General features: G+C 68.6%; 58 protein-coding genes and 1 tRNA gene (1 of these 59 cut by a window edge). 44 read left to right on the top strand and 15 right to left on the bottom strand.

Features of this window, described 5'->3' with window-relative positions; all coding sequences use genetic code 11:
• The 3 genes from NJE57_RS18410 to NJE57_RS18400 all read left to right on the top strand — a co-directional run.
• Positions 1-907, top strand: the end of a protein-coding gene (locus NJE57_RS18410) for a helix-turn-helix transcriptional regulator (protein WP_319029965.1). 1331 nt of this gene lie to the left of the window's left edge; the window shows 907 of its 2238 coding nt (coding positions 1332-2238); the start codon falls outside the window, past its left edge; its stop codon occupies positions 905-907.
• Positions 907-2160, top strand: a complete 1254-nt coding sequence (locus NJE57_RS18405) for a class I SAM-dependent methyltransferase (RefSeq protein ID WP_319029964.1) — start codon at positions 907-909, stop codon at positions 2158-2160. The genes NJE57_RS18410 and NJE57_RS18405 overlap by 1 nt, the downstream gene beginning before the upstream one ends.
• Positions 2161-2232: 72 nt before the next feature.
• A complete protein-coding gene (locus NJE57_RS18400) occupies positions 2233-3210 on the top strand; it encodes an NAD(P)-dependent oxidoreductase (protein WP_319029963.1) in 978 nt (325 codons plus the stop codon).
• 4 nt (positions 3211-3214) lie between these two features.
• On the opposite strand, the gene NJE57_RS18395 is transcribed toward NJE57_RS18400, so the two are convergent.
• From NJE57_RS18395 to NJE57_RS18385, 3 genes are read right to left on the bottom strand one after another with little or no spacing between them, the layout of a single operon-like run.
• The gene (locus NJE57_RS18395; RefSeq protein WP_319029962.1) at positions 3215-4324 is read right to left on the bottom strand and encodes a DegT/DnrJ/EryC1/StrS family aminotransferase; all 1110 of its coding nucleotides are present in this window, start codon (positions 4322-4324) and stop codon (positions 3215-3217) included.
• 26 nt (positions 4325-4350) lie between these two features.
• Positions 4351-5685 carry an NDP-hexose 2,3-dehydratase family protein gene (locus NJE57_RS18390; RefSeq protein ID WP_319029961.1) on the bottom strand — a complete coding sequence of 445 codons (1335 nt, stop codon included), beginning with the start codon at positions 5683-5685 and terminating at the stop codon, positions 4351-4353.
• A complete protein-coding gene (locus NJE57_RS18385) occupies positions 5682-6320 on the bottom strand; it encodes a dTDP-4-dehydrorhamnose 3,5-epimerase (RefSeq protein WP_319029960.1) in 639 nt (212 codons plus the stop codon). Before NJE57_RS18385 ends, NJE57_RS18390 begins: the two co-directional genes overlap by 4 nt.
• A gap of 291 nt (positions 6321-6611) precedes the next feature.
• Between NJE57_RS18385 and NJE57_RS18380 the strand changes: the two genes are divergently transcribed.
• Positions 6612-7829, top strand: coding sequence for a macrolide family glycosyltransferase (locus NJE57_RS18380; protein WP_319029959.1), 1218 nt, complete (start codon positions 6612-6614; stop codon positions 7827-7829).
• On the top strand, positions 7826-9379 hold the full coding sequence (locus tag NJE57_RS18375) for a BTAD domain-containing putative transcriptional regulator (protein WP_319029958.1): 1554 nt from the start codon (positions 7826-7828) through the stop codon (positions 9377-9379). Before NJE57_RS18380 ends, NJE57_RS18375 begins: the two co-directional genes overlap by 4 nt.
• Positions 9380-9462: 83 nt before the next feature.
• On the opposite strand, the gene NJE57_RS18370 is transcribed toward NJE57_RS18375, so the two are convergent.
• Positions 9463-11217, bottom strand: coding sequence for an FAD-dependent monooxygenase (locus NJE57_RS18370; protein ID WP_319029957.1), 1755 nt, complete (start codon positions 11215-11217; stop codon positions 9463-9465).
• Between the two features lie 149 nt (positions 11218-11366).
• Here NJE57_RS18370 and fabG point away from each other — a divergent pair, with 149 nt between their 5' ends.
• From fabG to NJE57_RS18270, 20 genes are all read left to right on the top strand, one after another.
• A complete protein-coding gene (fabG, locus tag NJE57_RS18365) occupies positions 11367-12113 on the top strand; it encodes a 3-oxoacyl-ACP reductase FabG (protein ID WP_319029956.1) in 747 nt (248 codons plus the stop codon).
• 101 nt (positions 12114-12214) lie between these two features.
• Positions 12215-12514, top strand: coding sequence for an acyl carrier protein (locus tag NJE57_RS18360; RefSeq protein ID WP_319029955.1), 300 nt, complete (start codon positions 12215-12217; stop codon positions 12512-12514).
• Entirely contained in the window at positions 12514-12990 is a 477-nt protein-coding gene (fabZ, locus tag NJE57_RS18355; RefSeq protein ID WP_319029954.1) for a 3-hydroxyacyl-ACP dehydratase FabZ, read from the top strand. Before NJE57_RS18360 ends, fabZ begins: the two co-directional genes overlap by 1 nt.
• On the top strand, positions 12987-14060 hold the full coding sequence (locus tag NJE57_RS18350; protein WP_319029953.1) for a glycine cleavage T C-terminal barrel domain-containing protein: 1074 nt from the start codon (positions 12987-12989) through the stop codon (positions 14058-14060). Before fabZ ends, NJE57_RS18350 begins: the two co-directional genes overlap by 4 nt.
• A gap of 50 nt (positions 14061-14110) precedes the next feature.
• Positions 14111-16237, top strand: coding sequence for a beta-ketoacyl-[acyl-carrier-protein] synthase family protein (locus NJE57_RS18345; protein ID WP_319029952.1), 2127 nt, complete (start codon positions 14111-14113; stop codon positions 16235-16237).
• Positions 16238-16299: 62 nt separating this feature from the next.
• Entirely contained in the window at positions 16300-17013 is a 714-nt protein-coding gene (locus NJE57_RS18340; RefSeq protein WP_413464439.1) for a nitroreductase family protein, read from the top strand.
• Positions 17010-18365 carry an FAD-dependent oxidoreductase gene (locus NJE57_RS18335; protein ID WP_319029950.1) on the top strand — a complete coding sequence of 452 codons (1356 nt, stop codon included), beginning with the start codon at positions 17010-17012 and terminating at the stop codon, positions 18363-18365. The genes NJE57_RS18340 and NJE57_RS18335 overlap by 4 nt, the downstream gene beginning before the upstream one ends.
• Positions 18362-19291 carry an alpha/beta hydrolase gene (locus NJE57_RS18330; RefSeq protein WP_319029949.1) on the top strand — a complete coding sequence of 310 codons (930 nt, stop codon included), beginning with the start codon at positions 18362-18364 and terminating at the stop codon, positions 19289-19291. The genes NJE57_RS18335 and NJE57_RS18330 overlap by 4 nt, the downstream gene beginning before the upstream one ends.
• A 3-nt stretch (positions 19292-19294) precedes the next feature.
• Complete coding sequence (locus tag NJE57_RS18325; protein ID WP_319029948.1) at positions 19295-20248, top strand: ACP S-malonyltransferase; 954 nt, start codon at positions 19295-19297, stop codon at positions 20246-20248.
• Positions 20248-20685 carry a hypothetical protein gene (locus NJE57_RS18320; protein ID WP_319029947.1) on the top strand — a complete coding sequence of 146 codons (438 nt, stop codon included), beginning with the start codon at positions 20248-20250 and terminating at the stop codon, positions 20683-20685. The genes NJE57_RS18325 and NJE57_RS18320 overlap by 1 nt, the downstream gene beginning before the upstream one ends.
• Positions 20682-21560, top strand: coding sequence for an ester cyclase (locus tag NJE57_RS18315; protein WP_319029946.1), 879 nt, complete (start codon positions 20682-20684; stop codon positions 21558-21560). Before NJE57_RS18320 ends, NJE57_RS18315 begins: the two co-directional genes overlap by 4 nt.
• 73 nt (positions 21561-21633) lie before the next feature.
• Positions 21634-22416 carry an alpha/beta hydrolase gene (locus tag NJE57_RS18310; protein ID WP_319029945.1) on the top strand — a complete coding sequence of 261 codons (783 nt, stop codon included), beginning with the start codon at positions 21634-21636 and terminating at the stop codon, positions 22414-22416.
• On the top strand, positions 22413-22904 hold the full coding sequence (locus NJE57_RS18305; protein WP_319029944.1) for a 4'-phosphopantetheinyl transferase superfamily protein: 492 nt from the start codon (positions 22413-22415) through the stop codon (positions 22902-22904). The genes NJE57_RS18310 and NJE57_RS18305 overlap by 4 nt, the downstream gene beginning before the upstream one ends.
• Positions 22901-23977 carry a right-handed parallel beta-helix repeat-containing protein gene (locus NJE57_RS18300; protein ID WP_319029943.1) on the top strand — a complete coding sequence of 359 codons (1077 nt, stop codon included), beginning with the start codon at positions 22901-22903 and terminating at the stop codon, positions 23975-23977. Before NJE57_RS18305 ends, NJE57_RS18300 begins: the two co-directional genes overlap by 4 nt.
• Before the next feature lie 67 nt (positions 23978-24044).
• On the top strand, positions 24045-24983 hold the full coding sequence (locus tag NJE57_RS18295; RefSeq protein WP_319029942.1) for an ABC transporter ATP-binding protein: 939 nt from the start codon (positions 24045-24047) through the stop codon (positions 24981-24983).
• Between the two features lie 7 nt (positions 24984-24990).
• Complete coding sequence (locus NJE57_RS18290) at positions 24991-26169, top strand: ABC transporter permease (RefSeq protein WP_319029941.1); 1179 nt, start codon at positions 24991-24993, stop codon at positions 26167-26169.
• Entirely contained in the window at positions 26166-27386 is a 1221-nt protein-coding gene (locus NJE57_RS18285) for an ABC transporter permease (RefSeq protein ID WP_319029940.1), read from the top strand. The genes NJE57_RS18290 and NJE57_RS18285 overlap by 4 nt, the downstream gene beginning before the upstream one ends.
• A 7-nt stretch (positions 27387-27393) precedes the next feature.
• A complete protein-coding gene (gene rfbA, locus NJE57_RS18280; protein ID WP_319029939.1) occupies positions 27394-28290 on the top strand; it encodes a glucose-1-phosphate thymidylyltransferase RfbA in 897 nt (298 codons plus the stop codon).
• Positions 28291-28391: 101 nt separating this feature from the next.
• The gene (locus NJE57_RS18275) at positions 28392-30137 is read left to right on the top strand and encodes an ABC transporter ATP-binding protein (RefSeq protein WP_319029938.1); all 1746 of its coding nucleotides are present in this window, start codon (positions 28392-28394) and stop codon (positions 30135-30137) included.
• A 119-nt stretch (positions 30138-30256) separates the two neighbouring features.
• Positions 30257-31945 (top strand): ABC transporter ATP-binding protein, encoded by a 1689-nt coding sequence (locus tag NJE57_RS18270; protein WP_413464438.1) that lies wholly within the window; start codon positions 30257-30259, stop codon positions 31943-31945.
• 98 nt (positions 31946-32043) lie between these two features.
• Here NJE57_RS18270 and NJE57_RS18265 read toward each other — a convergent pair whose 3' ends face one another.
• Positions 32044-32631, bottom strand: a complete 588-nt coding sequence (locus NJE57_RS18265; protein ID WP_319029936.1) for a DUF4386 family protein — start codon at positions 32629-32631, stop codon at positions 32044-32046.
• Between the two features lie 460 nt (positions 32632-33091).
• Positions 33092-33574 carry a hypothetical protein gene (locus tag NJE57_RS18260; protein ID WP_319029935.1) on the bottom strand — a complete coding sequence of 161 codons (483 nt, stop codon included), beginning with the start codon at positions 33572-33574 and terminating at the stop codon, positions 33092-33094.
• 176 nt (positions 33575-33750) lie between these two features.
• On the opposite strand from NJE57_RS18260, the gene NJE57_RS18255 reads away from it, so the two are divergent.
• Positions 33751-35007: an alpha/beta hydrolase gene (locus NJE57_RS18255; RefSeq protein WP_319029934.1), complete on the top strand. Its 1257-nt coding sequence runs from the start codon at positions 33751-33753 to the stop codon at positions 35005-35007.
• A 99-nt stretch (positions 35008-35106) separates the two neighbouring features.
• On the top strand, positions 35107-35298 hold the full coding sequence (locus NJE57_RS18250) for a hypothetical protein (protein WP_319029933.1): 192 nt from the start codon (positions 35107-35109) through the stop codon (positions 35296-35298).
• Here NJE57_RS18250 and NJE57_RS18245 read toward each other — a convergent pair.
• Together NJE57_RS18245 and NJE57_RS18240 are read right to left on the bottom strand one after the other, a co-directional pair.
• Positions 35295-36134 (bottom strand): hypothetical protein, encoded by an 840-nt coding sequence (locus tag NJE57_RS18245; protein ID WP_319029932.1) that lies wholly within the window; start codon positions 36132-36134, stop codon positions 35295-35297. The two genes, NJE57_RS18250 and NJE57_RS18245, sit on opposite strands and share 4 nt — an antisense overlap.
• Positions 36135-36241: 107 nt before the next feature.
• Positions 36242-36763: a flavodoxin domain-containing protein gene (locus NJE57_RS18240; RefSeq protein WP_319029931.1), complete on the bottom strand. Its 522-nt coding sequence runs from the start codon at positions 36761-36763 to the stop codon at positions 36242-36244.
• Positions 36764-37066: 303 nt separating this feature from the next.
• On the opposite strand from NJE57_RS18240, the gene NJE57_RS18235 reads away from it, so the two are divergent.
• Positions 37067-37438, top strand: coding sequence for a hypothetical protein (locus NJE57_RS18235; RefSeq protein WP_319029930.1), 372 nt, complete (start codon positions 37067-37069; stop codon positions 37436-37438).
• Positions 37439-37441: 3 nt separating this feature from the next.
• On the opposite strand, the gene NJE57_RS18230 is transcribed toward NJE57_RS18235, so the two are convergent.
• Positions 37442-38329, bottom strand: coding sequence for an alpha/beta fold hydrolase (locus tag NJE57_RS18230; protein ID WP_319029929.1), 888 nt, complete (start codon positions 38327-38329; stop codon positions 37442-37444).
• Positions 38330-38526: 197 nt separating this feature from the next.
• On the opposite strand from NJE57_RS18230, the gene NJE57_RS18225 reads away from it, so the two are divergent.
• The 6 genes from NJE57_RS18225 to NJE57_RS18200 all read left to right on the top strand — a co-directional run bounded on the left by NJE57_RS18225 (position 38527) and on the right by NJE57_RS18200 (position 43461).
• Positions 38527-39594 (top strand): NADP-dependent oxidoreductase, encoded by a 1068-nt coding sequence (locus NJE57_RS18225; protein WP_319029928.1) that lies wholly within the window; start codon positions 38527-38529, stop codon positions 39592-39594.
• Positions 39595-40042: 448 nt separating this feature from the next.
• Positions 40043-40116, top strand: a tRNA-Met gene (locus tag NJE57_RS18220).
• A 364-nt stretch (positions 40117-40480) separates the two neighbouring features.
• Positions 40481-40885 carry a hypothetical protein gene (locus tag NJE57_RS18215; RefSeq protein WP_319029927.1) on the top strand — a complete coding sequence of 135 codons (405 nt, stop codon included), beginning with the start codon at positions 40481-40483 and terminating at the stop codon, positions 40883-40885.
• Positions 40882-40989, top strand: a complete 108-nt coding sequence (locus NJE57_RS18210) for a hypothetical protein (RefSeq protein WP_319029926.1) — start codon at positions 40882-40884, stop codon at positions 40987-40989. The genes NJE57_RS18215 and NJE57_RS18210 overlap by 4 nt, the downstream gene beginning before the upstream one ends.
• A gap of 1 nt (position 40990) precedes the next feature.
• Positions 40991-41353: a M48 family metallopeptidase gene (locus NJE57_RS18205; RefSeq protein WP_319029925.1), complete on the top strand. Its 363-nt coding sequence runs from the start codon at positions 40991-40993 to the stop codon at positions 41351-41353.
• 137 nt (positions 41354-41490) lie between these two features.
• Positions 41491-43461: an AAA family ATPase gene (locus NJE57_RS18200; protein ID WP_319029924.1), complete on the top strand. Its 1971-nt coding sequence runs from the start codon at positions 41491-41493 to the stop codon at positions 43459-43461.
• Between the two features lie 442 nt (positions 43462-43903).
• Here NJE57_RS18200 and NJE57_RS18195 read toward each other — a convergent pair whose 3' ends face one another.
• Entirely contained in the window at positions 43904-44032 is a 129-nt protein-coding gene (locus tag NJE57_RS18195) for a hypothetical protein (protein WP_319029923.1), read from the bottom strand.
• Between the two features lie 130 nt (positions 44033-44162).
• On the opposite strand from NJE57_RS18195, the gene NJE57_RS18190 reads away from it, so the two are divergent.
• Both NJE57_RS18190 and NJE57_RS18185 read left to right on the top strand, forming a co-directional pair.
• Positions 44163-44351 (top strand): hypothetical protein, encoded by a 189-nt coding sequence (locus tag NJE57_RS18190; protein WP_017838548.1) that lies wholly within the window; start codon positions 44163-44165, stop codon positions 44349-44351.
• On the top strand, positions 44348-44749 hold the full coding sequence (locus tag NJE57_RS18185; protein WP_007633541.1) for a helix-turn-helix domain-containing protein: 402 nt from the start codon (positions 44348-44350) through the stop codon (positions 44747-44749). The genes NJE57_RS18190 and NJE57_RS18185 overlap by 4 nt, the downstream gene beginning before the upstream one ends.
• Before the next feature lie 214 nt (positions 44750-44963).
• On the opposite strand, the gene NJE57_RS18180 is transcribed toward NJE57_RS18185, so the two are convergent.
• The 3 genes from NJE57_RS18180 to NJE57_RS18170 form a co-directional block, all read right to left on the bottom strand.
• The gene (locus NJE57_RS18180) at positions 44964-46865 is read right to left on the bottom strand and encodes a cation-translocating P-type ATPase (protein ID WP_319029922.1); all 1902 of its coding nucleotides are present in this window, start codon (positions 46863-46865) and stop codon (positions 44964-44966) included.
• Positions 46862-47221: a Cd(II)/Pb(II)-sensing metalloregulatory transcriptional regulator CmtR gene (cmtR, locus tag NJE57_RS18175; protein ID WP_007633539.1), complete on the bottom strand. Its 360-nt coding sequence runs from the start codon at positions 47219-47221 to the stop codon at positions 46862-46864. Before cmtR ends, NJE57_RS18180 begins: the two co-directional genes overlap by 4 nt.
• Before the next feature lie 89 nt (positions 47222-47310).
• On the bottom strand, positions 47311-47664 hold the full coding sequence (locus NJE57_RS18170) for a hypothetical protein (protein WP_017838553.1): 354 nt from the start codon (positions 47662-47664) through the stop codon (positions 47311-47313).
• A 268-nt stretch (positions 47665-47932) separates the two neighbouring features.
• Between NJE57_RS18170 and NJE57_RS18165 the strand changes: the two genes are divergently transcribed.
• From NJE57_RS18165 to NJE57_RS18130, 8 genes are all read left to right on the top strand, one after another.
• Positions 47933-48709, top strand: a complete 777-nt coding sequence (locus NJE57_RS18165; protein ID WP_319029921.1) for a recombinase family protein — start codon at positions 47933-47935, stop codon at positions 48707-48709.
• Positions 48710-48794: 85 nt separating this feature from the next.
• The gene (locus tag NJE57_RS18160; protein ID WP_082923921.1) at positions 48795-49073 is read left to right on the top strand and encodes a putative quinol monooxygenase; all 279 of its coding nucleotides are present in this window, start codon (positions 48795-48797) and stop codon (positions 49071-49073) included.
• Positions 49074-49079: 6 nt separating this feature from the next.
• Positions 49080-49325, top strand: a complete 246-nt coding sequence (locus tag NJE57_RS18155) for a hypothetical protein (RefSeq protein ID WP_156523582.1) — start codon at positions 49080-49082, stop codon at positions 49323-49325.
• A 79-nt stretch (positions 49326-49404) separates the two neighbouring features.
• Positions 49405-50064 carry a hypothetical protein gene (locus NJE57_RS18150; protein ID WP_156523581.1) on the top strand — a complete coding sequence of 220 codons (660 nt, stop codon included), beginning with the start codon at positions 49405-49407 and terminating at the stop codon, positions 50062-50064.
• A 191-nt stretch (positions 50065-50255) separates the two neighbouring features.
• A complete protein-coding gene (locus tag NJE57_RS18145; RefSeq protein WP_156523580.1) occupies positions 50256-50756 on the top strand; it encodes a hypothetical protein in 501 nt (166 codons plus the stop codon).
• 485 nt (positions 50757-51241) lie between these two features.
• Positions 51242-51622, top strand: coding sequence for a hypothetical protein (locus NJE57_RS18140; RefSeq protein WP_017838560.1), 381 nt, complete (start codon positions 51242-51244; stop codon positions 51620-51622).
• A gap of 133 nt (positions 51623-51755) precedes the next feature.
• Positions 51756-52508: a DUF4185 domain-containing protein gene (locus NJE57_RS18135; protein ID WP_319029920.1), complete on the top strand. Its 753-nt coding sequence runs from the start codon at positions 51756-51758 to the stop codon at positions 52506-52508.
• Positions 52420-53067, top strand: coding sequence for a DUF4185 domain-containing protein (locus NJE57_RS18130; RefSeq protein WP_319029919.1), 648 nt, complete (start codon positions 52420-52422; stop codon positions 53065-53067). The genes NJE57_RS18135 and NJE57_RS18130 overlap by 89 nt, the downstream gene beginning before the upstream one ends.
• A 431-nt stretch (positions 53068-53498) precedes the next feature.
• Here the strand turns inward: NJE57_RS18130 and NJE57_RS18125 are convergent, their stop codons facing one another.
• Together NJE57_RS18125 and NJE57_RS20060 are read right to left on the bottom strand one after the other, a co-directional pair.
• Positions 53499-53939 (bottom strand): hypothetical protein, encoded by a 441-nt coding sequence (locus NJE57_RS18125; protein ID WP_143337767.1) that lies wholly within the window; start codon positions 53937-53939, stop codon positions 53499-53501.
• An 854-nt stretch (positions 53940-54793) separates the two neighbouring features.
• Positions 54794-55765, bottom strand: a complete 972-nt coding sequence (locus NJE57_RS20060; RefSeq protein WP_413464437.1) for an LGFP repeat-containing protein — start codon at positions 55763-55765, stop codon at positions 54794-54796.
• Positions 55766-56350: the final 585 nt, after the last annotated feature.

Genomic DNA, 56350 nt, shown 5'->3' with positions numbered 1-56350 from the left:
GCTCTCGGGCCCGGCCGTCCCCGAGGCGATCGCCATGGTGGTGGAGGCCGTCGCGAGTCGCCGTCCCGACGCCGACCTCTCGTCGTGGGCGGCCCGCATCGAGACGGTGGCCGAGCGTTCCGAGGACCCCGCCGGGTCCGCGCTCCTGCACACGGTTCGTGCGACGACGTTGCTCCGCACCGGCGACCGACCCGCCGCCCGCCTGCTGGTCGACCGGGCGTTCCGGATCCTGCCCGGTGGGCGATGGGGCGCGGCTCTGGGGTTCCCGCTCGCCACGGGGCTCGCCGCGGTCGAGGAGTACCACGCCGGGATGATCGGCCCGTCCGGTCCGCCGGACCTCATGGCCACGACCCTGCACGACCTGCGGGTCCTCCTGGCCCGGGCCCGACGGTTGACCGAGAACGGCGCGGTACTGGCGGCGATGGGTGAGCTCCAGGCCGTCGACCGACTGGCCGTGCAGTGCGGGCTCGACGGCCCCGTGGTGGGCCGTGCGCGGGCCGAGCTCGCGGGCCTCCGGGCGGGCTTTCCCGGGTCGGTACTCGCGGGCTCCGGGTCGTGGACGCTCCCCGCGATCCCGGGTCCGACTGATCGGCGTGCGCCGCGAGGTGGCGGCCCGGACGACGACGGGGACGACCGCAGATTGAGCGAGGCGGAGCTCCGGGTGGCCGAACTCGCCGCGGAGGGATTGACGAACCGCGCGATCGGGCGACGCCTGCACGTGACCGTCAGCACGGTCGAACAACACCTGACCAAGGTCTACCGGAAGCTCGGGGTGAGCGGCCGGGTCGATCTGTCCACCGGGATCGCCAGGAACCGGGCGGAGCTCGACGGACCCGGAGACCACCTGCACCCCGTCCTCACGCGACCACCCACCGACCCCCACCGACTCGAGGCGAAGGAACTGTGATGACCAGCAAGCCCTGCACGATCTGCCGAGGACCCGTCCGGGAGTTCCACGACTTCGGTATGCAGCCGCTCTCCGACGCGTTCCGCCGCCCCGGCGACGACTCGGAGGAGTACCTGTTCCGACTGGCCGTGGGCATGTGTGGGGACTGCACGATGGTCCAGCTCATGGAGGAGGTGGATCGCGACAAGATGTTCCACGAGTCGTATCCCTTCGTCTCCGGGGGCTCCGCCGGGATGCGCGCCCACTTCGCGGGGGTCGCGGGGAGATTCCTGGAGAACACGACCGGCCGCGGCGACGACTTCGTGGTGGAGCTGGGCAGCAATGACGGAACGATGCTGTCCCACCTGGCCGAGGCCGGGATGCATCACCTGGGGGTGGAGCCCTCGGCTGGCGTCGCCCGGCTCGCCGTCGACAAGGGGGTGCGGGTCCTCGGGGACTTCTTCGAGGCCGAGTCGGCCGCCCGCATCCGCGCGGAGCACGGGCCGGCGACGGTCATCTACGCCGCCAACACGCTGTGCCACATCCCGTACCTGGATTCGGTGTTCGCCGGGGTGGACGAGCTGCTGGCGCCCGAGGGGATCATGGTCTTCGAGGACCCGTACCTCGGCGACATCGTCGAGAAGACCTCCTTCGACCAGATCTACGACGAGCACTTCTACCTGTTCTCCGCGCGGTCGGTGGGGGCGCTCGCGCAACGTCACGGGCTGGAGCTCGTGGACGTGGAGTCGCTGCCCGTGCACGGCGGCGAGGTGCGCTACACGCTCGCCCGCCGCGGCGCCCGGGAGGTCTCCGACGCCGTCACCGCCATGATCGCCGCGGAGGAACGGTCCGGGCTGACCGAGCCGGCGACCCTGGAGGCGTTCTCGCAGCGGGTCTCGGGGATTCGCCGGGACCTCGTGGCGGCGCTCACCGACCTCCGCGCTCAGGGACTCACCGTGGTGGGATACGGAGCGACCGCCAAGAGTGCGACGGTGCTCAACATGTGCGGAATCGGCCCCGACCTCGTCCCGCGGATCCTCGACAACACCACGGCCAAGCAGGGGCTGCTCACGCCCGGGTCCCGCATCCCGGTGGTCGACTCGGCGACCTTCTCCGACCCGTACCCGGACGTGGCGGTGCTGTTCGCCTGGAACCACGCCCGGGAGATCACCACCCGGGAGACCGGGTTCCTCAAGGCGGGGGGACGCTGGCTCCTGTACGTCCCCGGCGTCCACGAGATGTCGGAACCCGCTGGCGCGCCGGTTCGAGTCTGACCCGGACTGTGACTGATTCGGACTGTGACTGACCCGGACTGTGAATGATTCGGCCTGTGTCTGATGCGTGCCATGCCTGATCCGTGCACTGTCGTGGTCCTCGGGGCCGGTGGCTACGTGGGCGGTGCGCTTGCCCGGGCTCTGCACCTTCCCGGGGTCCGGTTGCGACTGGCGGGGCGCCGCCCGCCCCCGTGGGAGTGCGACGGCCCGGTGGGCGCGGTGGACCGCCGCGCCGCGGATCTCACCGACCCCGGTGCGGTACGCGACCTGGTCGCCGGTGCCGACGTCGTCGTCGTCTCGGTCCTGTACGCGCCCGACGGGAGTTGGCGCGACGCGGACGCCGACCCCGTGGCGGCGCGCTGCGTCAACGTGGGCGTCGTGGAGTCGGTCCTGGAGTCGGTCGGTGGTGACAGGGACCCGTCGCTGCCGCCACCGGTCGTCGTGGTGCCCGGGACGGCCTCGCTCGACCACGCGGGAGACGGCGCGATGTCGGAGCACGTGATGTCGGTGTACGAGCGGCACAAGGCGGAGGCGGAGGAGCTCCTGATGGAGGCGACCCGGCGCGGGACGGCGCGGGGGATCTCGATGCGCCTGCCGACGGTCTACGGGGCCGCGGGGCCGGGCCGGACGGTGGGTCGGGGGGTCGTGGCGCAGATCCTGCGCACCGCGCTGGACGGCCGACCGCTCACGATCTGGGGGGACGGGAGCGCCGACCGGGACCTGGTGCACATCCGGGACGTCGCCGACGCGGTCGCGACGGCGGTCGCGTCCCCGGACCTGCTGGCGGGGCGGCGGTGGTCGATCGGCACCGGTGAAGCCGTGACCCTGACCCGGTTGTTCACCCTCGCCGCCTCGGTCGCCGCCGAGCGGGTGGGCGGCTCACCGGTGCCGGTCGAGTACGTGGAGCCACCGTCCGGTGCCACCGTCACCGACGCCAGATCATCGGCGGTCGACCCGGGGCCGTTCTCGGAGCGGACCGGGTGGACCGCGGGCACCCGCCTGGAGGACGGGCTCCGGCAGACGGTCGACGAGTTGGTGCGCTGCCCCTGAGGCCCTACCCGGCGCCGAGCACCCTGCGCAGCTCGGTGATCACCCGGTCCTGGTCCCGCGGCGGGAGGGAGGGGTACATGGGCAGCGAGAAGATGCGCCCCGCCAGCTCCTCGGTCACCGGGAGCGAACCCCGCTCGTAACCGAGGTGGCCGAACCCTGTCATGGTGTGCACCGGCCACGGGTAGCTGATGTTCAGCGAGATCCCGCACCGGGTCAGCTCCTCGATGATCCGGTCCCGGTCGGGGTGCCGTACCACGTGGACGTAGTAGACGTGGGTGTTGCCCGCGGCGAGTTCGGGCAGAACCAGCGCGGTGTCGTCGAGGCCCTCGCGGTACCGGCGGGCGACGTCGCGCCGACCGTCGATGTAGGCGTCGAGGCGGCCGAGTTTGCGGCGCAGGATCTCCGCCTGGACCTCGTCCAGGCGGCTGTTGTGCCCCGGGGTCTGGACGACGTAGTAGGTCCGCTCCATCCCGTAGTAGCGCAGCCTGCGCAGGTCCGCCGCCACATCGGGGTGATCGGTGATCACCGCCCCGCCGTCGCCGTAGGCGCCCAGGACCTTCGTCGGATAGAACGAGTACGCCGCCGCCCGTCCGAATGTCCCCGCCAGCCGGCCGTGGTGCCGCGCGCCGTGGGCCTGGGCGCAGTCCTCGAGGACCGGGATCCCCCTGGAGTCGGCCAGGGCCATCAGGGCGGTCATGTCGACGCACTGCCCGTAGAGGTGCACGGGGACGATGCACGCCGTGCGGTCGGTGATCGCGGCCTCGACCGCCCCGACGTCCATCAGGTGGTCCTGCTCGCGGACGTCGACGAACACCGGGCGGGCCCCGACCGCGTCGATCGCGACGACGGTCGGCGCCGCGGTGTTGGACACGGTGATGACCTCGTCGCCCCGTTCGACGCCCAACGCCCGCAGGCCCAGCACCAGGGCGTTGGTCCCGTTGTCCACGCCCACACAGTGGTCGACACCGTGGTAGGCGGCGAACTCCTGCTCGAAGGTCTCGACACTCGGTCCCATGACCAGCCGACCGGAGGCGAAGACGGTCTCCACGGCGTCGAGGAGGTCGTCCTTCTCCCGGTGGTACTCCTCCAGGTATCCCCATACCCCGATGGTCATGCTCTGGGTCCTTTCGTCGATGGTCGTCACGCGTGTGCGGAGACGAGGCTCGTCAGGCAGAGCGCGATGCTGCGGGCCTGGACGTTGAGGTAGAAGGAATGCCTCATGAGGTCGGAGATCTCGTCGAGTCCGAACCACCGGAATCCGGCCGGGGCGGGTACCCGGGTGTCGATCTCGACGACCATGTACCTGTTGCGGGCGAAGTAGAAGCGGCCGCCCTCTTCGGACTGGACGACGTCGAACCGGACGGACCCCGGGTCGGGGGACAGGAAGCGCTCGAGGAACGGAGGGGCGGCGCGCCCGGGGTCGCGATCGAGGGTGTCCGGCTGACACTGGACCGTGGGGCCCAGCTCCACGCCGTCAGTGCACCCCGGTTCGGTGCGCGAGCGCATGAGGACGCTGACCGCACCGCCCTCGCGGGTCACCAGAGCCCCCACGATCCCCGTCCCCGTCGGGGCCAGCATCGGCTGGTGCCAGGACGAGACCTCCCGGCCCGTGGCGGTCACCTCCACGCCGAGGATGGTGAAGTGCCCGCCGCTGTCGTGGCGGATCATCCCGTCCTCGAGGCGCCACCGCGTGGCCGCGTGGAGCGGGATCAGCTCGGCGGAGAGCTCGGTCGCCGTCCGTTGGTCGGTGATCCACGAGAGCGACCCCGGCCGCGCGCCCCCGCCGACCGTCTCCACCCCGGCGAGCGCCTCGGGCGGCGCGCACGCGAGAACCGTGCGGGCGTCCATGTTGAGCAGATCGGGCACGTGGAGCAGCTGCAGCAGCAGCGGGAGACCCACCCAGCAGAAGCCCTCGCGCGGTTCGACCCCACCGTGGGACTCGACGATCATGTTCCGGTTCCGTTTACGGAAGAACCAGGCGCCCTGTTCGGACTGTCGGACGTCCGCGAGCACCAGCTCGGGATCGACGTCGCGGAAGTGCTCGAGATAGGGGACGGGGCGACCACCGTGTACGCGCAGGTAGTTGCTCCGGGTGGCCTGCACCGTCGGCGAGAGCTGGACCCCGCCGGGGTTGCCCGGTTCGAACTTGGCCTGCATGAGGAACCGGGTCGGGCCGATACGACTCCGGTCGGCGAGGATGCCGAGGATCCCCACCTCCGGTTGGCAGATGATCGGCTGGTCCCACGCGGACACCGGGCCCGCCGGATCGGAGACGCGGACGCCCTCCACGGAGAAGAACCTCCCGGACTCGTGACCGAGATTGCCGCTGACCGGATCGACGCTCCAGTTCCTCAGGTCCTCCAGCGGGATCGGCCGCGCCGTCATGGTCATCCGCTCGCGCTGGCGGTCGAGCCACTCCATGACCTCGCCGACGGTCTCGAACCCGGGCATCCGCCGGGTCTCCCGCGAGCTCACGAGATCCCTCCGCCCGGGATCGTCCGTTCGAGGGATCCGCGGGCCTCGGCGTCGGCGCGGAGGCTGTCCTCGTACGTGGGCAGCGTGCCGGCCGCCTCCAGCTCCGCCACCGACGGTGCGGCCCTGTCCCGTTCCGAGAGCAGGACGTCGGCGGGATCGGGCAGGTCGAGTCCGATCGCCGGGTCGTAGAGGTCCACCGCGAGCTCGTCCTCCGGAACGTACTCTCCCGACATCAGGTAGACCATCCGGGAACCGTCGACCAGGCTGTGGAACGCGTGCCCCACGCCCGTCGGGATGAGCAGGCAGGTGAGCTCGTCGCCATCCAGCAGGACGGTCTCCACGACGCCCCGAGTCGGCGACCCCACCCGGAGGTCGACCAGGTGATCCCTGACCCGCCCCGCGGTGCACAGCACGTACTTGGTCGTCCCGGGGGGCGTGCGGGTGAAGTGGACGCCCCGGACCACTCCCGCGCGGGACACGCTCGTCGCGCCCTGGCGTAGTGCGAACATCCCGCCGGCACCGCTGTCGTGCAGCAGCGAGTCGAGGAGGAATGGGGAGAAGTGCCCGCGCTCGTCGTCGAAACGTGGCGGCGTCACCACGTGGGCTCCCTCGATGCCCAACGGTCGTGTCCTCACGGCATTCCACCTCGATCTCCCGGCGTGTCGCGACAAGCGTGCGTCGACGGGCGCCGGGGGACAACGGTGCGGGGCGACAAGTGGGGTCGGACTGGGGTGAGGCTGTAGGTCAGACGGTGGGGTGGGGTGGCGCGGCGACCGGGGTGGCGGGATCGTCGAACCCCGGTTGCCTAGGGGTCGTTAGGGGTCGGCGGGCTCCGGAGCTCGTGGTTACGTCGGTGGGGAACCGAGCTCTGTCGGCCATGCGTCCCGCGTGTGCCGTGGAGACGATCGTCGGACGGAGAACGACACATGCCACACGTCCTCTACGTGGTCCACCCCGACCACGGCCACGTGGTCCCCACCGTCGCGGTCGTGGGTGCGCTACGGCAGCGGGGCCATCGTGTGTCGTACCTGACGGGGCCCAGGACGGCCGGCATCGTGCGGGATGCCGGGGCGGAGGTGGTCGAGTACCCCTCGGAGTACCGTGACCACGATTTCGGCCGCAGTGCGGTGGAGCTGGACTACCTCATGTCGGTGTTGCTCCGCGAGTCCTCGCTCATGCTCGGCGAGGCCCGGGCCGCGTTCGACGACGACGTCCCCGACGTGGTGGTCTACGACACCTCCGTGTTGTTCTGCGGTCGAGCTCTGGCCCGGGTCTGGGACGTCCCGGCGGTCCAGCTCATCCCGATGTTCGCCTCGAACGCCTACTTCTCCTACCTCCGGGCCATCGGCGCCGAGGAGCACGGGGGTGTGCTGCCGGAGTCGGAGTCCGCCCCCCGGTGGATCGATCCGTTCCTCGTCGCCGTCGCGGAGGTGCTGGCCGTGCACGGGGTCGACGAGGATCCCGCCGCCCTGTGGTGGGCCACCGCGGAGTCCACCATCGTGACGATGCCGCGGGAGCTGCAGCCGGCGGGGGAGACCTTCGGCGCCGAGTTCGAGTTCGTCGGTCCGTGTCTCGGGGACCGGTCGTACCTCGGTTCCTGGGAGGCGGGGGACGATTCCCGCCCGCTGGCGCTGGTCTCTCTCGGAGCGGTGTTCAACGACCATCCCGAGGTGTTCCGGATGTGCATGGAGGCGTTCCGCGACACCAGGTGGAGGGTGGTCATGACGACCGCCGACGCCCTCGACCCGGCGGAACTCGACGACGTGCCGGGCAATGTAGAGCTACATCGCTGGGTCCCGCACCTTGACGTGCTGGCCCACGCGGAGGTGGCCGTGACCCACGGCGGGATGGGTACGGTGCTCGAGGCGCTGGCCACGGCGACCCCGATGGTCGTCACCGCGACCTCGGCGATGGACCGGGTCACGGGCAGGCGGGTCGCCGAGATCGGGGTGGGACTCGATCTGGACCTCGCGGATCTCGACGCGGAGCGCCTCGCCCGTGCGGTCGAGCAGGTGTCGGGGCCGGACTTCCGGCGCGGCGCCGCCCGGCTCGCGGACCGAATCAGCCGGGCGGGCGGGACCGAGCGCGCGGCCGGGGTGATCGACGCCGCGGCGTCCCGGCGCACGGCGGCGAGCCGGTCGTGACCGCCGTCTCGCTGACGATCGGGGTCCTGGGGCCACTGGAGGTCCGGGCGGGCGATCACCACGTGATCATCGGAGGGGCGCGCGAACGCGCCCTGCTGTCGACGTTGGCACTCGCGCCGGGAAGCGGGGTCACCGCCGAGCGACTCATCGACGTGATCTGGCCGGCCGACCCGCCGGAGACCGCCCGGGCGCAGGTCAGCACTTGTGTCTCCCGCCTGCGGCGCACGCTCACGGACGCCGGGGTGGACGGCCGCTCCGTGGTGGCCACCTCCCCGGGCGGGTACAGGCTCCGCGGCACCGACGAGGGCTCCGCCTCCCGCGCGGCCATCCGGGTGGACGCCGAGGCCTTCCGGGAGATCCTCGTCTGCGCACGCGTTGCCGGGACCGACGCCGCGGCGATCGAGTCCTACCGGGAGGCACTCGGGCTGTGGCGTGGTGAGCCGCTCACCGAGTTCGAGGCGCTGACCGGCGACGCGCTCCGACTGTGCGAGGAGCGGCTCGAGGCGCTCCAGTCCTGCCTGGATCTCGAACTCCGGTTGGGACGGCACCGACGGGTGGTCAGCGAGCTGCAGGAACTCGTCTCCGGCGAGCCGACCAGGGAACAGCTGCGGGCACTGCTGATGCTCGCGCTGTACCGGTGTGGGGACCGCGCCGCGGCGCTCGACGCGTTCCGGGAGGGACGACGGATCCTGCAGGAGGAGATCGGGATCGAACCCGGTCCGGAGATCACCCGGCTACACCAGCACATCCTCGAGGACCGGGTCCCCGCCCCGCGCGTACCGATCCGGCGGCTGGCGCCCCGCCCCGAGCCTCCCAGGCAGCTACCCATGACGCCCCGGCACTTCGTCGGTCGCTCGGACGACCTGGCCTTCCTGGACGCCGAGCTGGCCCCGCGAGAGCAGGACCGGGGACCGCGCGGGGTGCTGCTCACCGGTGATCCCGGTGTGGGGAAGACCGCGCTGGCGGCCTACTGGGGGTCGAGCCGCCCCCACGTCCATCCCGACGGACAGATGTACGCGGACCTCGGGGAGCCGGGCAGCACAGCCCATGGCCACCTGTCCCGGTTCCTCCGCGATTTCGACGTGCCGCAGTCCGATCTCCCGTCCACAGTCGGCGAGCTGGCGGCCGAGTTCCGCTCGCGGCTCGCGGGCCGTCGCCTCCTGCTGGTCCTCGACGGCGCGCCGTCGGTCGACGCGGTGCTCCCACTGCTGCCGGCCGCGCCGGGGTGCCAGGTGATCGTGACCGGTCGCGTTCCACTGCACGGCCTCGTCGCGCACACCGACTTCCGTCGGAGATCGATCGAACCCATGGATGAGCTGGACTGTCTCGACCTGGTCAACTGCCTGACAGGGGGGTCCAGGGCGACCGATCCCGCCGACCTGACCGCCCTGCACGACGCGACGGGTGGCTGCCCCCGCAGGCTCCGCGACATGGTCGTGCGGGCTGTGGACCGCGGGGCCGGGTCGGCCGCGGAGATCCTCACCCTCGCTGGCGGGGACGCCCCCGGCCGCACGACCGCGCGCGAGTACGCGGTCGCGGCGTCGCTCTGAACCGGGTCGCCCCCGCTCCGAACCGGCTCCCCGCCCACGGCCCCTGCGCGCACCCCGGCCGGCCCTCACACCGCTGCCGGCCCTCACACAGCGGCGGGCACCGGCAGCGCCATCACCGACCGGACCGCCGCCTCGAGCTCCCGGTCGTCGGCGTGGTGCGCGGCCCGCCACGCCACGTGCCCGTCGGGCCGGACCAGGACCGCCCCGTGTTCTCCCACGCCGGAGGCCTCCGGCCAGGCCGGGCACGCCGGGAGGCCCCTGGTGCCGGGATCCGGGTCCACGGACATCCCCACCACGTCGATCCCCACCGTGTTGATCCCCACCGCGTTGATCCCCACCAGCTCGATTTCGACGCCGGTGCGCTCGGCGACGAGGGCGGCCGCCGACTCCCAATGTCCGGCGGCAGAGGTGAGCAGCGTGAGTGCTCCGGGGGCGATCACGTCCTTGGTCGACCGGGGAGCGGCCAGGTCCGCCGGGGAGGCCAGTGGCAGGTGGGGGAGCAGGTGCCCGGGGCGGGTGGTGGCGACATAGGTGAGGTACGGATCCTCGGGGGTCGGCGCCGGGGACCCGTCCGGCACGATCGCGCCCGAAGAGTAGTGATACCCCAGGACGAGCCCCTCCGAGCGGCGCCGGAGGGCCTGCAGATCGCCCGCCTCGGCCACGGTGAGGCGGTCCTCCATCATGTCGAGGGTGATCACCGCGTTGCGCAGGCTCTCCTCGACCGTCCACTCGGCGATCGGTCGACGCTCCACCTCGTAACTGTCCAGCAGTGCAGGACCCGCTGTCCCGCGGAGCACCGCGGCGAGCTTCCAGGCCAGGTTGTGGGCGTCCTGGAGGCCGCAGTTCATCCCGAACCCGCCCTGCGGGGTCGCCACGTGTGCGGCGTCGCCGGCCAGGAAGATCCTCCCCGAGCGGAACGACTCGGCCACGAAGACCTGCTGGGTCCAGGGCATCCGGCCGAGGATGCCCACCGGCAGGTCGTCCACGCCGACGGCGGCCCGGACCAGCCCGATGCAGTGCTCGTCGGTGTAGTCCTCGGGTCCCTGGCCAAGGTCCGGGTCGTAGGCCGTCTGCAGTGTCCACGTGCGACTGTTGTCCACCGACTCGATCACGCAGTAGAAGTCGCCGTGCAGGAAGTACAACGCGCCGCGGCGGTGCTCGAGGAGCGGGCCCAGGTCCGCGTCGAACATGATCGCGAGCATGTGGCCCAGCGGCGGTGGGCCCTCGGTACCGATCCCGAGGCCCCGTCGGATCGGGCTGCGGTGCCCGTCGGCGGCCACCACGTACCCGGCGCGGATGGTGCGCTCGCCCTCCGGACCGGTGACGTCGGCCGTCACGTGGCCACCGTGGTCCGTGACCCGGTCGCAGGTCGTGGAGAAGTGCAGTTCGGAACCGGGAATACCGAGGGCGAGGCGATGGAGGATCTGCTCGAACCGGTCCTGGGTGCAGATGTACGAGTAGGTGGGACTCTGGGAGCGGTCCTCGGAGATCCTGGCCACCTCGTGGCGGAAATCCGGTGAGGTCAGCGTCCGACCGATCCCCAGAGCGAGGCTGAGCTCGCGGGGCATGCCCGCCGCCTCCACCTCCCGCTCGACACCCCACTCGCGGCAGAGCTCCATGGTGCGCGTGGTCAGCAGTCGGGCCTTGGGGAAGACCGACGTCGAGGCGTGCCGCTCAACGAGCGCGGTGGAGATCCCGCGCCGGCCGAGCTCGACCACCGTCGCGAGTCCGACCGGTCCACCTCCCACCACCAGCACGTCGACGGTCTGCGTCGCGGCGGGTCCGAGGTCGGAACGGTCGTCGGGGCGGGGTGTCCCCGTAGTTGTCTCGTAGTCCATACAGGGGACCATTCAGGGTGCGATCGCGCAGGTCAACGGCATGGAAGTGCGGTGATATCGAGGTGATAGACCGCGTCGATAGCGTCGGGAACCGACAGCCGCGGTGGACCGCCGCGGCGCGACGGACCGGACAGGAAGGTGGCCTGCGGATGTTCTGTGACGGTGCCGTGGCCCTCGTGACCGGGGGATCGCGTGGGATCGGTCGCGCGGCGGCCAAGGAGTTCGCCCGGAGCGGCGTGCACGTCCTCGTCAACTACTCCGCGTCGGCGACGTCGGCCCAGGAGACGGTCTCCGAGATCGCCGAGGCCGGCGGGACCGCGGAGGCCGTTCAGTGCGACGTCACCGCCGAGGACTCGGTCCGGGACCTGTTCAAGAAGATCCGGGCCGACCACCGTCGACTCGACATCGCGGTCACGAGCGCCGGCGTGACCAACGACCGCCACCTGGTGGGGATGTCCACCCGTCAGTACCGCGACACGATGTCGGTCAACATGGACGGCACCTTCTTCGTCTGCCGCGAGGCCATGCGGATGATGCAGGCCAGGCGCGCCGGGTCCATCGTCACCGTCTCGTCGGCCAGCGGCCTCGACGGCGGGTTCCCCGGACAGACCAACTATGCGGCCTCGAAGGGCGCCATCATCGCGTTCACCCGAGCACTCGCGCTCGAGGGCGCCAGGCACGGGATCCGCGCGAACGCGGTGGCCCCGGGCTTCGTCGAGACCGACATGACCCGCGCCGTCCCCGCCCACCTGAGGAACGCGTACGCGGACCGGATCCGGCTCGGCCGGATGGGGTATCCGGAGGAGATCGCGAACATCATCGCCTTCCTCGCCTCGGACAAGGCCTCGTTCGTCACCGGCGAGGTCCTCGTCGCGAACGGGGGAGGGCTCGAGTGACCCGGCCCGGGACCGAACCGGACCCGCACACCCCGCCCCACGCCGATTCCCCCACGACCCTCCTCCCACCAGATCCGCCTCTCACCTACCAAGGAGCACCCATGAACCTCGACGAGATCCGTGAGACCGCCCGCCGCCGCCGCGAGGTGTGTGACCAGATCAAGGAGATGATCGTCGAGCGACTCGACCTCCCGATCGACCCCGCGTGGATCACCGACGACCAGCCGCTGTTCGGCCGGGGCCTGGAGCTGGACAGCCTGGACGTCCTGGAGCTCTACGTCGCGATCGAGGCCGAGTTCGACGTGGCGTTGTACGACAGCGAGATGACGGTCTTCGGGTCCGTCTCGCGCCTGGCCGAGACCGTCCGCCCGGAGCTGGCCCGGGTCCCGGAGCCGGTGTGATGACCTCGACAGGGATCCGGACCGGCCGGGTGGCCATGGACTGCGACGAGATCCGTGAGCGGATCCCGCACCGGTGGCCGATGCTCCTGCTGGACCGGATCACCGAGATCGAACCCGGCGCCCACGGGACCGGCATCAAGAACGTCACCAGCACGGAGATGTGGTTCCAGGGGCACTTCCCCGACCAGGCCGTGCTGCCCGGAGTCGTCATCATCGAGAGCCTCGCCCAGCTGTCGGGTGTCGTGTTCTCCCTCGCCGGGGCCGGGCCGGTCAGCTACCTCGCCGGGGTGCGCTCCATGCGCTTCCGGCGCCCCGTCGTCCCCGGCGACACCCTCCTGCTGAAGAGCGAACGCTCGGCCGGCGGCCGGGGCTACGCCGAGTACCGCGTCTCCGCCCGTGTGGGTGACTCGGTCGCGGCCGAAGGCGTCCTCTCGATCTCCGATCCCTCCCCACGACCCACGAACGGACACTCATGAGCACCTTCACCACACCCCTGTCGACCGTCCACCCGGGCGACGCCGTGACGGAACTGATCGGCGACGCCGTGGTGGTCCGCGAGTACGAGGACAGCCACGCCGAGTACTCGAGCCTGCGTGATCGCGCCGGGCTCATCGACCTGGGCGGCGCCGCCCTGATCATGGTCGCCGGCCGCGACGCGCCCGACTTCCTCCAGGACGTCCTGGCCCGCGACGTGGAGTTCCTCACCGCCGAGCGGACCCTCACCAGCCTGGTCCTGGACGCCGACGGCCGGATCGTCGACGTGGTGGTGGTCTGGGGCCACGACGACGGCGCGATCATCGAATCGTCGGTGGGCGGGGGGACCCGCCTGCTCGAGCACCTCCGCGCCCGGGCGACCGGCGAGGTCGAGATCACCGACCTGCGCGGTGAGCGGACCGTCATCGCCATCGAGGGTCCCTACTCGTGGGGCGTGATCGGCCGCCTGATCGACAATGAGCTGGCCGCGCTACCGCTCGACTCGGTCGTCGAGGCCATCTGGTCCGACGTCGACGTCCTGTTCGCCCGCTCCGGCTTCACCGGGGAGTACGGCTACAAGATGATCGTGCCCGTGAACCGGGTGGCGGAGTTGTGGGCGCTCGCCGCGGCCGAGGCCACCCCGGTCGGCAACGACGCCTACGAGCTGGCGATGCTCGAGGTCCGCCAGCCCGTCGCCCGGCACGAGGCCGCGGACGGGGTCGGCGTGGTCGAGAGCGGCGCCAGCTGGTTGGTGGACATCACCAAGGAGTCGTTCGTCGGCCGGGACGCGGTCGACGCGGAGTTCCGGGCGGAGGGTGGTCGCCGGACCGTGGGCTTCCTCACCGACGGGGCCGTCCCGGCGGCGGGCACGCCTGTGAAGGCCGGCGACGAGACCATCGGGGAGATCGTCCACGCCGTGGAGAGCTACGGCACCGGGCGGGTCCTGGGCCTGGCGCGCCTCGACCGGGACCTCGCCGCGGCCGGGTTGGTGCTCGACGTCGCGGACTCGCCCGTCGAGACCGTCACCAGCCCGTACGTGACGCCCAAGAGCTGGTCCATCCCGATCGTCTGAGCCCGGACGGTCCCCGGTGGGCCGTCACCAATCTGTGGAGGGAATTCTCGATGGCACCGCAACCCGTGGTCGTCACCGGTGTCGGCGTGATCTGCGCCGCCGGCCGTGACACGACCGATTTCTGGACGTCCCTGATGGGCGGAAGATCCGGTATCGACGAGGCCACCACCGGGCCGTTCGCGGAGTTCGACGCCCGGTTCGCGGGCCGGGTCCCGGACGAGTGGTTCATGGCCGAGGTCGGAGCAGCCGGGCCCGAGGCCGGAGCAGCCGGGATCGACCGGACCGCCGCGCTCGCGATGGCCGCGGCCCGCGAGGCCTTCGAGGGCGCCGGACTGGACCGGGCGCGGCCGGAACCGGCCCGCGTCGGTCTGGTCCTGGGCAAGTGCCAGGCGACCCCCACTGCGGAGGGTGACTACCAACCGATCCACCGGACGGCGGATGTGGTGGCCGAGCTGCTCGGGTCCAGCGGACCGCGCGTCCTGCTGTCGACGGCCTGCGCGGCCGGCGGGAACTGCATCGGTCTGGCCCGGGACAAGCTGCTCACCGGGGAGGCCGACGTGGTGCTCGCCGGCGGGGTGGACCCGCTGCAGTTCGGCACCTACGCCGGGTTCGCGGGCCTGCGCGCCCTGAGTACGGATCCGTGCCGGCCGTACAGCGCCTCCACTGGGCTGAACCTGGGCGAGGGGGCGGCGTTCCTCGTCGTCGAACGTCTCGACCACGCCCGGGAGCGCGGGGCCACCATCCTCGCCGAGGTCGCCGGGTACGGGCTCTCGGCCGACGCCTACCACGCCACCGCACCGGATCCGACCGGCCGCGGCGGCACCTCGGCGGTGCGGCGGGCCCTGGCCGACGCCGGGCTCGGCCCGGACGACGTCGACTACGTGTGCGGTCACGGGACCGGCACCCCGGCCAACGACGCGATGGAGCGCAACGTCATGCGCAACGTCTTCGGCGACCGCGCCTCCAGCGTCCCCACCAGCGGGATCAAGTCGTTCCTCGGGCACACACTCGGCGCCGCCGGCGCCATCGAGGGCGTCGCGTCGGTCCTGGCGATCATGCACCAGACCGCGCCGCCCACCATCGGGTTCGACGACGACGCCGGCGACAGCTCCCTCGACTTCGTCCCCAACCGGGCGCGGTCCATGCCGATCGACACGGTCGTGTCCACCAACTACGCGTTCGGTGGCAACAACGTCGCCGTGGTCCTGCGCGCGCCGGACGAGAACCGGCCCGGGGCGGAGTTGCCGGAGCGGGACGTGGTGATCACCGGGCTCGGTCCCGTGACGGGGGCCGGCGTGGGGATCGGCGACTTCTCGGCCGTCGTCGCCGGCGGAGCGGTCGGCCCCGACGCCGGGGTCACACCGCAGCCCGACCTCGGCGGCCGGGCCTTCGCGCCGCGCACCATGTGGCGGCAGGCCAACACGTTGTCCAAGCTGGCGATCGCCGCCTCGCGGCTGGCCTGGGAGGACGCGGCTCTGGCACTGCGACGCACCGAGTTGGAGAACGTCGGCGTGATGTACGCGACCGAATCCGGGTCGCGGGAGAGCGTCGACGACTACGACGACAGCGTCCTGGCCAACCCGAACAGCCCCGCGATCCACAGCTTCTCCAACGTCGTTCTCAACGCCACCGGCGGCGCCGTCTGCCAGGCGCTGGGATTCCGGGGCCCCACCACCACCGTGTGCGGTGGCGAGGCCTCGGCGACGCTGGCGATGGAGTGTGGGATCGAGACCATCCGGGCCGGCAAGGCCGAGGTCGTCTTTGTGGTGGCCGCGGACGAGGCGGCCGGCGCCGACCGGGTCACGGGCGCGTCGGCCATCGTCCTGGAGTCGGCGGAGCACGCGCGGGAGCGGGGGGCGACCCCGTACGCGCGGATCGTCTCCAGTCGGCACGTCGGCGAGAGCGCCGGATCCACCGCCGCCGAGGAGTTCGACCGGACCGTCGCCGGGGCGGACCTGACGGGGCTCGACGCCGTGTACGGCGACGGAGCGGAGCTGGTCCCCGGGAAGACGTCTGTCAGCACCGCCGGGGTGACCGGGCGGTGCGGGTCCGTGACCGGGGCCCTGGACGTGGTGATGGCCGCCGAGCGGATCGCCCGGGAGGGCGCCGGGACCGCCGTGGTCCACGCGTACGCGCCCGGGTCGGTCCGCGGCACCGTGGTGTTGGGGCGGCCGTGAGTAACCCCACCGACGCCCCCACCGACGTCCTCGCCCCCGCCGGTCACCGGCCGCCGTTCGACATCGCGGAGGCCGACCGGCTGCTCACCACCACCCGTTCGGTGCGCCGGCGGCTCGACCTCGACCGACCGGTGCCGCGGGAGGTGCTGTTGGAGGCGATCGACGTGGCGCAGCAGGCGCCGACGGCCGACAACGCGCAGAACTGGCGGTGGCTGGTGGTCACGGAGCCGGAGATCAAGGAGCAGCTCGGCGAGCTCTTCCGGACGGCGTGGGAGTTCCACCGCTCGGAGATGACGCAGCGGGTGGGCAGGCGCCGCGACTCCGCCGCGAACAGGCGGAACATGGCCTCGGCCGAGACGCTGGCGATGAACGTGGCCCGGGTCCCCGCGCTGGTGATCCCGTGCGTCCTCGGCGCCCCGCCCGATCCGGCGGACATCGATGCCAGGTGGATGGTGGCCAACGCGCACAAGGCCGATGGCGACCCCGCGTTCTCGGTGCGTCCCGGGCACCTGCGCTCGAGCATGTTCTACGGGTCGGTCTACCCCGCGGTGTGGTCGCTGCAGCTGGCGCTGCGGGCACGGGGGCTGGGGAGCACGGTGACCTGCCTGCACCTGCCGTTCCGCGACCGGGCGGCCGAGATCCTGGGGATCCCCCGGGCGGTCACCCAGGTCTGCATGCTGCCCGTCGCCTACACGATCGGCACCGACTTCCGTCCGGCTCGCCGACACCCCGCCGCCGAGCGGACCTTCTGGGAGACATGGGGGAGCACGCGATGACGACGACCACGCCGACGACCACGACCGCGACGACCACGACCGCGACGACGACGACCACGACCGCGACCACCACGACGACGAGGCCGGGTGCCCGGTCCACCGCATCCGCTCCCGCCACGACGGCCGACGTGGTGATCGTGGGCGGCGGCATCGGCGGGACCGCTCTCGCGTGTGGCCTGGCGGACTCGGGCCTGGAGGTGGTGTTGCTCGAGAAGGTCGCGCAGTACCACGACATCGTCCGCGGCGAGTGGTTGTCGCCGTGGGGAATGCAGGAGGCCCGAGAACTGGGCGTGGAGGACGCCTTCGCGGCCGGCGGCGCCTGGGAGATCCGGGAATGGGTCCAGTGGGACGAGACGATCGACCCGGACGAGGCCGGTTCGGTGGACCTCACCGGACTCCTGCCGGAGATCGGTGGCCCGCAGACGTTCCCGCACCACCAGGTGTGCGAGCAGATGGCCCTGCAGGCGGCCGACTCGGGGATCGAGGTGGTCCTGGGGGCCTCGCGTGTGGAGATCGGTCGCGGCGACCGCCGGCAGGTCCGCTACACGGGGCAGGACGGGGCACGTCACACCATCGACGCCGGGTTCGTCGTGGGCGCCACCGGCCGGTCCAACACCGTGGGCCGCCAGCTGGGCCTGGAGATGGACCTCACGGTGCACCACCGGGGAGCCGGACTCCTGGTCGGGGGACTGGACGAGTGGCCCTCGGACACCCAGGCGATGGGTACCGAGGGCGACGTGATGTTCATGGTCTTCCCCCAGGGGTTCGGCACCGCCCGCCTCTACCTCAACTACGACCCCGCGCAGACCCGGCGGTACTGCGGCCCCGACGCGGTAGCCGAGTTCCTCGAGTCCTTCCGGCTCGACTGCCTGGCCGAGCGCGGCGACTACATCGCCGACAACGCGTCCCCGCTGGGAGAGCTCACCGTGTGGCCCTCGATGTCGGGCGTGCCGCTGGGGGACTTCGTCTGGGACGGGGTCGCGCTCATCGGCGACGAGGCCGGGTCCTGCGACACCGTCCTGGGGACCGGGTTGTCCTCGGCCCTGCGGGACGCCCGGCAGGTGCGCGACGTCCTGCTGGGCCCGGACTGGTCGGTCGGGGCGTTCTCGGAGTACGTCCACGAGCGCGGGGCCCGGATGGCCCGCCTGCACCACGGTGCGCACATCTACCACGAGCTGTTCGTCGAGTTCGGCGAATACGCGGTGGCCCGCCGCCGCCGGGCCCGGCGGTTGATGGGCGAGAACGACGCCTACCAGGTCACCGGCCTGCTCAACATGATCGCCCCCGAGCTCGTTCCGGACTTCGGGTTCAGCGAGTTCTTCACCGAACGACTGCTACTGGAGACACGATGACCACTCAGACCGCCACATCACCCCGGCCCGCGGGTCGGGCGGGCGACCGGTTGGAACGGGAGACGGTCGACCTCAACGGGGTGGAGATCGCCTACCACGACGCGGGGGCGAGGGACGCCCCGGTGATCCTCATGCTCCACGGGTTCCCGGATTCGGCGGACCTGTGGCGCCACCAGATCCCCGCGCTGGTCGAGGCCGGCTACCGCGTGATCGCCCCGGATCTGCGCGGGTTCGGCGACTCCGCCAAACCACAGGAGATCGACGACTACCTGATGCCCAAGCTCGTCAACGACGTCGTGGCGCTGACCACCCGGCTCGGGATCACCAGGGCCCACGTGGTGGGCCACGACTGGGGCGCCGCCATCGCGTGGATGTACGCCTTCCTCATGCCGCGGCGCGTAGACCGCCTGATCGTCCTGTCCGTGGGTCACCCGGGGACCTTTGAGAACCCGACCATCGAGGCGCGGGAGAAGACCTGGTACATGCTCTACTACCAGTTCCCCGGGGTCAGCGAGAAGCTCCTGCGCCAGGGCGGGTGGCGCCTGTTCAAGCAGATCATCGGCGGCGAGGGCGACCAGACCAGGTACCTGCGTGACCTCGCGAGGCCGGGGGCGCTGACCGCCGGGCTCAACCTCTACCGGGCCAACCGCTCGCCCGCGTCCGAACTGCGCAGCGGCGGCAACTTTCCTCCGGTGCTCGCACCGACCCTGGGGATCTGGTCCGACGGCGACAAGGCGATGGTCGAGGACGCGATGACGGCGTCCGAGAAGTACGTCAAGGGCACCTGGCGGTACCAGCGGGTCGAGGGCGCCAGCCACTGGATCCCGCTGGACGCGCCCGAGACCGTGACGGAGGCGATCCTCGGGTTCGTCGCCGACGAGACCTGCGTGTCCGCCCAGCCGGCCACCCGGCGTCGGCGGCTGTGACCCGTGTTCGCTCTCGCCTTCCCCGGACAGGGCACCCTCAGGGTGGGAATGGGCGCGTGGATGCGGCGCCGCGACGGGGCCCGCGCCGTCCTGGACCGCGTCGACGAGGTCCTGCAGCGACCGCTGTCCGAGCTCGTGGCGACCGGACCGGCCGAGGCGCTGGTCGACACCCGCAACGCCCAGCTCGCGGTGACCGCCTGCAACCTCGCCGCGCTGGAACTCCTGCGGGACGAGGGGATCCGCCCGGCGGTCGTCGCCGGCCACAGCGTGGGAGAGTTCTCCGCCCTCTGTGCTGCCGGGGTGCTCTCGCTCGAGGACACGCTGGCCCTCGTCCGTCGCAGATCCGAGCTCATGGCCGCGGTGTCGCGGGTGGGCGGTATGGCGTCGGTGATGAAGCTCGACCGGGCGGAGGTCGAACGACTGGCGGCGACGGTCAGCGACGAGCGGGAGCCGCTCGTGGTGGGGATCGAGAACGGGCGCGGACACACCGTGGTCTCGGGGTCGGCGCGGGCCCTTGACCGGTTCGTCGCCGCCGTCGACGGCCGGGCGCCGGTCACCCGCCTCGCCGTGAGCAACGCCTTCCACTCCCCGCTGATGGACGAGGCGCAGGAGCAGTGGCGGGAGGAGGTGGGCCGCTACACCTTCGCCGCACCGACCGTCCCCGTGATCCCGAACGTGCGGGGGACGGAGGTCACCGACCCCGCGGAACTGCGCGAGTGCGTGATCGAGCAGCTGACCGGGCGGGTCCGCTGGACCGGGACCCTCGACACCCTCGCCGCCCGCGGGGACCGCACCGTCGTCGAGGCAGGGGACAGCAAGGCGCTCACCAAGATCGCCAGGGCGCAGGGGCAGACGTGGGTGACGATGTCCGACCCGGCGACCGTCGCACGGGTGCGCCGGCTGTCCGAGCATTCGGCCGGCTCGTCCCCGGGACCCGATCGGGAGGTGGCGGGCTGATGCACAGCTGCGGGGTGGCCATGATCGACTTCGGGGGCGTGAGCACCCCGGAGCAGATGCTGGGCCGGATGGACCCGGACCGCGTCTTCACCCGGGGCGAGAAGCTCAGGTCCCGCCAGGGCGTGACCCTGCAGCACTGGGCAGGCCGGTTGGCAGCCAAGCAGGCCGTCCTGCGGCTGATCGGGGTCCCCGTGACCGAGGAGTGGCTCTACCAGGCCGAGGTGGTGCCCGCGCCGTCGCCGCTGTGCCGCTCGGACCACCGCTGCCTGCACGGGCACCCGCCCCGCGTGGTCCTGGGCCCGGACCTGGAGCTGGCGGCGATGTCGGAGGGGTGCGACCCCGTCACCGTGAGCATCACCCATTCCGACTCCACCTCCCTGGCCGTCGCGATTCCGTCTCGTTGGCGGGACGAACCACCCACGCGGGGACGGTCATGACCGCGGGGTCGCCCACCGCGCGGGCCACGCCCACCGAGCGAGCCATGCTCGCCCGGGACCTCGTCGAGGCGTGGGGGGCCGGGGACCTCGACCGCGTGTCCGGCCGGATCGCGTGGTACCGCGATCCGCTCACCGACGGGGTGGCCGGGCCGGACCTGACGGCCCACGCGCAGCGGTGGCGGGACGCGCTGGACCCGGGCGGGTGGCAGGTCCTCGACGTGGCGGAAGGGTCGGCGTCTGTGGCGCTGACCTGGTCGGTCGAGGTCACCCACCGCGGACGGGTGCTGGGCGCCGCGCCCACCGGCCGGACCGTCACTCTGACGGGCACGGACGTGCTGACCGACGACGACACCGGCGTCCGGGTGGTGCGCCACCTCGATCTCCCGGCGTTGGCGGACGCCCTCGACCACCACGTCGTCCTGCGGCCCGGGGACACCGACGCCCAGCGTTTCGGCTCCGCCAGCCGCATCCCGGTCGACTCGGACGCGGAGGTCGGGGCGCTCGCCCTCACCTGGCTGGGGGTCCGGGCCGAGTCGGAAGCCGACGACGTGGACCGGCTCAGCGTCGAGGTGTTCCGGGCCCTGCGGGCGTCCAAGGGTTTCCTCGGGGCGGTGACGGTCGACATCGGGGACCGCAAGTACACCCTCAGCGCGTTCGACTCCCTCGACTCCGTGCGCAGCGTCCAGAACCGCGCCCACCGCCGGGCGGTCCGCAGGTTCTTCTCGGGCCGGCTGTGCTCGGAGGCCGTCGTCACCACGTGGGCCGCAGCGAGCTCGGCGCGGTTCCGGCGGTGCGCGGGATGCGACGACCTGGTCCCCGCCGACGCCGCCACCTGCGAGTGCGGACGCCCCGCCGTCAGATCCGCCCTGCTGTGACCAGCCGTACCCACCTGACCAGGCCCCGGCCGCCCACGCCTCAGCCCAGACCCCGCCGATCGAGGAGCACGCCATGCCCGCCTTCACCTACACCGCCCGCGGTGTCACCCCCGAGCACCCGACCGTGGTCTTCGTCTCCGCCCTCTTCGCCGGCGGCTGGATCTGGGACCACCCCGTCGAGCACCTGGCCGTGCGAGGCCAGGGAGTGCTGGCGCTCGACCAACCCGTGTGTGACGTCGACGCCAAGATCGCGGGGTCGATCGAGCGGTTGGGCGACGAGGTGATGGCCTGCTGCGACGAGGCCGGGGCGGATCGCCTCGTCCTCTGCGCCAACTCACTCGGCGGGCTGGTGGCGCTCGATCTGGCGATGCGGCACCCGGAACGCGTCGTGGCACTGGTGATCAGCGGGGCACCCGGGCTGACGCCGGATCCGGACGTGGGTCTGGGGATGGACCGCCGGACGGGCAACACCCCGCGAGGGCCGGAGTTCGAGGAGCGGATGCTGGCCGCGCTGTTCCACCGGGGGCGGCATTTCACCGACGATCAGCTGCGCGAATGCGGCGAGCTGCTGGCACGCCCCAGTTCCATGGTGAGCATGGCGCGCAGCTTGCGGGCCACTCGGACGTACCCGATCAGGGACGCGCTGGCCGCGGTCACGTGCCCCACCCGGATGATCTGGGGTCGCCACGACAGGATGACCCCCGTCGACTCGTGGTCCGAGGCCACCGCGGGGCTCGAGCACTTCCAGATGGAGATCATCGAGGACTGCGGGCACATCCCGATGCTCGAGAAGTCAGAGCAGTACACCGGCTCGTTGGCGGACTTCCTCGATCACACGATCGGCGCCCGGACGTGAGCCGGGACGTGCTGCTGGGCGTCGACCTGGTCGACATCTCCCGGATGGAGCGACCCCGGCGGGACCTGGAACCGCACTTCCGGAACGTCCTCGGCACCGGTCTCCACACCGGCAGCCAGGCGCGCTCGACCGTCGAGCTGGCCGCGGACTTCTCCGTCCGCGAGAGTCTGATCAAAGCCGTGGGCGGCCGGTTCCCGGGAATGAGTCTCAACGACCTCCGGCCCGACGACCCGGACTCCGGGGCCGGGTACGGCGAACACCTCCTCCTGGCCGTCGCGGACCAGATGAGGGACACCACCGACTTCTGCCTCACCCACAAGGGCAGGTACCTGCTCGAGGGGCCCACGGCCGCGCACGCCTGCGCCCGGATGGGCGATCCCGACGGGGCCCGCCCGGTCGGGTACGTGGGCTGGGGGGAGAAGGCCGACCAACTCGTCTCGATCGTCATCGTGATCGACGAACCGCATCAGGAGGACCCGCTCTCATGACCCTCACCACAGATCCCTCGGCAGTCTCCTCGACCGTCTCCTCGGCAGACTCGTGGCCAACCCACCTCGTGACCGAGGTCCGCCCGGGCCAGGACGCCCAGGCCGCCCTGGACCGGGCACCGGCCGGCGGCGAGGTGCGCCTGCTGGCCGGCGAGCACCGTGGACCGCTGTGGATACGGCGGTCCGACGTCCTCCTGCGCGGGGAGGGCGCGCACCTGACGCGGATCGTGCCCGGCGCCCACACCGAGGTGGACGTCCCGCGGCTCCACGACGCTCCACCCAGCGTGATCAGCGGGGTCGTGGTCCACGGTGACGATCTCTCCGGGGTCGCCGTCGAGGCCCTGACCGTCGAGGGGTTCACCGGCGCGGGTGTCTACGCCCACTCGGTCTCCGGGATCCGGATCGCCGGGGTGCACGCGGTCGACGACGCCGTGTGGGGCGTCTACGTGCGGGAGTGCGACTCCGTCGAGGTACTCGGGTGCAGGACCACTGGCGCCCAGTACGCCGGCGTGGGGCTGAGCTTCTGTCCGGACTCGAAGGCCCGCATCGCCGACTGCGTGTCCCACGGCAACGCGTTCGGGGTGTTCGTGGACAACTCCTCAGGGGCCGTCGTGGACCGGTGCACCGCCACCGGCAACGCCATCGGGGTGCTGATGCTCAACCAGGTCTACGAGGGCGAGCCGGAGGGCGGCGTGCGCGACGGCCTGGTCACCGGGTGCACCCTCGTGGCCAACGGACTCAGCGCCGGGGTGGAGGACGACGGGCTGGGCGCCGCCGGCCCGCCGATCTCGGGCGTGGGGATCGGGCTCATCGGCGTGGAGCGGGTGACGGTGGTGGGCAACGAGATCCGCGGCAACGTGCCCAGTGGCCCGTCGGTCATGGAGGGCGCGCTGTCGATCAGCTCGTCGGCGGCGTTCGGCGGGGACGACCCCCGGGACGTGACGGTCACGTGGAACCTCTTCGACGCCAACGAGCCGTCTGACGTTCACGGAGACGACACCCGATCCCGGCAGACGTTCACCCACAATCGGTTCCGGGGCAGCTGGTCCGACGGCGTGCCCGGGCAGCCGTGACCATCCGGTCCACCGCCACGCAGACGACCAGGGGTCCCGACCGGGGCCGGAAGGGATGGACGGCACCATGCACGCTCTGACCTGTGAGAACCTGACCAAGCACTTCGGTGACACCGTCGCGGTGGACGGGGTCAGCCTCACCGTGGCCCCGGGGGAGGCCTACGGCCTGCTGGGCCCGAACGGTGCCGGTAAATCCACGACCATCAGCATGATCGTGGGGCTGCTCCGCCCCGACTCCGGATCCGTCCACGTCGGTGAGCTGGACGTGGGCGCCGAACCCCTCGAGGCCAAGAAACGCATCGGCTACGTCCCCCAGGAGATCGCCCTGTACCCGGAGCTCTCCGCCCGGGAGAACCTGCGGTTCTTCGGCCGGCTCTACGGCCTGCGGGGGGCGGCGCTGCGCGGCCGGATCGACGAGGTCCTGGACCTGGTGGGCCTGACGGACCGGGCCAAGGACAAGGTGAGCACCTACTCGGGTGGGATGAAGCGCCGCATCAACATCGGTGCCGCGCTGCTGCACTCCCCGGACCTGCTGATCCTCGACGAACCGACCGTCGGTGTGGACCCCCAGAGCCGCGACTCGATCCTCAGCGGTGTCGAGGACCTGCTCGCCAGCGGGGAGATCAGCCTGATCTACACCTCCCACTACATGGAGGAGGTCGAGCGACTGTGCGACCGGATGGCGATCATCGACCGGGGTCGGGTCATCGCGGAGGGGACCAAGGCCGAACTGGTGGCGCGGGTGGGTGGGGACGACAAGGTCACCGTGACCCTCGACGGGGACATCGACTCCGCGCGGCACCGGATCGAATCACTGCGGCAGGTCAACGGGGTCACCCGGGTGGGTGACGACTCGCTGGTCCTCACCGCCCCGGATGGGCGTTCGCTCCTGCCTGTGCTGCTCGGGGCGCTCGGGCAGGACGCCGCGATCACCTCGTTCGACGTCGACGAACCGGACCTCGAAGCCACCTTCCTGCACCTGACCGGCAACTCACTCAGGGACTGATCAACTGATGATGCGTTCGATATCAGTGCTCGCCGGCAGGGAGTTCGTCGCCCAGCTGCGCAGCGGGACGTTGATCCTCGTGGGGGTCGTCGCGCCGGTGCTGCTGGCCGTGCTGTTCGGCTTCGCGCTCGGAGGCGGCGACTCGACGGAGCCGTCGCGGGTGGGCGTCGTGGACCTCGACGGCGGCGAGTTCGCCTCGAGCATGCAGGACGAGGTGCTGGCCAGCGAAGAGCTGACGGACATCATCACTCTCGAGGAGGTGGGGACCGTCTCCGAGGCGCAGGGCGCGGTGGACTCCGGCGAGCTCGGCTCTGCCATCGTCTTCACCGAGGGGTTCACCCAGACGGTCCGCGCCGGAGAAGGCGGGGTGGTCGAGGTGCTGGAGTCCGCGTCGAATCCCGTCGCCGCCACCGTCGCCACCTCGGTGGTCGACCAGATGTCCGCCCTCGTGCAGGCCCGCACCCTGTCGGTGCGGGCCGCCACCGCCGCCGGTGTGCCGGAGAGCGAGGTGCAGGTGTTCGTGGAGGCCAACGGCGCGGACGGCCCCTCGCTCTCGCTGGTCGACGCGGCGATGGCCGACGGGGCCGTCGACATGTCGGTCTTCTACGCCTCGGGCATCGCCGCCCTGTTCGCCTTCCTCGTGGTGGGCACCGCCGCGCGGAGCATCCTGGCCGAACGCCGGATCGGGGTACTCGCCCGGGTCCAGGCGTCGCCCGTGCCGGGATGGGCGCTGGTGCTGTCCAAGGCCATCGTGGGTTTCGGCGCGGCGCTGCTGTCCATGTGCTCGACCTGGATCGCCTCCGTCCTGATCTTCGGCGAGAGCTGGGGCGACCCGCCGGCGGTGTTCCTGCTGTTCGCCGCACACTGCCTGGCCGCGACGGCGCTGACCATGCTGGTGGCCAGCGGAGCCCGGACCGACGCCCAGGCCGACGGGTACGTCCTGGTCCTGAGCTTCGCGTTCGGCTTCCTCGGCGGCAGCCTCATCCCGATCTTCCAGCTGCCCGAGGCGCTGCAGATCCTGTCCCGGTTCACCCCCAATGGCTGGACCGCCAACGGGCTGGGGTCGCTCGTCGTCTCCGGGGGAGGGGTCGACTCGATCCTGCTGCCCGTGGCCGTGCTCCTGGCCATCGCCGCGGTCGCCGCTCTCGCCGCCGGCCTGCGCTTCCGGAAGGGACTTCTGCGATGACGACCGACACCCTCACCGACACCCCGGTCGACCGCCCCCGCCGAGGCGGGACGAGCGACCGCCGGGCCGGGGACGACCTGCGCCCGGCCGTGGTCTCGGCCATCGTGTGGGCCAACCTGTTGCGCCAGACCCGCGACCGGGTCGGCATGTTCTTCATCGTCATCATGCCGTTCGTCGCGATCATCTTCGTGGGCTTCACCATCGGCGCCGCCGGATCCACGTCGATGCCGGTCGGCGTGGTGGCGGCGGACGGCGACCCGGTCGCGGCCCGGGTGCTTGCCGAGCTGGAGCAGTCCGAGGGACTGGAGGTCCAGCGGTTCGACGACGAGGCCGCGCTCGACGTGGGCGTCCGCGAGGGCTCCCTGGCCGCCGGGCTGACCATCCCCTCCGGGAGCACCGAGTTCCCCGTCACCTACTCCGGCACCTCGGGCACCGGCGCGGCCGCCCGCGGCACGATCGACAGCGCGGTCGCCCGCGTCTCGGCGGAGATGGAGGCCACGCGCGCCGCCGAGGCCGCCGGGGCCGATCCGGAGGAGGCCGCCCGACTGGTGGCCGAGGCCCAGGCCACCACGACCCCGGTGGAGATCGCGGGCTCGGGCGGGGACGACAGGCCCCAGGGCTTCGCCTACACCGCCCCGGCCAACCTCGTCCTGTTCACGTTCATCAACTCGATGGCGGTGGCCGCCGCCCTGGTCGAGAGTCGCAAGCTCGGCATGATCCGCAGGATCCTGGCGGGGCCCGTCACCAAGCGGGCGGTGCTCTTCGGCGAGGCGCTGAGCCGGTTCCTCATCGCCGCGCTGCAGGCCGTGCTGATCATCGCCGTGAGCTCGCTGGTCTTCGGCGTCAACTGGGGCGCGCCGCTCGCCGTGGTGGTGGTCGTGGGCGTGTTCTGCCTGGTGGCCACGGGTGCGGCCATGCTCATCGGTTCCCTGGTGTCCTCTCCGACCCAACCGGCCGTGATCGGCCCCACCCTCGGGATCATCCTGGGGATGCTCGGCGGGTGCCTGTGGCCCAAGGAGGTCGCGCCGGACTTCCTCAACACCATCGGCTACCTCTTCCCCCACGCCTGGGCGATGGACGCGCTGATCAGCCTGTCCGACGGCCGGGCCGGACTGACCTCGGTCCTGCCGGAGGTGGCCGTGTTGGCCGGGATGGCGGCGGCCCTGCTCGGGCTCGCACTGTGGCTGTTCGACTCGCGCGCGCTGAAGGACGGATGAGCAGGCCATGAAGGGCATCATCCTGGCGGGCGGCACCGGCTCCCGGCTCGCGCCCGTCTCCACGGCGGTGAGCAAGCAACTGGTCCCCGTGTACGACAAGCCGATGATCTACTACCCGCTCACCACGCTCATGCTCTCCGGGGTCCGGGAGGTCCTGGTGATCACGACCCCGCAGGAGCAGGAGGCGTTCCGGCGCCTGCTGGGCGACGGCTCCGGGTTCGGCATCCGGATCGACTACGCGGTGCAGCCCGCGCCCGACGGCCTGGCCCAGGCGTTCGTGATCGGCGCACACCACATCGGCGGGGACCCGGTGGCACTGGTTCTGGGGGACAACATCTTCTACGGACCGGGCATGGGCAGCCAGCTGCGGCGGTTCGCCGACGTGGACGGCGGCGCCGTGTTCGCCTACTGGGTCGCGGACCCGAGCACGTACGCCGTGGTGGACTTCGACTCCGACGGCCGGGCGGTCTCACTCGAGGAGAAGCCCGCCCGGCCGCGGTCCCAGTACGCGGTGCCGGGTCTGTACTTCTACAGCCCGGACGTCGTCGACGTGGCCCGGGGGGTCGAGCGCTCCGCTCGCGGCGAGTACGAGATCACCGACGTCAACCGTCACTACCTCGAGGCGGGCCGGCTGAGGGTGGAGACCCTGCCCCGGGGGACGGCGTGGCTGGACACCGGGACGCACGACTCGATGCTCGACGCTTCGAACTTCGTCCGCACCATCGAGGACCGGCAGGGTCTGAAGATCGGCTGCCCGGAGGAGGTGGGCTGGCGCCTCGGTCTGATCAGCGACGAGCAGCTGTGCCGCAGGGGATCCGAGCTCAGCAAATCCGGGTACGGCGGCTACCTGCTCGGCCTGGTCGAGCGCTGCGGTGAGCCCGTGGGCCCGGGGGTGCAGGTCTAGTCCGGTCGGCGGCCACCGCCACCGCGTACTGGTGTGGAACTAGTCTTCTGAGTCGGCGAGACCTTCAGGCGTTCATCACCATCGGCGGGAGTCCCATACAGATGTCAGCACCAGCACCGACGCGCCCGACATCCGCGGACGTCCCGTCGACCGCGAACGGGCTCCTGCTCCGGGCGATCGGCCGCCGCCGGCACCTTGTGGCCCCCGGGCTGGTGCTCATGACGATGTGGCAGCTGTGCGAGGCACTGGTCCCCATCGCGATCGGCGTGATCGTCGACGTCGCGATCATCCCCCTGGACCGATGGGCGTTGCTGTGGTCGGTTCTCGGCCTGATCGCGCTGTTCACCGTGCTGAGCCTGAGCTATCGCTTCGGGGCGCGAATGAGCAACCGGGCCCTGCAGGAGGAGGCGCACGATCTGCGGGTGGAGGCCACCCGGGTGCCGCTCACCCGGCGGCGCGCCATGGACGAAGCGAGCTCGGGTGATGTCCTGTCGGTGTGCTCGGCGGACGCCGACGTGGCCGCCCTGGTCTTCCGGCAGATCGCCCTGGGCGGGTCCGCGCTCATCGGCATCGTGGGGATCTCGGTCTACCTGCTGTGGACCGACCTGCTCGTGGGGCTCATCGTCCTGATCGGTGTCCCGCTGAGCCTCCTGCTGGTCGCGCTGCCCAGCCGGGTGATCTCCCGGCACAGCACCGCGCAGCAGGCCGCCATCGGGATGGCGAGTAGCCGCGCGACCGACATCATGACGGGCCTGCGCGTGCTCAAGGCCGGCGGCGGGGAGCGCTGGGCGACCGAGCAGTACCGCGACGCCTCCCGCCAAGCCGCCGACGCGGGCATCGTCACCGCCGAGCGATCGGGGCGGGTCCAGGGCATCGGGTCGCTCGGCATGGCGGTGGTCCTGGCGCTGGTGCTGCTGGCCGCCGGCTACCGCGTCCTGGAAGGCGAGATGGAGATCGGCACCCTCGTCTCCGTGGTGGGCGTGGCGGTGTTCTTCGAGGAGCCGGTTCGGCTCATCACCGCCATGGTCAGCATCTTCGCCCGCTCCCACGGCGCCGCGCAGCGACTGGTCGACCTGCAGGCCTCGGCGCCGGTCGACGACTCCGGGTCGGAGGTCCCCGCGGGGTCGCACCTGCAGGTCCGTGGAATGGAGCTGCCCGACGGCCGGGAGTTGGATCTCGACATGCAGGCAGGGAAGCTGGTCGCACTGGTCGCAGAGCAACCGGCCGCCGCGGACGCCGTCACCCTGGCGATCGCAGGCCACAGTGACCGTGCCGACGCCGTGTCGGTCGGTGGGCATCGACGGAGCCAGCTGGTCCCGGCGATCGCCGACCACCTCGTCGTCGCCCCCCACCGCGTGGACTTGTTCGTCGGCACCATCCGATCCAACATCGCCATGCGCCACGTCAGTACGAACCACGGAGAGGCCGGCCACCACCAGGTCCCGGTCTCCGACGAGGTCCTCGCGGCCTCGGGCGTCGCGGAGATCGTCGAGCACTTTCCTGACGGTCTGGACCACCCGGTCCAGGAGGGGGGACGGAACCTCTCCGGCGGGCAGCGCCAGCGGATCGCGCTGGCCCGCGCCCTGCACGCCGACCCGGACGTGTTGGTGCTGCACGACCCGACCAGCGCGGTCGACGCCGTGACCGAGTGGGAGATCGCCCAGGCCGTGCACCGGCTGCGCACGAGCCGGCCGGAACAGACGACGCTGATCGTCACCTCATCGCCGCCGTTCCTGGCGACCGCCGACCGGGTGGTCCACCTGCCCCGCAGCGGCGAGACGCGCTCGGGCACCCATCTCGAGCTGCGCGAGACGTCAGCCACCTACCGGACGGCGGTCGACCGATGAGCAGCACTACCGAGACGACGGCCACCGCGGATACGTCAGACAGCACCGGGGCTCTGATCACCGCCGGGACCCTTCCCCTCGCCAGTGGCCGCGAGTCCCTCGCCGTGCTCTGGCCTCTGATGAAGGAGCGCCGCGGATACCTGGTGCTGGTGGCCCTGACCGGTCTCGTGGCCTCCGTCGCAGGGTTGGTGGCGCCCTGGGTGATCGGCTGGCTGGTCGACGTCCTGCCCGGGAGCCAGGACTACACCGCCGTCTGGATCGGCGCGGGGGCGATCGCGGTGGCCGGGATCGTGGGGGCCGGTTGCGCGTGGGCCGGGCAGGCCTGGCTGGCTCAGTTGACCGAACCCACGGTCGCCCGGCTGCGCGAGATGGTGATGGACCGGTCCCTGCGGCTGGGCGCCGCGCAGATGGAGACGACCGAGACCGGCGACCTGGTCTCCCGCGTGGCCGAGGACGCCCGCGAGATCAGCCAGGCCGCCACCGCCGTGGTCCCGCTGGTGGTGCAGTCGCTGTTCACGGTGATCGTGTCCGGGATCGGCCTGGCCGCGGTCGACTGGCGTTTGGGATTGGTGGGTCTGGTCGCGCTGCCCATGTACTGGACCACGCTGCGTTGGTACCTGCCCCGGTCCGGGCCGGTCTACGCGGCCGAGCGGGCTGCGTTCGGCACCCGCGCCAGTCGACTCCTCGGGGGCATCACCGGGTCCCGGACGCTGCACGCCTACGATGCCCAGGACTCCGAGCTGGATCGGATCACCGGCGCCTCGGGACGGGCGCGGGACCTGTCCATCCAGGTGTTCTACTTCGTCACCCGCGCCTTCAGTCGCAACAACCGCGCCGAGGTCACCGTGCTCGGATTACTGCTGGTCGTGGGGTTCTTCCTCGTGGATGCCGACGTCATCACCGCCGGCGCCGTGACCACCGCCGCGCTGCTGTTCCACCGACTGTTCAACCCGATCGGTGCTCTGGTGGGCATGGTCGACCAGGTCCAGTCCGCCGGGGCCTCGCTGGTCCGGATGGTCGGGGTGATCACCATGCCCGTGCCCGATCGCGCCGCCACGCTCGAGCCCGTCAACAATCAGCCCGGCCCCCTCGAACTGTCGGGAGTCTGGCACTCGTACGGGGAGGGCGCCCCGGCCCTGGCCGAGGTGGACCTGACCCTCGCGCCGGGCGAGGTGGTGGCCGTGGTCGGGTCCACCGGAGCCGGAAAGAGCACCCTGGCGTTGGTCGCCGCCGGCTCCGTCGTTCCCTCGCGCGGGAGCGCACGCATGGGTGGGGTGCCGCTGGCCGACGTCGACCCGCTGGCCCTGCGGCAGAGCATCACCATGGTCTCGCAGGAGGTGCACTCCTTCGCCACGACTATCGCCGAGAACGTCCGGGCACCCCGTCCCGAAGCCGGGCTCGCGGACGTCCGCGCGGCCCTGAAGGCCGTGGGGGCGGACTGGGTCGACGACCTGCCCGACGGCGTCGACACCGTGATCGGCGAGGGCGGACACCCGCTCGACCCGATGCAGGCGCAGATGATCGCCCTGGCCCGCGTGGAGCTGGCCGATCCGGACATGGTGATCCTCGACGAGGCCACCGCCGAGGCCGGGTCCGCCGGGGCCCGCCGACTCGACGCAGCAGCCGCCGCGGTGCTTCGTGGCCGGGCCGGACTGGTGGTGGCGCACCGGCTGAGCCAGGCCGCGACCGCCGATCGCATCCTGGTGATGGAGCACGGCCGGATCGTCGAATCCGGCACGCACGACGAGCTGTTGCAATCGGACGGCCGGTACGCCGAGCTCAGTCGGGCGTGGTTCGGGGGAGTGTGACAGGCGCGGGCCCTACCGTCGACCGCCGGGCGGGCAGACGTGGCCCGGGCGGTATTTTCCGACGACGACGAGGGCGATCGCCGGTACTGGTCTGCCGTTCATGGTTGGTTCCCCTGGCCGACCGGCGGGTGGAGCCGCCCCTCGGGTGGGGAGGTTGTCCGACACAACGCCAGGAGCCGGCGAGCGGCAAGGACGGCGAAGACGGACCACGGAAGCAGTGAGGCGAGAGCAAAGACGAGCCCTACTGTGCCGATGTTGGACGGGACCGCCATGAGTGCTGCGGCCGCCAGACCCCACACGGCGGTGGCGCGACTGAACACGGTGCTCCGATAGGTCAGGACTCCGAAGATCAGGAGGGTGACGAAATTGAGCAGGTAGTACACGTCGAAGGCGGTACCCGTCCAGGTCGCAAGCATGCCTTCCCCGGTCGCCAGAAGTGCCGCTATGTCGCCCGGCCCGGCCTCTGCGTACGCGCGGGCCAGGTAGAGCATCTCGACCGGCCGGAGCGACGACATGTAGGCGGCCATCCCGATCCCGCCCAGTGCCAGCGCGATCGCGACCGCCGAACGGCTCACCCGCCACAGCGCGACCGCCAAGGCGGCGTACAGAAACAGAGTGAGGATATTGCTCAGTGGATAGAGCAGGTCCAGCATGAGCAGTCCGGCGATCGGATTGTCGGCCAGCACCCGGAAGAAATCCTCGGTGGTGTCCGGCGGTGGCCAGATCAGATAGACCGCGATCTACACCCCGATGAGCACCACGCCGGCCAGTGCAGCCCAGCCCCCGGTGCGTACGAGGCCGAGCCACTTCGCGATATCCGGACGGATGTGGGTCTTGCCGACAGGCATCATTGTGGCGCATCCCTTCTGTCGGACCCGTGCGCGCTGACCGTCTCTCGCCCCGCGTGAACCGGGGCGTCCGCTGCGTCACCTCGTCCCAGGAAGACGCTTGTGGCGGTCGTGTGCGGCCGGTTCGTCCCCGACCGGGGAGGCTCTTCCGGCCCTTGGTCCAGGCGGAACGGCGGGTACTCGTCGCGCAGCAGCAGGATGTACGAACCGCCCCGGTTGACCTTGGTAGTACGGCGTTGACTGTGATGCATGTCGGACAGCCGATGATGCCTTGTGCGTGCAGCCGATACAGGGCGGTCTAGAGGTAGCTCATGGCTGTGTCCGAGATATGAATAGTCGCGAAGAGAATTGCCGGGACGAGCGAGGGATAGTTCTGCAGGTACAACCCCACGCAGAGGAAGTAGACCGAGGGCAGAATCGCCATCATCACCAGAATGGTCGGCGTGATCGGCGTGAGAAAGTACAACACCCACAACACCAGGTAACCGACTAGGGCTAGAGCCCCTATGAGGCCGACGACCACCGTGCCCGGTGTGGGTTGTCGTCGCGTGTTGATGACCAGTATGAGAAGGGCGATCATCAGTGACTGGCAGACCAGCCCGATCAATTGGACCCACGGAGGAAAGGGCGTGTTCGCCGTCAGCGGGGAGGAGACCGGGGGAAGGAGCACCCAGAGAGCGTTGGGAATCATCGGTAGCAGAACGGCGACGAACCCCAGAGGCGAAAAGCCGAGCCTGAACGCCTTTGCAGGGTTGGTCACCCTGTCTTGGTTGCTCTGCATTCACCGAGTCTGCCAAAGACGTCAAGCCCCGGGCCTACGGTCCGGGCAGCTGTCGCGTCGGTGACGACGGTGCGGCTCGCTTGGCCACCGAGTCTTCGTCCCTTGATCGGGCGGTGCCTCCGTTGACCGCGGCCGTACCGCCTCGTAAGTTCAGGGGCATAGCCCCAGGAGTCATCGTGACTGATAAGCGAACAGAGCGTCCTCGTCGTCGAGGCAATGGATGGCTGACCGCTGCGGCGGTGATCGCGGCCGTGGTGCTGTTCCTGCCCGTGCTGCTTCTGCCGCTCACCACGTCGGTGCCGATGTGGGCGTGGCTTCCCCTGCTCCTGCTCGGCCTGTTCGCACTACTCTGGCTCATCCTCCGACGCCGCCGGCGGGCGGTGAGGCCGATGGCGGTGGGTGTCATGGCACTCGCCGCGATCGTGGCGGTCCTGGCGTCGCAGACCCTGGCGATCACGCCGCCCATCACCGGGCCGGACGGCGAACCCGTCCCCGGAAGCGTTGCCGAGATGGAGTCGGTGGAGCTAGGCGGCAGCGAACAGTGGATCACCATTCGCGGCCATGACGCGTCGAATCCGGTCCTGCTCAACCTCGGGATGGGCGGCCCCGGTGGAGGCGGCTTCTTCAACTCCACGGAGTTCAGGCCACTGGAGGAGCACTTCACGGTGGTCAACTGGGACGAGCCCGGGACAGGAAAGTCCTACGGCGCCGTTCCGTTCGACGAACTCGACCGGGAGCGCTTCGTGGCCGATGCCACCGAGCTCACCAACCACCTCCGCGAACGGTTCGGGCAGGACAAAATCTACATCTATGGAGTCTCGTGGTCGAGCATCATCGGCATCTGGTTGGCCCAGGAGCACCCCGAACTCTTCCACGCGTTCATCAGCAGCGGGCAGATGGTCAACACCACCGAGAACGACCGGATGGGGTACGAACTGGCGCTGGAACACCTCGAGGAGCAGGGGGATACCGGGCGAGCGGAGAAGCTGCGGGAGAACGGACCACCGCCGTACTACGGCGACGCTGTGGTGTGGCCGTACGTGGACTTTCTCGACGTGCTCAACGAGATGATGGGGATCCCTCGCTACACCCTGGTCGTGCCGCTTCTCGGGTTGCTCGTGCCCGAGTACGGCTACGTCGACACGATCAACCACACCCGCGGTCTGATCAACTCGTTCAACGCCGTCTACCCGCAACTGGAGGACTTGGACTTCGTCGAGCAGGCCCCGACGCTGGAGGTGCCGGTGTTCTTCTTCGTGGGACGACACGACGTCAATGCGATGCCGAGTCTGGTCGAGGAGTACTTCGACGAGCTCTCGGCGCCGGAGAAGAGACTGATCTGGCTGGAGGGCGGGCACGGCCTGGGCAGCGCGGACAACAAGGACCTGTTCGTCGACGTCATGCTCGACGAGGTCCGGCCCCTGTCGCAGTAGGCCACAGGGTCGGAGCTACGACAGTGCCCGCAATCCCGCCTGGTCACCATGTGCCCACATCGAGACGTCGCGGAAGCCGCGCGGGTCTACGCTGAAGGAATGAAGCCACGAGCTGCCGGCACCCTGGTAGCCCTGGGCCTGATCTACGGGGCCGGGGCCGGAACCGCTCTGGGCGTAGCCCTTGCCGGCGGCCCGGGGCTGGCACTCGGAGCGGCGATGGGCGCGGGACTCGGCGTGGTCGCCGGATCCGTCCTCGAACTGTGGCTGCCCTCGAACACACCGTCTGACTAACCTGCTCCACCGCCGAGGGTCGTGCGTCGCGCGATCGTGCGCTCCGGGGGAGTGAGTGCACGCTGTCTCATCGAGCGAACCAGTCGCCAGAGCACCACGGAGGTGGCGAGGGCGAGGGCACCTATCGGGACGACTACCGGCCACCCAGGGACCTCGCCCCGGGCCTGCGCCACGACGGGCGTGAGGAGGATCGGCAGGCTGGTCAGGATCAGCCAGACCAGGGACCCCGGGGCGGCGGCATAGCCGAGTCGGTGACCTCGTAGCAGGAGTACACCCACCACGCAGACGGCGGGGAGGAAGAACGCGAGGTCCAGTACGTGGACCGGATTGGTGGGGACATTCCAGTCACCCGCACTGGTCGACCCTCTGCCGTTCAGCAGATCAGGGACGATCTCGCTCAGCCACAGCAGCGCGAACAGTAACGGGACGATGATCAGGAACCACCCCGCCACCCGCGCCACGGTTCCTCCGGGGGGAGTGTCCACACCCCAGGAGTTCAGGGCGGCCATGCTCCCCGCGAGTGCGAAGACTGCCAGGCCGAGCACTGCGACCCAGAGCAGGAACAGCGGACCGAAGTGGATGGAGAACGCGTAGATCGCGTAGTTGTACACGGTGAAGGCCAGGAACCCGATCAGACACAGGCCCGACGTGTAGGAGCCCCGCCGAGCACCGGCGGCCAGTATGAGCATCAGCGGCACAACCAGGACGAGGTTCACCAGATCCTGGGCGAGGACGGCTGTGACCATCTCGGGTGTCTCATCGCCGTAGAGGCGCTCCGGCATCAGGAGTCCGATGATGCTGCCCACTGCCGCAAGGACCGCGGCCGCCATCGTCATCCATGTCCATAGCTCTGGCAGACGAACCAGGCTGCGGAACCTTGGGGTATGTCCTGGGGTACGTCCTGAACTCGCTGACGGGAACGGCGGATCGCTCACATCGCTGGTCACGTGATCCGCGCCGCCACCATCTTGCCCCACTGCTCCGCCCGGGCCTCCTCGCCCTCGAGCAGCTGGGTGTGGGTGTCGACCAGGAAGCTCTCCGGATCAGCGACGAGGGTGAACCCCAGGTTCTGCAGCTTCTTCGAGATCCCCTTGGACGCCCGACCGGTGAGCACTGCGGGCTTGTCGACCCGGGTATCGAACGCGGCAGCAGCCCCCTCGCGCCCGGTGAGTTCGCCGAGCCAGTCCCGGATCCCCGCGCCGGCGGCGTCGGGTTCAACCGTCAGGGCACTGTCTGGTTGCTCGGCGGCCTCGACCGCGCCGTGCCGGGTCGAGTCGCGACTCATTCCATGCACATGGGTGGGACCGCCCACGATCACCAGGTCGTAGACGGACGTGTCCTCGTCTATCGCGTGGGAGACGGGGACTGTCGTGGCGTCACCCACCAGGGCCACGCCGCGCGCGATCGCATCGGCGATAGCGTGCGTGCAGCCGTACATGGATTCAAAGACGATCAGTGCGCGCATCTGTCGTGCCACCCCGCTCGAGTTGTCGGTGAGAGCGCATCGTGACCGAAACCTGCGGGCTGTCACGTCTGTTTCTCACACGATCTCTATCCTCCACCTCGGCTGCGCAGAGCACAATGAGACCCAGCTGGACGTCCCTCGGCCACCAACGCCACGTCGAGTGATTCTCTCCCGGAAGTGGGTTTCGAAATGACGACCACACGACCATGGTCAACATATGCACTGACTGCCGGGATCGCGTTCTGGACTGTGATGGCGTTCGGGGGGAGCGTCGGCCTGACGTCCGCGGCTGACGGGTCGACAATGGGTTTCGATACCGCGTGGCTGCGGAACACGCCCTTCACCGACTATGTCCTCCCGGGAGTGGTCCTCGGGATTCTCGGCGTGGGCGGGGCCGCGCTCACCGCGCTACTGGTCCGCGCCTTGCGCGCGCACGGGCGTCGAGGCGCCCCCTCCAGCTGGCAGTGGTACTTCGCCCTGATCGTGGCTCTCGGGCACTTCGGCTGGATAGCGGGCGAGATCGCGCTCATGTGGGACCCCGTCGCAGGTCTGTCGTCGAGCCAGAAGGCGTTCTTCTACGGCTTCTGGTGGTCGTTCGGTCTCCTGAGTACGGCGAATCTGCTCCTGGTGTTCTCGCCGTCCACCCGCCGGATCCTCGGGGGCCCCACAGGGTGAGTCCTAGCCCACGCCACCGAGGTGAAGGAGATCCTCCAGGATCGCCGGCGCCTTCTGGATGAGGGACAGGTGGCCCTCGCCGTCGACCAGGTGTGCCCGTGCGCCGGCCACGTTCGCCGCCAACCATTCCGCGTGGGCGAACGGCACCATCGCGTCCAGCCTGCCCTGCCATATCGCCACCGGCACCCGGATCTCTGCGAGGTCGAAGCCCCAGGGGCGCGTGTGGGTCAGGTCGTCGTCGCGCCATCCCACGATGCCCTGACGACCGGCCGCGTTGACTGAGGCGGCCAGGTACCCGGCCAACTCCCCGGTCAGCGCGGCGCGGTCCACCGGTGGGGCCAGCGCTCCGAGGCCCACCGCGACCTCATCGGCACTGACCGTGAACAGCCCCGTCTGGGTCTTCAGGAATTCCTCGAGTGCCTCCACGCCCGCGAAGACAGCCGTGTATTCCTCGACGTTCTCCTCGGCCATGCCGTCCCGGATGTCACCGTCGTACTCGTCTGCGGGAGCGATGCCGACGCAGCACGCGGCCGCCAGGCACCGCCCGGGCAGGAGCGCCGCGCAGGCCAGCGCGCGCGGTCCTCCTCCGGACCAGCCGATCGTCAGGAACTCGTCGATCCCGAGGTGGTCGAGCACCGCCTGAGTGTCCGCGGCATCGTCGGCGACCTGCGCTGTGGTTGCCCCGTTCGGGCGCGGCGACGACGAGCCGTACCCGGGGCGGGAGTAGGAGATGACCCGGAGTCCGAGCCCCGCGGCAGCGCGTTCCAAGATCCGGAACGGCACCGCGCCCTGTGGGGTGCCGTGGTGGTAGACGAGTGGGAACCCGTCTTGTGGGCCCGTGTCGAGCACTTCGAGACTGCGGCCATCGTCTGTTTGCACAATCTTGTTCACGGATCCCGTTCCCTACTGCGCAGAGTTGAGTCGCGCCGTCGCCGGTTCGCACGTTACAGAAGGGGAGCCTGGCGAACGTGCGGACTGCCGTGGCCGCGTTCTCCTCAGTGCACAATGTCGTCTTTCCTCTACCCAAGTGAAGTCAGTTCATTTACCGTGAGTGTGAACTAGCCCACACAGCGATCGGTAGGAACCGCATGACCGACACGGCAATGAACAACACGACGACCGGCAGCGCCGCGCAGGGCAATCGCGAGGTCCGCCTGGTCCGGCACCCCGATGGCGCGCTGGCGGTAGGCGATCTCGAGGTGGTGCCGACGGAGATGCCCACCATGGCTCCGGGGCACGTGCTCATCCGGAACACGCTGCTTTCCGTGGACGCGGCCACCCGGCTGCGGCTCGATCCCGTCTCGCCTCCCGGGTATCTGCCGGCCCTCACGCCGGGGGAGGCGCTCGCCGGGATGGTGGTCGGTGAGGTGGTCGAGTCGGACGCGGAGGGGTACGCACCCGGGGACCTGGTGCACCACGACCTCGGATACCGCGAGTACGCCTTGGTCGATCCCGAGAACCAGGCTCTCGGCGTGGCCGGGGCCCTGTCCAAGCTGGACCGTGAGCTGGGCCCGCCGGAGCTCCAGGTGGGGCTGCTCGGGATGACGGGCCTCACCGCGTGGGCGGGGATGTTCGTGGTGGCGGCCCTCAAGCCGGACGACGTCGTGTGGATCTCCGCGGCCGCCGGTGCGGTGGGCAGTGTCGCGGCGCAGCTCGCCAAGGCGCACGGCTGTCGGGTGATCGGCAGCGCGGGCAGTGCAGAGAAGGTCGCCTACCTCAAGGACGTGCTCGGGCTCGACGCGGCGTTCAACTGGCGCGACGGGTTGGACGAGCCGCTGAGCGAGTTCGCACCCGAGGGCATCGACGTCTACTTCGACAGCGTCGGCGGCGACCACCTCAAGGCTGCGCTCACTCACCTGCGCCCGCTCGGCAGGGTCGCCCTCTGCGGTGCGATCGCCGGCTACGACGGCAAGCCGCCGGCCGCTCCGGACAACCTCTTCAACGCCACGACCAAGGACATCAACTTGCGCGGCTTCCTCGCGGGGACCTTCGCGGACCGGCTGCCCGAGGCCAGGAAGCATCTTGCGGGGCTGTGGCGATCAGGCGACTTGAACCTGGACCTCGCGCGATACGAGGGCCTGGAGTCCGCGCCGCAGGCGATCGTGGACATGCTCTCCGGGCGGACGACGGGCAAGTGTGTGGTGACGCTGACCTGAACCGCTTTGACGACGACGACGAGGTCGGCTGCCCTTGGAGGACTGTTGCTGGCGGCTGTGCGCAACGGCAGAGAGCATGCGACGGACGATCTCGCGGTGGCCGGGAGGGCTCGCACGGGCGGGTGCCACTGACCGAGGTGGACCCGCTCGCCCTGCGGCAGAGCATCCCGATGCTCTGCCAGGAAGGGCAGTCGTTTGGCGCGAGTAGCCGAGAACGTCCGGGCGCCCCGCCCTGAGGCCGGACTCGCAGAGGCGCGCGCGGCCTTGCACACCGACCTCGGACGAACTCATCGCGCTGCGCGTCCCGCCCAACACCTGCCGTGACGGGCTACTGGCCGAATGACGGACTCTGGGGAAGTGCACGGATACCTGGCGGCCCGGGCCCCGGGCGGCGGCCTCCGATTTGCCTTTCGTAGCAGGTGGCCCGTAGTTTCATCGACGCACACGACGCGGGGTGGAGCAGCTCGGTAGCTCGCTGGGCTCATAACCCAGAGGTCGCAGGTTCAAATCCTGTCCCCGCTACTAGAAGTAGTTCGTTAGAACCACGGTCCTCTGAGGGCCGTGGTTCTTTCTTTCCCCAAAACATGTGGCCTCGGGGTCGCTCAATGCCTAGGAACGTGCGGATTCGGTTGAAATCACTCGTCGTCGTGGCGAGTTCGTGATTCGACCCTAGGAACGCGGCGAGATGTCGTGAAGGACGAGAAGTTGCATGGCTGCCTTGGAAAGTGAGCAGCGAGAGTGACTTCAGGCGGCTGGCATTAGCAGTCAAGAAGCTGCGCGGCGACAAGGGAGTGTTGACACCAGCCAAGATGAATCACCAGCCGATTTTCGCTGAGATGCTCGGGCGAGGAGACGCGCAGCGTGCCTACGAGGTGCTTCGCGGAGAGTGGCAACGGGCGTCCGTCAGCACATCGCGAGCACAGCAAGCAGCCGCTTGGTCATTGTTATCGAGGAAGTTCTGGTCCGAGATCGCCTGAAGGCCGTCGGCCGGCTGATGCATGCCGAGGAGCGCACGATCCGTGGGTGGGCAGACGATGGAGGCTGGGACGAGATTGCGGCCGAACTCATCTACTCCACGGGTGCTGGCCTGACTGTCGCGAGGCAGACGACGTACCTCCGCTACCCGACCAAGGAGCAAGGTCTCGCGATGACATTCGTCGTCGAAGTGCCCATGGCCAACCGAGACTTCGAAAAGCCGATCATCATAGTGAACGAGATCGACTACGTCGACGAGTCGGACCCATCTACGGTCAGGAGAAGGACAACGCAACGTGGGCGCTGTCCAAGATGAACATGATCCTGCACGGCAACGAGATCGCGGAGATTGAGAAGGGCGACACGATCACCAGCCCGCAGTTCACGTCGGGCGCTCAACTCAAGACGTTTTCGACGTGAAGTGCTTGATCAGTGGTATCGCGAACAGCTTCGCGCGACGATCCCAGACCTCATCTCAAAGTGGGAGGCCAAGCTCGAAGTGTCGGTGCTGCGGTCGAGTATCCGAACCATGAAGACGAAGTGGGGCTCGTGCAATCGCGAGACCCGGCACATTTGGTTCAACGTCGAGCTCGCCAAGAAGCACCCGGACTGCCTGGAATACATCGTCGTGCACGAGATGGCTCGCTATTTCGATCGGAATCATGGGCAGCGATTCACTAGGCTGATGGACAGACACATGCCGCACTGGCGTACCCGGCGCGACCAGCTGAACGAAGCCCCCCTCGCCGCGGCGCGCTGGGAAGCTGGACTGCTTGATCGTTAGACCTGAGCAATCGGCGCACCGCGAGATGAGTCTTGTCCAGCAACGATCTGTCGGCGCCATGTGGCATCGTTCCGCTTATGCTCGCCTGAATCCTCGCATGTTGCTAGAATTAGAGCAGAAATAGGAGAGTCAACAGTATGCGTTTGAAGTCAATCACCGTCCAGAAATTCCGAAATATCGTGGAGCCGCAGAAGGTCGAGATCGAAGACGATGTCACTTGTCTAGTCGGCAAGAACGAGGGCGGTAAGACGACGATCCTTCAGGCGCTGTACCGACTCAACCCGGCCAACGCTGGCTCGACGCAGTTTGATGTCACGACGGAGTATCCGCGCTGGCGACTGATTAGGGATCGCAAGCAGGCCGACCTCGATGAGATCTACCCGATCAGAGCTCAGTTCGCGCTCGACGATTCAGACCTTGATGCACTTGCCGAGGTCTACGGTCATCGTCCGCCAGCATCGGCGATCGTTACCTCTGAACGAAACTATGCGAACTCTCGATCGACGTACTTGCGTGCGCCAGTGAGTGATTTGATTGAGGCAGCGATCGTTGACGCTTCCGTCGACGGCGCCGACGCATCCCAGCTTCGCAGTGAGAATGATATCGACGCAGCAGCCACTGCCGCGAAGAGTGCGGCGAAAGTCCTCAAGGCTGAGGGCAACGACCTGCGAGCGAAAGCGATGTCTGCGTTTGCTGCGGCAGTAGTCAAGTACAAGATCTTCAGAGGGGTTGGTACTGAGCAGGCGATGACGGATGCGCTTGCGGCTCGTCTTCCGAAGTTCTTCTACTTCTCGAATTACGACACCCTCCCGGGAGAGACCAACCTCAACAAGCTCGCGCAGAAGGTCCAGAGCGATGAGGAACTCACGTCACCCGAGCGCACCGTCATGGCGCTACTTGCTCATGCGGGCGAAACGCCATCGGACTTCCTCGACGATGAGTACGTTAGTCGCAAAGCCGAACTGCAGGCAGCGAGTAGCGATCTGTCTCGCCGAGTATTCGAATACTGGAGGCAGAACCCTGACCTTGCTGTCGTGTTCGACACCGACAACGTCGTGGTGCACAACGACCGGCAGGGCAATGAGGTCGCGAATCGGTTTCTTAAGATCGAGCTCCGCGATGGACGACATGGAGACGTCGAGACAAACTTCAGTACGCGGTCCACTGGATTTCAGTGGTTTTTCTCGTTCTTTGCAGCCTTCAGTGAGTACCAGGACTCGAACGACTCAATTATTGTGCTGCTCGATGAGCCTGGCACGAGCCTCCATGGCGATGCGCAGCGAGATTTCGTGCGCTTTATCTTCGAGGAACTCGGCTCGTCGAAGCAGACGCTCTACACAACTCACTCTCAGCACATGGTTGACCCAACCAAGTACGAGAAGCTTCGCGCTGTCCATGATCGAGCCACACGTGAGGACCCCGACCAGGGTGTCGTGGTTACTCCCATCAGCCTGAGTGCCGACGCCGCCACACTCCTTCCCGTCGAATCTGCCCTCGGCTACTCCGTCAGCCAGCATCTTTTCATCGGGTCGGGGCAGCATCTGCTCGTCGAAGGCAGCAGTGATTTCGTCTACCTGCAGCGAATGACGGAGTACTTGCTCCTCAAGCCGCAGGACAACTGCAACGGCCTAGATCCGCGACTTGCGATCCTGCCGGTCGGTGGGATTGACAATATGCCAGCGTTTGTTGCGTTACTCGGTCGTCGACTGTCCGTTTCAGCTCTGATCGACGGAGACCGGACCAACGCGAAGCTGCAGCGTGTGAAGAAGGCCGCTGAGCACAACGGCGTCGATGAGAGCGTCATCGTGGTGTGCTCTGACGTCGAGAAGATGCCGACCAATGCCGACATTGAAGATCTCTTCGAGGCGGGTGACTACCTCAAGCTCTACAACTGGGCGTTCGGTGACAGCCTGAAGGCGACCGATCTAGCGGCGACGGATGAGCCGATCATCAAGAAGATCACCTCAGTTCGCGGCACTTTTGATCACGCCCTGCCGGCTCATGCGCTGACCACTCACCGCGAAAAGTTCTTCTCGGGCGTTAAGCTCAAGTCAGTTAAGAAGTTCGTTGCGCTGATCGAGAAGCTCAACGGCACCGTTGATCTCTAACTGTTTGAGGTCGCACTCCGACAACCTGAAGGTGATTGAAGCTCAGGTCAAGCGATGACCGTATTTACGAACTTGGACGCCCGACTCCTTCAAGATCTTGAGGACAGTGGACTTGCCAAGGCCTAAGTGCTCCGCAGTATCGAGGGCGCTCACGTCGCCGCTGCTGTAGCGATCGATTACGCGGGCACACACTCTCGCAGTCACCCGCGTCCGCCTTCGTGACCTTGGCGGGCTTTCTGGGCGAGCGGAAGAGGAACTTGCCGAGCTTCGGGTGTTGAGATTGACCCGGGTCAGCACTACTAATGTGATCAGGCCCGGTTCCCCTGAGGGAGCCGGGCCTGACTGCACTTCGGAATGGGGCGGGGATCTCACGGGCAGTGTTCGACTCACGGTGTGCCCCCGCCCAGCGCCGCTGACCGCATTGAGTCCCGGGATGGGCGTCTTAACTGAGCTCGTCCGCCACTCGGACAGCAGGGATCCAGTCGATACCGAACACCCGGGCCACCTCCGAGAAGGTGGAGGAGTCCGCATCGGTGCTGGTCGCCGAGGCGATGAGACGGGACAACATCACGGTCCCCGCTCGCTCCTCGATCGTGCCGGCCGCCGCAAGGAGCGTTATGTGACTATTTTAGAACTGTTGGGTGCTTGCAGATCTGCGTACCCGGCAGGAGCGGTGCCCGCACAGTCGTAGCACGGGCACGATGGCGACCATGTACCTCATCGGGACCGGGCCGAGTGAGTTGCACGCTCACATCGACCTCGACCGTCGCCTGCAAAACCTCGGACTCCTCGACGGGGCCGAGGCGTCCGTGGTGTCGGCCGCCCAGGAGGACGGGCACTGGTCGGTCGTAGCTGAGATCCGACCCGACACGGAGGGGGAGGGGCAATGACGCCAACTGAGGCGAGGTCACTGGGGCGGGCCATCCGCACCGTTCGTCTGGAAGCCGGGCTGACGCAGCTCAGGCTGGCGCTCGCCGTCGGCGTAAGCGGGAGCCACATGAGCATTTGTGAACGGGGCCAGGTCCCCGCCGCCCGAGGCCGTCCGGCTCACCCTCCGACAATGAACCGCGAGCAGTTCGCAGCCATCGCCGATGCTCTGGGTTGCACCGCTGCGTACATCGCCGACCGCGCAGCCCTGTCGGCCACCACTCGAGTGAGTCTCGGCCTTCAACCGCTCGGCCCCTCCCGCACTCTCGTTGCGGGGATCGCATACGACCTCACCGACGCCGAAGCAGACAGGGCCGCCGACTTCATCTCCGGCCTCATCGCCGCCCGCGACCTGCACTGACAACCGGTGTCGGAGGCCCCGGCTACGGTGCCGGCGTGGACGAGCTGGTGGACCGAATCCGACACGCGGCCGACCAGACAGGCGAGGCGCACTTCCTCGAGCTGCTGCGCTGGCACCGCGTCGTCGCCGGCCTCGGCGAACCCGACTGGGGCGCCCGCGGCGCCTACCGGATCGCCATAGCACATGTCGGAGTTATAGCACTCGATGATCCCTCCTACTTCCTCGTCCTGGCGGCGCGGAGCCCGTTGAGGATCACTATCACCTCGGCGATCTCGTGCACGAGCACCACCGCTGCGAGGCCGAGTACGCCGAACAGGGCCAGCGGCAGCAGCGCGGTAATGATCAGCAGGGACAGGATGATGTTCTGGTTGATGATGTGCCTGCCGCGGCGGGCGTGGTCGAACGCGCGCGGGAGGAGTCGCAGGTCGTGGCCGGTGAAGGCGACGTCGGCGGACTCGATCGCGGCGTCGGAGCCGGTCGCGCCCATGGCGATGCCGATGTCCGCGGCGGCCAGGGCGGGGGCGTCGTTGATGCCGTCGCCGATCATCGCGATCGAGCCGTGCCTGCTCAGCTCGCTGATGGCGGCGGCCTTGTCCTCGGGACGCAGCTCCGCGCGCACGTTTTCGATCCCTGCCTGCGCGGCCAGCGCGCGGGCGGTGCGGGCGTTGTCGCCGGTGAGCATGGTCACCCCGACGCCCTGGGCCGCGAGGGTGCGCACGACCTCGGGAACCTCGGGGCGCAGCTCGTCACGGACCCCGATCGCGGCGACCGGGACCCCGTCGCGGTGCACGATCACGACGGTCATGCCCTGCTCCTCCAGTCCCGCGACCTGGTCCTTAAGCGTCCCCGCGTCCAGCCAGCGAGGGCTGCCGACGGTGACCCGGGCCCCGTCGAGGGTGCCTTCGATGCCGTGCCCGGCCTGCTCGGTGACCTCCAGGGCGGCGGGAGCTCCGGGCGAGGCGGCGGTGATCGCGGCGGCCAGCGGGTGGGTGCTGTGCTGCTCCAGCGACGCCGCCCACGCCAACGCCTGCGCCTCGTCCACGCCGTCCGTGGTGAGCACGGCGGTGACGGCGGGCTCGTTGCGGGTGAGGGTGCCGGTCTTGTCGACGGCGACGTGGCGGATCACGCCGAACCGTTCGAAGACCGCGCCGGACTTGATGATCACGCCGAATCTGCTCGCCGAGCCGATCGCGGCGACGACGGTCAGCGGGACCGAGATCGCCAGCGCGCACGGCGACGCGGCGACGAGCACCACGAGGGCGCGGGTGATCCACAGCTCGGGGTCGCCCAGCAGCGAGCCGATGACCGCGACAAGAGCGGCGAGGATCAGCACGCCAGGCACGAGCGGCCGGGCGATGCGGTCGGCCAGGCGGGCGCGGTCGCCCTTCTCGGCCTGCGCCTGCTCGACCAGCTCCACGATCGTGGTCAGCGAGTTGTCCGTGCCCGCCGCGGTCGTCTCGACCTCCAGGGCACCGGCGGTGTTGATCGCCCCGGCCGACACCGCGTCGCCGGGCTCGACCTCGACCGGGATCGACTCGCCGGTGATCGCGGAGGTGTCCAGGCTCGACCGGCCCGTGCGGACGATGCCGTCGGTCGCGATCCGCTCACCGGGGCGCACCAGCATGAGCAGCCCGACCTGGAGGTCCTTCGCGGCGACCTCCGCGGGCGCGCCGTCCCGCCGGATGGTCGCGGTCTCCGGGACGAGCTTGAGGAGAGCCCTCAGCCCGCCGCGGGCGCGGTCCATGGCCTTGTCCTCCAGCGCTTCGGCGATGGAGTACAGGAACGCCAAGGCGGCGGCCTCCTCGACGTAGCCGAGAATCACCGCGCCGACCGCGCTGATCGTCATCAGCAGGCCGATGCCCAGCTTGCCCTTGAACAGCTTGCGGATCGCGCCGGGCGTGAACGTCGACGCGCCCAGCAGCAGGCCGATCCAGAACGCCACCAGCGCCGGGACCTCTGCCCCTGTCCATTCCAGGACCAGGCCCGTGCCGAAGGCGACGCCGGAGAGCACCGGGACCATGATCCCGCGGTCACGCCACCACGGACGCTCCCGCTCCTCCTCGGCCTCCTCGCCGACCCGGGTCTCCGGCTCGTCGCAGCCGCACGCCGCGCTCACGCGCCCGCTCCCGTCCCGCAGCAGCCCGGCACAGTGCACTCGGCGTCCACGCACGGCGCGTGCTCGTCCACGGCCAGCGTCACGTCCACCAGCGCCGTGAGCGCCGCCGCGAGGTGCGGGTCGGCGATCTCGTAGCGCGTCTGCCGACCCTCGGGCTCGGCGACCACGATCCCGCAGTCGCGCAGGCACGTCAGGTGGTTCGACACGTTCGAGCGCGTCAGCTCCAGCTCGCGCGAGAGCACGGCCGGGTAGCTCGGCCCGTCCAGCAGGGTCATCAGGATCCGGGAGCGCGTCGGGTCCGCCATGGCCCGGCCCAGCCGGTTCATGACGTCGAGGCGAGAAGCAATAGTCAGCATGCACTGAACTATACAGTAGTGGCTGACCTATTGTCACTCTGGGGAGTTCTGCCGCACGCGCTCCGCGCGCTTGCCCTCGGGAGCTGGGGTCACCTCCGCCAGCGGGGCCATGACGGCATCCCGCGGCCCTTCCACGTCTCCGCGAGGCCGACGACCCAGCGGGCGGAGGCGAAGAGGGCGTAGCCGGCCCCGGCGAGGCCAGCGCCGACTACGAGCCACCGCCCGATGCCGAGCCACACGCTCCCGTCCACGTCCAGCGCCCACTGAGCACCCGTGATGAGGCCCGCTGCGGCCATCCAGACGCCCGCGACCAGCATCGCGAGCGGCACGAGCGCGAGGAGCATCGCGGCGGCGGCGCTCCAGAGCTGGCGCGCCTCAACCTTCGCTGTCGCGGCGATGATCCGCTCGGCCCGCTCGTTCGCGGCGTCGAGGTTCGCCGTCATCGTGGTCGAGGCATCCCCGGCGGGCCCTCCTGACGGCCCCGCCATGACCCCTAGCGCCCCGATAGGGCGGTGTTCCCTACAGAATCCCTGGCCCGAGCTGCCCGCAGCCTTACAGGGAGAGCAGGCTGTCCATCTGGGGTACACCCCAGGGGGACGAGCACGAGTCCGCCATCGTCGCTGTGTCACAAGGTGGTTTCTAGAGTTATGAAACGCCGTCCCTTCGGGTCTAGTGTGTAGTGGTACAGATTCCGGACGAAAGGCTCTTTCGATGGCTGATCGAATCGGGATGTTGCTCAATCGCTCGGGTGACGGTGGCGAGGAGGTGCTCATCGTCAGCCGCGGGAGCGTGCGTACCAGGTTCCGTCGCCGGGACGAGCTGGACTGGTCAATCCGAGTCGAGTCCACGGACTCGGAGAATATCGTCGAGGGAGAATCGGGGCCGGCCCGGAAGCCGGCTCGCCGGTCCTCGCGGCCTCGTGGGCAGCGGGTGGCGTACGTGCGGGTGTCGGCCGCGGATCAGAATGAGGCGCGTCAGCTCGAGGCGGTTGGGAAGTGCGATCAGGTCTATATAGAAAAGCAGTCCGCACGCTCTCGCGCGGACCGGGTGAAGCTCGCTGAGTGCATCAGGTACCTGCGGGACGGTGACGAGCTCGTCGTTGCATCGATGGACCGACTCGCTCGCTCCCTCGTGGATCTTAAGCAGATCGTTGGCGAGATCACCGCCAAAGGCGCGAGCGTGGAGTTCGTCCACGAACGCGCCACTTACGCCGCCGGCGCCCAGGATCCACGAGCAGACCTGATGCTTTCGCTGCTCGGGGCGTTCGCCGAGTTCGAGCGGGCCATCATCCGTGAACGCCAAGCCGAGGGCATTGCCATCGCCAAAGCGAAAGGCAAATACAGGGGACGCAAACGCGTGCTGACCGACGAACAGATCGGTAAAGCCCGAGCCCGCGTGGAGGCAGGGGAGGGGCCGTCAGCGATCGCTCGAGATCTCGGGGTAGGCCGCTCCACCCTGTATCGCGCCCTCCAGCGCCGCGCACCGTGACAGCGCCGCGCACCGTGACCGCTGATGGTCGGCCCGTTGCGCTGTTCAAGGGCGTGCCGCTTGAGGGGTAGCCGATACTGGACTTGTGACCGAAGTTCATCTGAAGGGTCGATTGGTGTGTCGCGACGAACGCGAAGCCGCTCTTGTCGACACCCACTTGCCATGTCATGTTGAGTTGACGCGAGCTGAGCAGGGCTGCAGGTCATTCTCGGTGACCCGGACCGAGGATCGTCTGGTGTGGGGCGTCGAGGAGGTCTTCGACGACGCCGCTTCGTTCCGCAGGCATCAGGAGCGGGTTCGCGGCAGTGAGTGGGGGATAGTGACAGCAGGTATTGAGCGCGACTACTGCATCACGGGGCTCTGACTCGGCATGACTACTTTCGCCGCAGACAGTGCGGATGCAGTGATTCCGCTGGCCTTTGACGTCGTATGGCTCCTCGCCGGCCTGGTGTGGTTGCTGATCCCGGTCGCGATCGTCGTCGCTGAACGGCGCCGCGCAGCGCCGTGGCCCGAGACGTTCCTATGGTTCATGGTGGCGTTCCTCCTGCCCGTCGTGGGGCTGATCATCTGGGCCCTCCACCGGGCAGTCGACGCCAGGCGGGCGACCTCGCGGTGAGCAGCGCGACGCCGGCTGTCCTGCGTAAGTACGAATCGGCGCTCACTGGCGCGCGGTCGACCGGAGGGGGATTACCGGCGTGACCGGATGGGTGCCATGCGGAGTCGAGGGGCGCATCGCAGCGTTGCTCGAGGCGCGGACCGTGAGCGCGGTTCGAGAACTCTTTCCGCACGGGGTGCGGATCCTGTGTCCGATCACGCTCCGTGCGGGCCGTGACGTGGCCGGTTGGTGTTCATGGCGTGAGGTTGCTGAGTGGGTGGGTGCGCAGTATCCGCCCCGCCGCGGATTGACGGCGATGATCGACAGCGCCACCTCCCCGGAGCAAGCGACGGATGTGGATCGTTTCGTCGGGTGCAGCGCGGGCCCTGCCATCGAGATCGTGCAGCGCTTTTCTCGCACCGCGTCTTGTCAGGAGTGGAAGGCGGCGATCTGGACGGTGTGGGGTGATCCAATCGGAGACCCCGAGGACACGCGCATCATCAAAATCGTGGACGACAGCGCTTATGGCAGCGACTACGACTACCAGCTGGTATCGGCCTCGACCGCCGCTCTTACGGACCCGTTCCTCTACCCCGAACCATCCTTCTTGTGGTCCGACGACGAGACGCTGTTCCTCGAGGTTCAACCGGAGACAGGATGGATTGAGGTCTACTCGACTAGGCCGGATCTGGTCGAGGAGGTGCGAAGCGACATCCAGTGGGAAGTAGTCCCGCTGATCCGCGACCTCCCGCAGTCCTAGCTGTGGCGACGCTGGGATTTTCGCTCGCGGTAGGTGCTGCAGCATGACACCGGGCTGCCAGTCAGTCCTGGCAGAACCCCGCCACTGAGCGCCGCAATCGAGGGGTCTTGCGATGGGGAACTCGTCGGCAGCCACCGACTGACACGCGTACCTGTCCCGATCCCGCACAGTGCGACAACTAGGAGGTACCCGTGGAGGCATTCCTGATTCCGCTACTGCCTCCGGTAGCCCTGTCGCTTGCGATCTGGATTTTCACCGTCTGGGTTTCCTTCAAGGCGACCGGGCGAGGTGCCAGACGAAGTGCAGCCGCTGTCTCTGCAGTGCTGTCGATTTGCGGAGCGATCGCGTTCCTCGGCTTCGCCGGCAGTGACGACTACAACGACTACCCCGGCTATACCTGCGCCCTTCGCGACGGTCACGTGCCGGACGGCTTTCCTCCCGAACGGCTTCCCCCGCAGGAACAGGTCAGCACATTTCACACCAACCTCAACTGGTCCCATGGGTACGAACTGCTCCCCGCCGGGGTTCGCTGCACCTACTGGACCAGGGACGACCCCCGCGTCAGCATGGTTACCCACAGCCCGTGGTCGTACTCCGTGTGGATCTACGGACTACTGGGCATCGCTCTGATTCAAGCGGTCCGCGTCATCAACCCGGACCTTCTCTCTCGGCGGCGCACCTGGTCTTCGTGAACAAGCACGATGTGTAGCGCGTTGCGACTCACAAACCGAAACTGCGGGTCGACAGTCTCCGTCCCACAACCAAGGAACTGGGACGGCCTACGCAGTTCTTAGGAATCGGGGGCGGGGGAGAGAGAGGAGACGCCCGCCGGTGGAGATGTTGGGGGCACGGCTCTCTTCGAGAAGTGCACGTTGGCGCGGCTACGCTCGGCGCATGTCCGATGCTCCACTTTCCCGAGTCAGCGTCCGGTTCGTGGCCGAGGACGGCCACGTCACGACTCTGGTGGTGGGCGACGCCATCGAGTGGCACCTACGCTTTCAGGCCTGAGGCGGTGCAACTGGCCATCCGACCGGTCACCGGTTCACCTGGATGGGTGCACCCTCAAGTTCCCAGTAGCGCTGAGCGCCTGAGAACGCCAGCTTGCTCCGTTGTTAACGCATACGACTTCTGCGACGATAACCGGGTTGAGACCGTCCCTCCCAGCAAGGAATTGATTATGCGCCGCACCCTTGCCACGCTCGCCGCCGTCACATTGGCCACTGCATCAATGCTTGTCGGTGTGGGACAAGCGAACGCTCAGGACGCCTGGCCCGTTGATCCCGGGCAGGGATCTCCCGTCCGGCCAGTCGACGTGACCAGCTTTGCGCTCACCCCTGACCGTCTGGAGTTCTACAATCCCTTCATCGGCCTGCCGAGAATCATCTCGCCGTTTGGCACGACCACGAAGATCGTGTGTACCGGGTTCCGCGGGTACGACAACTGCTGGCAGGCCGACCAAGCCGGGAACCCACACAAGCTGCGCCCCATTCTGGGCCTTGGATCGTCTACTCCAGCGTCCAACGTCTTCCTGTACCCGGGCATGATCCCCGGACTCTAACGAGATTCACCTCCTTCGTGAACTAATCGTTCAGTTTCGTGTCGTACCCGCATGGCACGGTGGATGTGAACGACGCAAACTGACGTTGCTCACTTCGTCGCCAAGGCGACTTCTCGACACAGGAGGCATGACGATGGCACGACTGGTCAAAGAGCTGACAGGCCCGAACGAAACTGGGCGTTGGGGCGCCTCAGCAACCGATCTCGGGTTCCCGGCGATCACCAACCACGGGTACACGATCACGATCTTCGGCGACACCTTCGTCGACCACGTCGGCGGCAGCGGCTGGAGGTCTCCAGTCGGGTTTCGCCAGTCCAACCCAGACATTGAGAACGGCATCCGGTGGGACAACGCCATCGGCGGCGCCTACGCCAAAGAGATGATCAACTATCAGCACCGCGGAACGGTCCATGCTGGCGAGCTCCCGGACGGCTTCACCAACATTCCGAACGACCTGATCCACCTGCCCGACGGCCGGTACATGATGACAACTTTCGCGATCCGGTCCTGGGATCCGATCTCGCCCGGCGGGAGCTGGGCGACCTTCCACTCGCGCATGTGGACCTCGACCGAAGCCCACGCCGAGAACTGGGAACGCACGTGGGATCTGGAGGTCAATCGCGAGAACTTCGACTTCCCTAACGTGGGGGAGTGGAGTCACTTCCAGAACAACACGATGCTCATGCTCCCCGGCGAACCTTGGGTTTACATCTACGGCACCAACGAGGGCCGTTGGAACGGCGGCGGCATCCATCTCGTGCGCGTGGACTGGCGCAGCATGTGGAACCGTTCAACCTATGAGTTCTGGGGTCGAGACGGCGGCGGAACATGGGCATGGCGCCGCGGTGGTTTCACGACCCCGATCCTCACCCCCCACGGTTCCTAACAACGCCATCGGCGAGCTCTCCGCTCAAGTCATCGACGGACGAGTCGTGCTCTCGTACTGCGACGGCATCCTTGGCGCCGTCACCCGGACCGCTCCTCGCCCGGAAGGCCTATGGACGATGCCCGCCATTCAGGTCACCGGAGTCGAGCAGCCAGCCCTTTACGCGCCGGCGATCCATCCGTACAGCAACTTGGGCCGTGCGCAAATGCTGCTGTCAGCGTGGCCGCAGGTGAATGGCCAGACGCTCTACTACGGCACGAGGCAATGGGAGGTCAGCCTCTTCGGTGGAGGGTCCGGCTCCCTGAGTTCCTCTCCGACGGCGCGGGCAGCGACCGAGAACCTGTCCTCCGAGTCCAGTCACGTGACCGAGGAGTACACGGGGGACCTGGCGCCTGACGTCTCTCAGCTCCCCGTGGCCGAGCAGGTCGCGGTTCTCGCGGACGCAGTCGACGCCGAGGTCGATCATGATTGGCTCCGCTCTGCCTTACAAGGAGAACTCGAGGACGATCGCACAACCCCGGCCGATCACGAAAACTATGACCCGATGACCGCGGAGTAGGCCCTTCTCGAGCGGACTCCTCGGCGGTGCGCCCCTTGGCCCGGGCGTCCCGGGCGGTGTCGCTTTTCCGCAATGTCTGTCGGATCAATTAGTGGCCGCCCAGAACGGGTGCAGTTCTGGGCGGCAGCAATGCCAGCGTTGCGTCCGTCGTCACCGCACTCAGATCCACAGCATCCGGGAACAGGAAACGTTACGTGTTTCCGGCGTTCCCCGACCCAAGTCCGAACGGATGGGGGAGTCGCCGTCGGCGAGCACGCTCCAGCCGCCACGCAGCCAACCAAGTAGGGGAGCCGTTATTCCTCGGGCTCCTGCGCTGGCGCCGCGACGTCGTTGGCCTCGCGGGCTTCGCCCTGAACGGCCACGGCGCATACCCAGACGCCCTCGCCGAACTGCCCACCAACTGCCCTGAATAGCGTACACAGAACGGTTAACTATCTGTCCACCCTAAACCAGTAGGTGCCGTCCACGATTTCTGAATTTGCCAAGTTGATGCCCGGCTCTCCAATTGTGAAAGCTGCAAGTTCGCTTGCATACCTCGCTAAGTGGTCGGTGTGCGCCTTGATAACGGAGGCGTCAATTCGAAGAGCAATAGCAAATTTCAATTCGCCAAAACTATATTTGATCCATGCGCTGCCATCGCCAAGTACTCCAGCGTCGCGTACGCCTACGCACCAGCATTCGGTTAATGTGTTAGTGCGAATCTCGTTCAGCAAGTAACAAAGGAAGCGCGACGGCATATCTCGGTTGGCGTCGTCGCAGTACCGCGACTGCAATTCGCGATGGCATTGGGTGATGAATGGAAAAGCCCGCGAGTGCTCATTTTCTGAAAACGTGTCAGTCCAGTGGTTCTCGGTTGGCCCGTCTTGGTTCATAACTTTGCCGCTCTAATGTAATGGTAACTTTAGGATTCAATATCTGTCGCACAAAAGCGTAACCTGGGCAACGCCGGTGTCGGGGCATCGCTCAACTGCGATGCCCCGACGGGTTACCTAGTTAGTTGTACGGTGGCGGAGTATCGTCAGGATGTGGAGGGACTGCGTAGCCTACCCAAATCGGACACAGTTGGTCGCTAGGCGGCGTATTCTCACAGTAGATACTGAGATTGCCTAGCATCTCGCTGCCAGGCGGGGTGTTCTGGGTGGTTGATCGCACTTCGATAGAGCGAACCCGCTTACTTTCCCATTGACTGCAATCGACGGGAATTGAGTTAATGACACGACATGTCAAGCGGTCGAACCAGTTTGTGAATACTCCAGCGGTGGGATTCGACTGAGACTCGTTACAGCCCCCCGCGTTTCCTACCGTCGCCTTCCATATGTTTCTGTTCCATACCCAGTGCTTACCCCGTGCCTTATCGTAGCCAAACGGTTGGTCTCCCGTTGCCCCATCGAACCAGTACCCTCGTCGGAGAATACTGGATGAGTATGTTCCACCTTGGGGCGTTTTCCAAGTGTCACACCTAGCAATTCGGCTCGTGGCCATTTGCTCTCCCGTGTACGACCACGGAGGCGCAGCGGCTGCCACCATTTGTGGTGGTTCCTCGTTTATCGTATCGGGATCTGACGGAGTTACGTTGCCTTCATCGCCCACTGTCCCACTTGGTTGTATAGCCTCGGTGGACGTCTGGGCGATAGCTTCGGGTCCTGTCGCTGCCACCGATAAAATGAGTGCCGCTATCGAGGCGATGACGAGAGGAAGGCGGGCTCTCCGTCCAATTTGCTTGGTTTTACCTGCCTCGTACATATGCTTCTCCGTCCGTCCCGAATCGACCGATTGCGTTTTGGAAGACCTGCTCTTGTGGTTCGCCAGGGATTCGTAGTCTTGGCGCCGCCTGTTGTCCCCGCGCTAGTACGGAAATGTCGGAGTCTGGGATGTTGTTTCCTGCAGGAAGTCCCATCAGTCCAGTCTCGAATCCGTACGCTCCCCAAATCGCCATCATCTCTCTCGTCAGGTCGTGCGCGCCAGTTGGCTGAGCCCAATAGACAGACCCGTTCTCGAAGTGGTTAAAACGAGCTGCTCCGTTCGGGGTGGATAGTTCGTCGGTCGTGGGGTATCCGAGGTAGCTGGCTTCCCATTCGAGTTCTCCCCAGCGTGCGCCGATTTGTCCGCCAATCTGGTGGGCTCCTGTGTTGGGGTGCCAGTAGATGCTGGAGTCGTGTTGGAATGCTTGTCGTTTCCCGATTCCGTCGGGGTTGGTGATTTCGTCGGTGATCGGGTAGCCGAGTGGTCCGGGGTCGTATCCGAATTGGGCCCATTTGCTTCCGATGGCGCCGCCGACCGGGTGGGCGTCGGTGTCGGGGTGCCAGTAGATGGTGGCGTCGCCTTGGAATGAGGTGCGCTTTCCGATGCCGTCAGCGTTGGTGAGTTCGTCTGATGTCGGCGGGCCGAGGAACCCTCCCGGGCCACCGAGCTGGTGGTACTTGTCCAGGATGCGGCCGCAGACGGTGAAGTTGCGACCGAAGTTCGGGTTCCAGAAGGCTGCGCAGGCCGTTGTGTGGAACCTCGGTGAGGGGGTTGCCTGGTCTCGGCGCTGCTCGGGTGGCGTGTCCTGAGACGGAGGGCCTGCGGCGGGGGAGGAGGGGCTCGGATTCGTGGACGGTGCAGTCGGCACCGGTGGTGACGTCGTTGCCGGTGCCTCACTGCGGGCGGTGGTGGCTGGTTGAGCCCCTGCCACCAGGGTTGGGGCCGCGATCACCATGGTGGCTGTGGCCGCTGTTGCGACGAGCCGCAGCAAGCGGGGACTTCTTGGTCGCGATCTCATGCGCGACCTCCTGAGGGGCGGAAAACTGTACGGGGAGAATCAAACTCCGATGTGACGCCGCTCACATTGAACTTTCGTGTTCCCATCCGCCCCAGGAGTATCACCGCTGGTGAACGGTCGTAACAATGTTGGTTCGAGTCACAATCGATATCGCCCAGAGACCAAAGTTCCCGCATTGCTACGGGTCTGGCGCCGCATAGGAGGGGCTCGGCGGCATCGTTTCGCGCCGAGTGGTACCTCGACGTTGCACGACTCGGTGGCGCTCTTCTACACCGCGGCCCGACGCCGATCGCGCACAGCAGTCGCTGATTCCGCAGGCCCGGCCGGAGATCGCAGAACTACACAGGAGAGACGCTCATGCAGGGATGATTCATCTGACGCTATACGCAAACTACTACTGGTCAGGTGTCGGGTTCTGTGGTGTCGGGTTCCTGGTGGAGTTCGGGGTAGGCGCTCCAGGAGACGCCGCTGATGAATGCGTGGCGTTCGGTTGTCTGAGCTCTGTATCCGAATTGGGTTGCC

This window comes from Dietzia sp. PP-33 (assembly GCF_033790845.1).
GTDB lineage: Bacteria > Actinomycetota > Actinomycetes > Mycobacteriales > Mycobacteriaceae > Dietzia.
The sequence above is the reverse complement of the archived record's forward strand: the minus strand, read 5'-3'. Positions and strand labels throughout refer to the sequence as shown.

What these genes read in the sequence shown, in the direction of transcription:
- NJE57_RS18125 (WP_143337767.1), bottom strand. Translation starts at nt 53,939, where the DNA reads ATGAACCAAGACGGGCCAACCGAGAACCACTGGACTGACACGTTTTCA.
- NJE57_RS18250 (WP_319029933.1), top strand. Translation starts at nt 35,107, where the DNA reads ATGAAGCCACGAGCTGCCGGCACCCTGGTAGCCCTGGGCCTGATCTAC.
- NJE57_RS18310 (WP_319029945.1), top strand. Translation starts at nt 21,634, where the DNA reads ATGCCCGCCTTCACCTACACCGCCCGCGGTGTCACCCCCGAGCACCCG.
- NJE57_RS18315 (WP_319029946.1), top strand. Translation starts at nt 20,682, where the DNA reads ATGACCGCGGGGTCGCCCACCGCGCGGGCCACGCCCACCGAGCGAGCC.
- NJE57_RS18235 (WP_319029930.1), top strand. Translation starts at nt 37,067, where the DNA reads ATGGGTTTCGATACCGCGTGGCTGCGGAACACGCCCTTCACCGACTAT.
- NJE57_RS18320 (WP_319029947.1), top strand. Translation starts at nt 20,248, where the DNA reads ATGCACAGCTGCGGGGTGGCCATGATCGACTTCGGGGGCGTGAGCACC.
- NJE57_RS18330 (WP_319029949.1), top strand. Translation starts at nt 18,362, where the DNA reads ATGACCACTCAGACCGCCACATCACCCCGGCCCGCGGGTCGGGCGGGC.
- NJE57_RS18295 (WP_319029942.1), top strand. Translation starts at nt 24,045, where the DNA reads ATGCACGCTCTGACCTGTGAGAACCTGACCAAGCACTTCGGTGACACC.
- NJE57_RS18400 (WP_319029963.1), top strand. Translation starts at nt 2,233, where the DNA reads ATGCCTGATCCGTGCACTGTCGTGGTCCTCGGGGCCGGTGGCTACGTG.
- NJE57_RS18210 (WP_319029926.1), top strand. Translation starts at nt 40,882, where the DNA reads ATGAACATGATCCTGCACGGCAACGAGATCGCGGAGATTGAGAAGGGC.
- NJE57_RS18170 (WP_017838553.1), bottom strand. Translation starts at nt 47,664, where the DNA reads ATGACGGCGAACCTCGACGCCGCGAACGAGCGGGCCGAGCGGATCATC.
- NJE57_RS18370 (WP_319029957.1), bottom strand. Translation starts at nt 11,217, where the DNA reads ATGGACTACGAGACAACTACGGGGACACCCCGCCCCGACGACCGTTCC.
- NJE57_RS18225 (WP_319029928.1), top strand. Translation starts at nt 38,527, where the DNA reads ATGACCGACACGGCAATGAACAACACGACGACCGGCAGCGCCGCGCAG.
- NJE57_RS18405 (WP_319029964.1), top strand. Translation starts at nt 907, where the DNA reads ATGACCAGCAAGCCCTGCACGATCTGCCGAGGACCCGTCCGGGAGTTC.
- NJE57_RS18245 (WP_319029932.1), bottom strand. Translation starts at nt 36,134, where the DNA reads ATGACGATGGCGGCCGCGGTCCTTGCGGCAGTGGGCAGCATCATCGGA.
- NJE57_RS18285 (WP_319029940.1), top strand. Translation starts at nt 26,166, where the DNA reads ATGACGACCGACACCCTCACCGACACCCCGGTCGACCGCCCCCGCCGA.
- cmtR (WP_007633539.1), bottom strand. Translation starts at nt 47,221, where the DNA reads ATGCTGACTATTGCTTCTCGCCTCGACGTCATGAACCGGCTGGGCCGG.
- NJE57_RS18190 (WP_017838548.1), top strand. Translation starts at nt 44,163, where the DNA reads ATGGCGACCATGTACCTCATCGGGACCGGGCCGAGTGAGTTGCACGCT.
- NJE57_RS18300 (WP_319029943.1), top strand. Translation starts at nt 22,901, where the DNA reads ATGACCCTCACCACAGATCCCTCGGCAGTCTCCTCGACCGTCTCCTCG.
- NJE57_RS18200 (WP_319029924.1), top strand. Translation starts at nt 41,491, where the DNA reads ATGCGTTTGAAGTCAATCACCGTCCAGAAATTCCGAAATATCGTGGAG.
- NJE57_RS18140 (WP_017838560.1), top strand. Translation starts at nt 51,242, where the DNA reads ATGCGCCGCACCCTTGCCACGCTCGCCGCCGTCACATTGGCCACTGCA.
- NJE57_RS18275 (WP_319029938.1), top strand. Translation starts at nt 28,392, where the DNA reads ATGTCAGCACCAGCACCGACGCGCCCGACATCCGCGGACGTCCCGTCG.
- NJE57_RS18155 (WP_156523582.1), top strand. Translation starts at nt 49,080, where the DNA reads ATGACTACTTTCGCCGCAGACAGTGCGGATGCAGTGATTCCGCTGGCC.
- rfbA (WP_319029939.1), top strand. Translation starts at nt 27,394, where the DNA reads ATGAAGGGCATCATCCTGGCGGGCGGCACCGGCTCCCGGCTCGCGCCC.
- fabZ (WP_319029954.1), top strand. Translation starts at nt 12,514, where the DNA reads ATGACCTCGACAGGGATCCGGACCGGCCGGGTGGCCATGGACTGCGAC.
- NJE57_RS18335 (WP_319029950.1), top strand. Translation starts at nt 17,010, where the DNA reads ATGACGACGACCACGCCGACGACCACGACCGCGACGACCACGACCGCG.
- NJE57_RS18270 (WP_413464438.1), top strand. Translation starts at nt 30,257, where the DNA reads ATGAAGGAGCGCCGCGGATACCTGGTGCTGGTGGCCCTGACCGGTCTC.
- NJE57_RS18395 (WP_319029962.1), bottom strand. Translation starts at nt 4,324, where the DNA reads ATGACCATCGGGGTATGGGGATACCTGGAGGAGTACCACCGGGAGAAG.
- NJE57_RS18185 (WP_007633541.1), top strand. Translation starts at nt 44,348, where the DNA reads ATGACGCCAACTGAGGCGAGGTCACTGGGGCGGGCCATCCGCACCGTT.
- NJE57_RS18290 (WP_319029941.1), top strand. Translation starts at nt 24,991, where the DNA reads ATGATGCGTTCGATATCAGTGCTCGCCGGCAGGGAGTTCGTCGCCCAG.
- NJE57_RS18360 (WP_319029955.1), top strand. Translation starts at nt 12,215, where the DNA reads ATGAACCTCGACGAGATCCGTGAGACCGCCCGCCGCCGCCGCGAGGTG.
- NJE57_RS18345 (WP_319029952.1), top strand. Translation starts at nt 14,111, where the DNA reads ATGGCACCGCAACCCGTGGTCGTCACCGGTGTCGGCGTGATCTGCGCC.
- NJE57_RS18165 (WP_319029921.1), top strand. Translation starts at nt 47,933, where the DNA reads ATGGCTGATCGAATCGGGATGTTGCTCAATCGCTCGGGTGACGGTGGC.
- NJE57_RS18130 (WP_319029919.1), top strand. Translation starts at nt 52,420, where the DNA reads ATGAGTTCTGGGGTCGAGACGGCGGCGGAACATGGGCATGGCGCCGCG.
- NJE57_RS20060 (WP_413464437.1), bottom strand. Translation starts at nt 55,765, where the DNA reads ATGGTGATCGCGGCCCCAACCCTGGTGGCAGGGGCTCAACCAGCCACC.
- NJE57_RS18260 (WP_319029935.1), bottom strand. Translation starts at nt 33,574, where the DNA reads ATGCAGAGCAACCAAGACAGGGTGACCAACCCTGCAAAGGCGTTCAGG.
- fabG (WP_319029956.1), top strand. Translation starts at nt 11,367, where the DNA reads ATGTTCTGTGACGGTGCCGTGGCCCTCGTGACCGGGGGATCGCGTGGG.
- NJE57_RS18240 (WP_319029931.1), bottom strand. Translation starts at nt 36,763, where the DNA reads ATGCGCGCACTGATCGTCTTTGAATCCATGTACGGCTGCACGCACGCT.
- NJE57_RS18135 (WP_319029920.1), top strand. Translation starts at nt 51,756, where the DNA reads ATGGCACGACTGGTCAAAGAGCTGACAGGCCCGAACGAAACTGGGCGT.
- NJE57_RS18350 (WP_319029953.1), top strand. Translation starts at nt 12,987, where the DNA reads ATGAGCACCTTCACCACACCCCTGTCGACCGTCCACCCGGGCGACGCC.
- NJE57_RS18380 (WP_319029959.1), top strand. Translation starts at nt 6,612, where the DNA reads ATGCCACACGTCCTCTACGTGGTCCACCCCGACCACGGCCACGTGGTC.